Source organism: Faecalimonas hominis (assembly GCF_054660755.1).
The window spans coordinates 1-45500 of sequence record NZ_BAAHSH010000047.1 but is presented as its reverse complement, the minus strand read 5'-3'; the positions used below and the strand labels follow the sequence as shown (position 1 = coordinate 45500).

At 37.7% G+C, this 45500-nt stretch carries 44 protein-coding genes; 5 read left to right on the top strand and 39 right to left on the bottom strand.

Features of this window, described 5'->3' with window-relative positions; all coding sequences use genetic code 11:
* Nucleotides 1-219: 219 nt before the first annotated feature.
* From ACYQ35_RS08820 to dcm, 4 genes are read right to left on the bottom strand one after another with little or no spacing between them, the layout of a single operon-like run.
* Nucleotides 220-1530 (bottom strand): hypothetical protein, encoded by a 1311-nt coding sequence (locus ACYQ35_RS08820; RefSeq protein ID WP_459832426.1) that lies wholly within the window; start codon nt 1528-1530, stop codon nt 220-222.
* The gene (locus ACYQ35_RS08815) at nt 1508-4678 is read right to left on the bottom strand and encodes an AAA domain-containing protein (protein ID WP_459832423.1); all 3171 of its coding nucleotides are present in this window, start codon (nt 4676-4678) and stop codon (nt 1508-1510) included. Before ACYQ35_RS08815 ends, ACYQ35_RS08820 begins: the two co-directional genes overlap by 23 nt.
* 22 nt (nt 4679-4700) lie before the next feature.
* The gene (locus ACYQ35_RS08810; RefSeq protein ID WP_459832420.1) at nt 4701-5582 is read right to left on the bottom strand and encodes an Eco47II family restriction endonuclease; all 882 of its coding nucleotides are present in this window, start codon (nt 5580-5582) and stop codon (nt 4701-4703) included.
* Nucleotides 5583-6815, bottom strand: coding sequence for a DNA (cytosine-5-)-methyltransferase (gene dcm / locus ACYQ35_RS08805; RefSeq protein WP_459832417.1), 1233 nt, complete (start codon nt 6813-6815; stop codon nt 5583-5585). It lies immediately after the preceding gene.
* Between the two features lie 181 nt (nt 6816-6996).
* Here dcm and ACYQ35_RS08800 point away from each other — a divergent pair, with 181 nt between their 5' ends.
* Nucleotides 6997-7455 carry a very short patch repair endonuclease gene (locus tag ACYQ35_RS08800; protein ID WP_147567288.1) on the top strand — a complete coding sequence of 153 codons (459 nt, stop codon included), beginning with the start codon at nt 6997-6999 and terminating at the stop codon, nt 7453-7455.
* Between the two features lie 49 nt (nt 7456-7504).
* Here ACYQ35_RS08800 and ACYQ35_RS08795 read toward each other — a convergent pair whose 3' ends face one another.
* The 8 genes from ACYQ35_RS08795 to ACYQ35_RS08760 all read right to left on the bottom strand — a co-directional run bounded on the left by ACYQ35_RS08795 (nt 7505) and on the right by ACYQ35_RS08760 (nt 13477).
* On the bottom strand, nt 7505-7879 hold the full coding sequence (locus tag ACYQ35_RS08795) for a TnpV protein (protein ID WP_459832408.1): 375 nt from the start codon (nt 7877-7879) through the stop codon (nt 7505-7507).
* 4 nt (nt 7880-7883) lie between these two features.
* Nucleotides 7884-9299: a plasmid recombination protein gene (locus ACYQ35_RS08790; protein ID WP_459832403.1), complete on the bottom strand. Its 1416-nt coding sequence runs from the start codon at nt 9297-9299 to the stop codon at nt 7884-7886.
* Nucleotides 9300-9542: 243 nt separating this feature from the next.
* Nucleotides 9543-9770: a DUF5348 domain-containing protein gene (locus ACYQ35_RS08785; protein ID WP_117753950.1), complete on the bottom strand. Its 228-nt coding sequence runs from the start codon at nt 9768-9770 to the stop codon at nt 9543-9545.
* Between the two features lie 117 nt (nt 9771-9887).
* Nucleotides 9888-11225 (bottom strand): virulence-associated E family protein, encoded by a 1338-nt coding sequence (locus ACYQ35_RS08780; RefSeq protein ID WP_117753951.1) that lies wholly within the window; start codon nt 11223-11225, stop codon nt 9888-9890.
* Nucleotides 11170-11844, bottom strand: a complete 675-nt coding sequence (locus ACYQ35_RS08775) for a CHC2 zinc finger domain-containing protein (RefSeq protein WP_117753952.1) — start codon at nt 11842-11844, stop codon at nt 11170-11172. The genes ACYQ35_RS08780 and ACYQ35_RS08775 overlap by 56 nt, the downstream gene beginning before the upstream one ends.
* A gap of 186 nt (nt 11845-12030) precedes the next feature.
* Nucleotides 12031-12201, bottom strand: coding sequence for a hypothetical protein (locus ACYQ35_RS08770; RefSeq protein WP_165854697.1), 171 nt, complete (start codon nt 12199-12201; stop codon nt 12031-12033).
* An 18-nt stretch (nt 12202-12219) separates the two neighbouring features.
* Nucleotides 12220-13272 (bottom strand): site-specific integrase, encoded by a 1053-nt coding sequence (locus ACYQ35_RS08765; protein ID WP_459832396.1) that lies wholly within the window; start codon nt 13270-13272, stop codon nt 12220-12222.
* 13 nt (nt 13273-13285) lie between these two features.
* Entirely contained in the window at nt 13286-13477 is a 192-nt protein-coding gene (locus ACYQ35_RS08760) for a helix-turn-helix domain-containing protein (protein WP_009243123.1), read from the bottom strand.
* 203 nt (nt 13478-13680) lie between these two features.
* Between ACYQ35_RS08760 and ACYQ35_RS08755 the strand changes: the two genes are divergently transcribed.
* Nucleotides 13681-14214: a helix-turn-helix domain-containing protein gene (locus ACYQ35_RS08755; protein ID WP_117753954.1), complete on the top strand. Its 534-nt coding sequence runs from the start codon at nt 13681-13683 to the stop codon at nt 14212-14214.
* Nucleotides 14215-14733: 519 nt separating this feature from the next.
* Here the strand turns inward: ACYQ35_RS08755 and tuf are convergent.
* The 8 genes from tuf to pepD form a co-directional block, all read right to left on the bottom strand.
* Complete coding sequence (gene tuf / locus ACYQ35_RS08750) at nt 14734-15927, bottom strand: elongation factor Tu (RefSeq protein ID WP_008976705.1); 1194 nt, start codon at nt 15925-15927, stop codon at nt 14734-14736.
* A gap of 150 nt (nt 15928-16077) precedes the next feature.
* Nucleotides 16078-18195, bottom strand: a complete 2118-nt coding sequence (gene fusA, locus ACYQ35_RS08745; RefSeq protein ID WP_459832389.1) for an elongation factor G — start codon at nt 18193-18195, stop codon at nt 16078-16080.
* A gap of 17 nt (nt 18196-18212) precedes the next feature.
* Nucleotides 18213-18683, bottom strand: a complete 471-nt coding sequence (gene rpsG, locus ACYQ35_RS08740; RefSeq protein ID WP_009461574.1) for a 30S ribosomal protein S7 — start codon at nt 18681-18683, stop codon at nt 18213-18215.
* Nucleotides 18684-18879: 196 nt separating this feature from the next.
* Complete coding sequence (gene rpsL, locus ACYQ35_RS08735) at nt 18880-19299, bottom strand: 30S ribosomal protein S12 (RefSeq protein WP_009461575.1); 420 nt, start codon at nt 19297-19299, stop codon at nt 18880-18882.
* A gap of 168 nt (nt 19300-19467) precedes the next feature.
* A complete protein-coding gene (locus ACYQ35_RS08730) occupies nt 19468-20184 on the bottom strand; it encodes a response regulator transcription factor (protein ID WP_459832431.1) in 717 nt (238 codons plus the stop codon).
* Between the two features lie 96 nt (nt 20185-20280).
* Entirely contained in the window at nt 20281-21564 is a 1284-nt protein-coding gene (locus ACYQ35_RS08725) for an ABC transporter substrate-binding protein (RefSeq protein ID WP_459832383.1), read from the bottom strand.
* The gene (locus ACYQ35_RS08720) at nt 21543-23399 is read right to left on the bottom strand and encodes a sensor histidine kinase (protein ID WP_459832380.1); all 1857 of its coding nucleotides are present in this window, start codon (nt 23397-23399) and stop codon (nt 21543-21545) included. Before ACYQ35_RS08720 ends, ACYQ35_RS08725 begins: the two co-directional genes overlap by 22 nt.
* A gap of 81 nt (nt 23400-23480) precedes the next feature.
* Nucleotides 23481-24902, bottom strand: coding sequence for a beta-Ala-His dipeptidase (gene pepD, locus ACYQ35_RS08715; RefSeq protein ID WP_459832377.1), 1422 nt, complete (start codon nt 24900-24902; stop codon nt 23481-23483).
* 287 nt (nt 24903-25189) lie between these two features.
* Here pepD and ACYQ35_RS08710 point away from each other — a divergent pair, with 287 nt between their 5' ends.
* Nucleotides 25190-25732 carry a sporulation initiation factor Spo0A C-terminal domain-containing protein gene (locus tag ACYQ35_RS08710; RefSeq protein WP_009461580.1) on the top strand — a complete coding sequence of 181 codons (543 nt, stop codon included), beginning with the start codon at nt 25190-25192 and terminating at the stop codon, nt 25730-25732.
* 71 nt (nt 25733-25803) lie between these two features.
* Here the strand turns inward: ACYQ35_RS08710 and ACYQ35_RS08705 are convergent, their stop codons facing one another.
* From ACYQ35_RS08705 to ACYQ35_RS08645, 13 genes are all read right to left on the bottom strand, one after another.
* A complete protein-coding gene (locus tag ACYQ35_RS08705) occupies nt 25804-26889 on the bottom strand; it encodes a M24 family metallopeptidase (protein WP_009461581.1) in 1086 nt (361 codons plus the stop codon).
* 151 nt (nt 26890-27040) lie between these two features.
* Nucleotides 27041-27142, bottom strand: coding sequence for a FeoB-associated Cys-rich membrane protein (locus ACYQ35_RS08700; protein ID WP_009461582.1), 102 nt, complete (start codon nt 27140-27142; stop codon nt 27041-27043).
* A 40-nt stretch (nt 27143-27182) separates the two neighbouring features.
* Entirely contained in the window at nt 27183-27467 is a 285-nt protein-coding gene (locus tag ACYQ35_RS08695; RefSeq protein WP_009461583.1) for a DUF2325 domain-containing protein, read from the bottom strand.
* An 11-nt stretch (nt 27468-27478) separates the two neighbouring features.
* The gene (locus tag ACYQ35_RS08690; RefSeq protein WP_009461584.1) at nt 27479-28072 is read right to left on the bottom strand and encodes a DUF3793 family protein; all 594 of its coding nucleotides are present in this window, start codon (nt 28070-28072) and stop codon (nt 27479-27481) included.
* A 234-nt stretch (nt 28073-28306) separates the two neighbouring features.
* The gene (locus ACYQ35_RS08685) at nt 28307-28690 is read right to left on the bottom strand and encodes a hypothetical protein (RefSeq protein ID WP_040449611.1); all 384 of its coding nucleotides are present in this window, start codon (nt 28688-28690) and stop codon (nt 28307-28309) included.
* A gap of 91 nt (nt 28691-28781) precedes the next feature.
* Nucleotides 28782-30416 carry an amino acid ABC transporter ATP-binding/permease protein gene (locus ACYQ35_RS08680; protein WP_459832366.1) on the bottom strand — a complete coding sequence of 545 codons (1635 nt, stop codon included), beginning with the start codon at nt 30414-30416 and terminating at the stop codon, nt 28782-28784.
* Nucleotides 30409-32148 (bottom strand): ABC transporter ATP-binding protein/permease, encoded by a 1740-nt coding sequence (locus tag ACYQ35_RS08675; RefSeq protein WP_459832363.1) that lies wholly within the window; start codon nt 32146-32148, stop codon nt 30409-30411. Before ACYQ35_RS08675 ends, ACYQ35_RS08680 begins: the two co-directional genes overlap by 8 nt.
* Nucleotides 32138-32341: a DUF4405 domain-containing protein gene (locus tag ACYQ35_RS08670; protein WP_009461588.1), complete on the bottom strand. Its 204-nt coding sequence runs from the start codon at nt 32339-32341 to the stop codon at nt 32138-32140. The genes ACYQ35_RS08675 and ACYQ35_RS08670 overlap by 11 nt, the downstream gene beginning before the upstream one ends.
* A 130-nt stretch (nt 32342-32471) precedes the next feature.
* The gene (locus tag ACYQ35_RS08665; RefSeq protein WP_009461589.1) at nt 32472-33308 is read right to left on the bottom strand and encodes a DegV family protein; all 837 of its coding nucleotides are present in this window, start codon (nt 33306-33308) and stop codon (nt 32472-32474) included.
* A gap of 121 nt (nt 33309-33429) precedes the next feature.
* Nucleotides 33430-33567, bottom strand: coding sequence for a FeoB-associated Cys-rich membrane protein (locus tag ACYQ35_RS08660; RefSeq protein WP_459832356.1), 138 nt, complete (start codon nt 33565-33567; stop codon nt 33430-33432).
* Nucleotides 33568-33581: 14 nt separating this feature from the next.
* A complete protein-coding gene (gene feoB, locus ACYQ35_RS08655) occupies nt 33582-35741 on the bottom strand; it encodes a ferrous iron transport protein B (protein WP_009461591.1) in 2160 nt (719 codons plus the stop codon).
* Nucleotides 35742-35808: 67 nt separating this feature from the next.
* Nucleotides 35809-36030 carry a FeoA family protein gene (locus ACYQ35_RS08650; RefSeq protein ID WP_459832351.1) on the bottom strand — a complete coding sequence of 74 codons (222 nt, stop codon included), beginning with the start codon at nt 36028-36030 and terminating at the stop codon, nt 35809-35811.
* Between the two features lie 14 nt (nt 36031-36044).
* Complete coding sequence (locus ACYQ35_RS08645) at nt 36045-36257, bottom strand: FeoA family protein (RefSeq protein ID WP_009461593.1); 213 nt, start codon at nt 36255-36257, stop codon at nt 36045-36047.
* 171 nt (nt 36258-36428) lie between these two features.
* Between ACYQ35_RS08645 and ACYQ35_RS08640 the strand changes: the two genes are divergently transcribed.
* Nucleotides 36429-36794: a metal-dependent transcriptional regulator gene (locus ACYQ35_RS08640; protein WP_459832346.1), complete on the top strand. Its 366-nt coding sequence runs from the start codon at nt 36429-36431 to the stop codon at nt 36792-36794.
* A gap of 33 nt (nt 36795-36827) precedes the next feature.
* Nucleotides 36828-37226: a hypothetical protein gene (locus ACYQ35_RS08635; RefSeq protein WP_459832343.1), complete on the top strand. Its 399-nt coding sequence runs from the start codon at nt 36828-36830 to the stop codon at nt 37224-37226.
* Here the strand turns inward: ACYQ35_RS08635 and ACYQ35_RS08630 are convergent.
* The 6 genes from ACYQ35_RS08630 to ACYQ35_RS08605 are packed head-to-tail and all read right to left on the bottom strand — an operon-like array spanning nt 37214 to nt 45301.
* The gene (locus ACYQ35_RS08630) at nt 37214-37828 is read right to left on the bottom strand and encodes a hypothetical protein (protein WP_459832338.1); all 615 of its coding nucleotides are present in this window, start codon (nt 37826-37828) and stop codon (nt 37214-37216) included. The two genes, ACYQ35_RS08635 and ACYQ35_RS08630, sit on opposite strands and share 13 nt — an antisense overlap.
* The gene (locus ACYQ35_RS08625; protein ID WP_459832333.1) at nt 37815-38417 is read right to left on the bottom strand and encodes a hypothetical protein; all 603 of its coding nucleotides are present in this window, start codon (nt 38415-38417) and stop codon (nt 37815-37817) included. Before ACYQ35_RS08625 ends, ACYQ35_RS08630 begins: the two co-directional genes overlap by 14 nt.
* 14 nt (nt 38418-38431) lie before the next feature.
* Nucleotides 38432-43444, bottom strand: a complete 5013-nt coding sequence (locus tag ACYQ35_RS08620; RefSeq protein WP_459832330.1) for an InlB B-repeat-containing protein — start codon at nt 43442-43444, stop codon at nt 38432-38434.
* Nucleotides 43444-44019, bottom strand: coding sequence for a hypothetical protein (locus ACYQ35_RS08615; RefSeq protein WP_009461598.1), 576 nt, complete (start codon nt 44017-44019; stop codon nt 43444-43446). The genes ACYQ35_RS08620 and ACYQ35_RS08615 overlap by 1 nt, the downstream gene beginning before the upstream one ends.
* 60 nt (nt 44020-44079) lie before the next feature.
* Complete coding sequence (locus ACYQ35_RS08610; protein WP_459832325.1) at nt 44080-44778, bottom strand: SipW-dependent-type signal peptide-containing protein; 699 nt, start codon at nt 44776-44778, stop codon at nt 44080-44082.
* Nucleotides 44753-45301, bottom strand: coding sequence for a signal peptidase I (locus ACYQ35_RS08605; protein ID WP_459832321.1), 549 nt, complete (start codon nt 45299-45301; stop codon nt 44753-44755). Before ACYQ35_RS08605 ends, ACYQ35_RS08610 begins: the two co-directional genes overlap by 26 nt.
* Nucleotides 45302-45500 lie beyond the last annotated feature (199 nt).

Genomic DNA, 45500 nt, shown 5'->3' with positions numbered 1-45500 from the left:
GAAAAAGTTTCATACTCTCCAATCCCTTAATTTATACGCATTTCTAATTATTCAATAATTGTAGCAACACGTCCTGAACCTACTGTACGTCCACCTTCACGATATCAGACCAGTGTATTGCAGTGTGCAAATGGTGATTTTTCGTGTAATTCGAGAGGAAAAATCCAGATTTTCCGCTGTGTCCGTGTGGTTTTTGGGGATTTTGTTATCATGGTGTTATCACACATTATTCTTTTCCAATCTCTGCAAATAATAATTCATCATTATGCAAGATGTATCTTTATTTATAACCTCACGTTCAATAGGTATTCCATAAACCTCATATTTTTCATCATATTTCCAACATAAAAAATATCCATGCCTGCATTTTTTATATTCTGTGACATTATGCCCTCTTTCTATTCTATCTATTGCTTTTTCAATATTGTTACTATCTTGATACTTTATTTTCAAATCAGCTTTCCCTACATAATGTGATAATTTCCCAACAAAATTTTTATCATATGCCCAATCATCAATATTATCTATGCTCATTTCAACTTGTTGTGCATTTGAAGCGAGATAATCTAATAAAACTTTTACTTCTCCATTTAACAATTTCCGTGATGAAAACATTTTCATTTGAAGCTCTTCTATTTCTTTTTGTTCCTTATTCTTCTTGTAATCAGCATTTTTTATCAAATCCACCAAATCATCAACTTCTTCTAAGCAAGCTCCATTATATGGCTCATCTTGTACCGTCTTCCTTTTCCAATGTGTTCGCAATACTTTCTTATTATTTATCTGCCTAATAATTTCATCTTTATATTCTAATAATATCTCACTATATTTCTTTTTTGTTGCTGTGATATCTATATCCCAACCATTCGTGCTAACAAAAACTTGCAATGGAATCTTTATAAACACCACATACACACTTTCAATTCCATCTATTGTCAAAAGCTCCTGTGATTCAGTTCTTATTCCATCAGCAATTCGTGCTTCAGAATATTCATCCTGGAAGATCTCTTGAATATCCTCGAATTTGCTCACTATAACTTTCATATCTTCTGCCTGAATAAGTGGTTCTAATTTATTATCATCAACTAATATTTTTTCCACAACTTGATATCTGGTAATATCATCTAATATTTTTCCTTTAAAAGAATCCATATAGATATCCTTCATAATATCTTGCTGTTTCTCAACTCTCTCCAAATTACTTAATGCTTGCTCACCCTTTTTCAATAATACACAAATATCAGAGGACACAGATATCAAATCTTTCACATGCAAGTCAGCAAGTGTAACATCCAATAATGACCTAGTAATTCCTAAAATTTTCGCAATTTCATCCACCTGATGAACGCCTATCGAAACAATTTGTAATACTTTTTCCTCTACTAAATTTAATTTTACAGTTTTTCTTTTTGTGATTTTTAGTGCATATTTATAAACTGGTAAGTACACCTCATCATCAAACAAAAATTCATATCCATCATTTTGCCTAACAATATTTGTTATCCATTTATGAATTAGATTTTCTTTCAAACAACTTTCCTCCATCACATTGTATAATTTCACATTTTTCTCCTTCAGAGATATAATCAATTATTTCTACAAATTTATTATCCTGATCATCAAAATTATAAAAAAAGTTCTTATCCCCACATATAATCAGCAATTTTTTTGCTCTAGAAAAAGCTACATTAACTCGTTCCTTTTCTTTTTGAAATCCAATAGAATCTCGTGTTCTTACAGTACTATAAATTATAATATCATTTTCTCTTCCTTGAAATGCATCCAAAGTATTAATATCAATCCTTGATGCTATTTTATCAAGCCCTGTAGCCTTAATAGATTTTCTCAACAGCTCTTTTTGTCCACTATATCCTGTTATAATTCCTATATCTAAACCATTCAATTCGCCAGTTGTTTTCAAATCGTCTAATATTTCTAAAGTAATTCTTTTTTCTTCTTCGTTTATATATGAACCACCTTTTGTTCTTTTCTGTGATTTTTTCTCATTTGCAGAAGTATCAAACCACACTATTGATTTTCCTCTATATCTACTCAATCCATGCTGTTTTTCATCGTCATTGCATCCCGTATCAATAATTCCATTATAAAATACTTTGCTTATCAAATTTCCTATATTTTCAATCATTCTATATTGAGTAGTCAAAATCTGTTTATGTGTATCTGGCAATGAATTATATAAAATGTCAAATAATCTATAGTCCGGATTTTTAGTAAGCTTGGCCAGTGTTGGCGATACCTCTGCATCTGCATATGCCGGTAACTGATTTTGATCACCTACCAATATTATTTTTTTTGCTTTTATAATCGATACCAGTAATTCTGGAGTTGTTGCTTTAGCAGCCTCATCGATAATTACATAATCAAATGACATATCTTTTATCACTTCGTTAGATAAAAAGCCAACACATGTTCCAGCAATGACTACTGCACTCCGAATCATTTGATAATCTAAGCTGTTTTGATCTACTAATCGCTTTAACCAATCTTCTTGAATTTGCTTAACTGCTTCCCATTTTTTTGACTCATTTTTATCTGCTATATTGTCTATTAAATCCTTTTTCTTCTTTATATACTGTTGAACATTATTTCTAATTCCAGAAACCAATTGCTCCCTATGTGCAGCAATGGTATATTTTTTTGCAATCTCTTCTGAAATGTTTTTTTCTGCACCAATTCTTATTATATCTAAAGGATTATCAATAACTTTTCCTAATCCTTCTAAAATATTATCAACTGCTGTATGCGACTGTGAAACAATGAGTATTTTAGGACTATCTGTCATCTTTATATCTCTTTTTATAATTTGCCCAACTATTTCTTTTATAACAGATGTCTTACCTGTTCCTGGAGGTCCCTGAATCAAACAAATATTCTCTGTATTTAAAGCCTTCATCACAGCTTGTTGTTGTGATTGATTTAATACTTTTGAGATAAAATTAGGTTGTGCAATTGTTTGTATTTCTTCTGGTTCATCCAAACACAAAATAATATCTTTTAAACTCCTAGCAGAATATTCGTCTTTTTTCAAATCAAAGATTGCTCTAAGTTGTCGATTATATGCCTTGGTTTTCGCACGAAAATCTTCCATTAATGGTATTTTTTTGTTCAACAATGCTCTTACCGTAGGCTTCAGTCTTCCTTTCTGCAGTGATAAGATAATTTTTACTGATTCATCATCGCATACAACTTCTTCAAAATTTCCCACTTCTGTATAAATAGTTCCATTTGATCCTTTATTTTCCACAACAAACCTAGTCGGTGGTGTCAATTCATCAATTGATTTTTTCTTACAATCCGTCAAATCAAAAACAAGTTGGCTACCGTTAATTTCATATCTATTATACTTAATAATCGCAGATTTCCCTTTTTCTGTCTCAACAGATTCAGTAAGACCCCTTTCCCAACCACCAAACAATCTATCAAATTTTTCTTCTTGTAATTGATATTGTTCATTAGTATCTTGGTGATTTTTAAACATAACAATAAGTTTGTAATTGTCTTTTGAATCATATCCATTATCTCTGGTATTTAAAACGAAAGATATTTGTCCTACAATCCTAAAGCTTCTTTTAATATTTATATTTCTTCTATCTGCAGTAATGTTTCCAATGTACATAACATATATTTTCTGATTACTTTCATCATATCCACATTTTAATACCAGTTTTGCACCAGTAATTATATACTGCTGTTTTTTTATGTCATAATAACCATATGATTGCTTAAATTCCTTTTTGAGAAATGAATTGGTAAACTGTACCATCGTCATACTTTCCTCAACTATTGAATTTCTTTTTAATTGCAACAGTTTTCCGGAATCAATTGCAATGCTATAACTATAACTTGACGTATTAAGATTTCCTATCAGACGCTCTAAAACTTCAATTGCATTTTCCAGAGAATCCGGTCTATTTTCAGGTTTTTCTTGAACTAACGATAATAAAATATCTTTTATCTCTCTTCGTCCAGTCCACTTATCAATGATACTATTAATATCATGTTTGTTTTTTTCTTCTGGTATAAAAATTTCACTCATTATTATTCCTATCGAATAATAATCACATTTCTCTGTTATATTTTTGCCCAATATAAGTTCTGGTGCAGAATAGCCTTCTGAATATAACGGCATAGTAGTTTCAGAATCCATAACCGTTTTTATTTTGCTTGTTCCAAAATCAATTAATGTAACCTTATCTGCACATTTATCATAAATTATGTTTGAAGGCTTTAAGTCTCTATGAATCACATTATTCGAATGGGCATTGTTTACAGCTTGCAAAATTTGAAGGCATATTTCATATTTTTTTAGTTGTGTACATCTATTCCAATTTATATGATCCAAAGTTTCACCAGGAACATAATCCATAAGAATGCCACCATAGCATTCGTTCCCCTTAAAAGGATACAATTCTGTACTGCTATCTCTTAACTTTACTATTCCATCACAAACATTTAATGTTCGTAAAGCTTCAATTTCTCTTTTAAAAATTAATTTTTGCAAACCATTTTCAATCTTCGGAAAGCACTTAAGCACATACAACTTTTCTTTATTTTGCGGTTTCACTTTAAATACAATATTTCCCCACGAAGAAGATTTATGTAATAGTTCCACCACTTCATAGTTCATGATAATTTTTTCATCCATTGCCTTCTCCATCTTTCACCTCCGGAATATGCTTTTATTTCTGCATTTTTTTTACATATTCATATATTCGCTTAAGCATTCCATCTTTATCTTCTCCTAATTCTCCACGAATTTTGTCACCAAATCCCATATATGTATTAAATCCAAGCATATATACAGCCATTGCCATAGATAATTCACCGTTTTCATCACCATACAATGATGCCACTTTTCTCAATTCATCAATAACCGTATCGTGTGGTACTTCAACACCGCCTTCTTCATTTACAACAGAATTGATTACCTCCGGCAATGCCATACACATCTTATAAAATGCATCTTCTTCACCAGTGAGAATTGCATAAAACTGATCCATACTCACACGACGAATCAATCTATGCTGTACATTTTTCCCATCAACTTTTGTTGACCATTTTATATTCTGTGATTTCTTTGCAATTGCTTCAACTAACAGACACGCACAATCATCGTCTTCCAGAATCTGTCCTTGCATTTTTATATATGTTTTTGCAGAAGATGCAGAGTTCATTGTATTATGTTTGTTCTTCATTTCTACATATATTGTATGTACAATATCTCCATCTGGCATTTGTATTCCATCTGGATTTCTGTAAATAACATCCCAGCCTGCTTGTGGGACTTCGCAACCTTTGAAATAAGAAAAAATATTCTGATGAAAATATCCTATATCATTATTATTAGACTTATCTCTCTGCCGGAAAATTTCATTATTTACAATTTCTTCCCAGCTTGTACGATACACCGATTTATCAAAAATCAACTTGATTGGATCAATCAGGTTACTATTGAACCGCTTCAAATCATACGATTCCAGTTTTTCTCCATATTTCATAATCGTTGCACGCACATGCTTCTTAAAATCTTCTTCTGATATAAAATCTAAATTCCACGCCATTTAATTTACCCCCTCTAATGATTTATGTATCTCTAGCCCAATTTCATATGCTAAATTGACAGGAACAGCATTTCCAACCTGTTTATACTGAGATTGAACACTTCCACAAAATTGCCATTCATCTGGAAATGTTTGACATCTTGCATTCTCACGTACCGTAAACGGTCTTGCTTCCAATGGATGACATCTTTCTGTTTGCTTCTGAGACGGTGAAGTCAATACCGTCAATGACGGTTCATCCAGGCTCATTCTCCTAAGAATCCCTGTTCTTCCGCCTTCCATATCCCAGCAACTTTTCATATATGCTTTTGCAATCTCCGGATCAATATCTCTCCAATATCCTCCAGGTGGAACCAATTCAAATATTTTCCTTTTATTTTCTCCATATGGTACCCCTGGTCCTTCTGGACAATCCAACAAAACATCTCTCAAAACAGGCTTATAATCATGTTCTTTTGGAAATGAGAATGAAACTTTTCCCACTAAATCATTTCTAATTCCAACAGTGATTAGTCTCTCTCTTTTCTGCGGCACACCAAAATCCCACGCATTTAAAATCTTTTTCTGAATGGTATATCCCGCCTGTTCAAAAATATTTGTTATTGTTGCATATGTTCTTCCCTTATCATGAGTCAGCAATCCTCGAACATTTTCAAATAAAAACATCTTTGGCTGTAGTTTTTGTAAAAAAGTTGCATAGTGATAAAAAAGTGTTCCTCTTGCATCTTCAAGTCCTAATCTTTTTCCAGCATAAGAAAAAGCCTGACACGGTGCTCCTCCCGATAATAAATCCAGTTCTCCCTTTTTTATACCAAAATAATTTTCCAAATCCAAACAAGATATATTAGCTATATCATCATGAATAACTCTCCAGTTCGGCCTATTGGTTTTCAAAGATTCTGCAGCATCTTTATCAAACTCTATTAGTCCCAATGGTTCAAATCCAGCTTTTTCTATCCCCAAAGCCAAACCTCCAGCTCCTGCAAACAGTTCTATAGTTGTAAATGCATCACTATCGATTTGTGGTGATTCTTCTTTTTTTATCTCTACAACATCTTCTATCTTGCAATTTAATGTAAAACATATTTTTTCTATTGATTCAAATGAAACTGGCTCATTCTTTCCTAATCGAGCTAATACATTAAAACTTATTCCTGACGCTTCCTTCAATTCTGTGCGGTTCATTTTTTTATCTATCAGTAATTTCCATAATTTGTCATAACAAATCGCCATTAAAATTCCTCCAAAATCAAAAATAGTACAACTCATATTTTATCATATCCCACAATTAGCAACAAGCAATTTTCTCACCATATCGTTAGATTTTCTCTCGTATGTTTCTTATCCCGTTTGCTATTTCTCCTGTTTTTTGATAATATATTGTCATCAGTTCAGTTAGAAAGAAGGTACCTATATGTCGCGCGATTCCGCTACTGTTTCAAACAATATGCGTAAGATCCACAGTAAAGATACTTCCATAGAACTCTTACTCCGAAAAGCTCTATGGTACAAAGGTTATCGCTATCGCAAAAATTATAAAGCTCTCCCTGGTTCTCCTGACATTGTTCTTACCAAATATAAAATTGCTATTTTTTGCGATAGTGAATTTTTTCACGGAAAGGATTGGGAAATTCTCAAGCTTCGTCTTGAAAAGGGTAAGAATCCAGACTTTTGGATCAAAAAAATTGAGCGAAATCGTAATCGTGATTATGAAAACGATAAAAAACTTCTATTTCTAGGCTATACTGTCCTTCACTTCTGGGGGCAAGACATTTCCAAACATACAGATGAATGTTTACAGGCCATTGAAGAAGCCATTTGGGATACAAAATTTTCTGATACAACCACTGACTATGATATATCTGAAGAATAACCCCTCCTATACAGGAGGCTGTCCACAACGCCTGCAGACAGCCTCTTTCCTACATAAAGATTATATTTTTATATACTATTTCTTCGGCAGTTGCTTTGATATTATTCCTCCTCCTCACCCATTCCATCTGATCCCGCATCTTCAATTCTTCCGTCACTCCCCACCGTTCAGCCATCTGCTCCACCAGCATCTCAACTTTTTCTCTTGCTTCTTTGTCTACCTGATTCAGATACTCCGTCAGTTTCCCAGTCAGTACCAGATATTGATACTTGGCACTCCTGTGTTCCTTCAGAAACTGCTTTCGCATTATTCCATATTTTCCATATACCGGTTCTTCCTCATTGAGTTCCAAATCTGGCAGATAATAATCTCCATGCAATGTGTAGCTCAGTCCATTCTTTTTATCATAAATTTGTTTCTTCATATTCCTACAACTCCATTCCTCTGTACTTTGCTTTATTCTTCTTAATTTGTGCATTGTGTTCTTCATTTCGTTCTCTTGCCCATTGTATGCGGTCACCTATTTTTTTCGGCATCTGCTCTTTTTGCTTTTTCACTTCAAGTTCCGCCTGCATTCGGATATCGTCCTGCACCAATCTTTCTACCATATCTTTTCCTAACATGCGTAAAAGTCGATTGTATCTGTCTGCAAGTCCTTGCAGTATTTCTTTTTCACTGGATAATTTCTGATAATCTTTCTGAACTTCTGCCAGTTCCTTTTTTGTTTTTTCATGCTCTTGCTTTTTCTTCTGAAACTTACTTTTCCAACTATCTCTTTCTCTTGTGAGTTCTTTCACCTGTGCAGCCATCGCACCGATTTTGTTTTTCATTTCAATGAATAATGGTTTTATTTTCTTATCCCGGTAAGTTACCGCACGTTCCAATGCTGTAGCTTCCGGCAGAAATGTTTTGATCATTCCATATTCTTTTATTTCCTTACTGACATTATCCATCACTGGTTGCAGGAATTCTCTTCTGTCTTCAAGTTTTTTCAATTCCGTTTCTGCTTTCTCCGCACGTTTTTCCGCTATCTCTTTATCTTTCTGGAACTGAATTTTTTCTTCTTCCAGTAGCTTAATATCTGCCCTTGCTTCTGCAATCTGAGAAGCCAATCCTTCATTCTCCACTGTCAGATTTTCTTTTTTCTGCTCCAGTTCCTGCACTTCCTTTTTGCGTTCTTTTTTCTTGAAATTGTAAACATCCAGATGTTCTTCATGTGTGCCTTTCTGTTCCCATTCAATTCCATGCTGTTTTGCGATTTCAGCCAGCACTTCCTTTTCATGATTTATCCACTGATTCAGTTCTGTATCATGCTTATTTCCACCTTGAAATCCAAGACTTTTCAATGCCTGCTTCAGTGAAACTCTGGTATCCATTCCTTTTCCCTTCCAGTTGGTCACATAAGGAACAAAGTCAATATGCAGATGCGGAGTAGCTTCGTCCTGATGCAGATAGCAGCTAAATACCCGAAGTGTCGGATTCCGTTTCTGGAAGTCTTTCACATATTCGCCCAGTACCTTTACAGCCAGATTTCCTTCTGACGTTCCCACTGCCATATCCTCACAATTACCAATCTGGAATATCACTTCATGAAATAACTTCTCCTGTTTGCCCTGTCGGATTTTTTCATAATAATTTGCAATTTTCCGGTCCTTTCTTTTCCCGACATTATATCTCTCAACCGCATCGTCAAACAGCTCTTTATAAACTTCCTTCAGATTCTCATTCTTATAACAAATGTTCAGTTGTACTCTGTCCGGATCTACATTTTCTGCTACAAAATCCCGTCTGTTATGAGCCAGTGAACCGGCTCCGATCATGCCACTGATTGTTCGTTTCATCATAAATTTTCTCACCTCTTTTCTGTTTGAGTGCCAGATATGGCACATAATTTTTATTTACGCCAGACATGGCGATATTTAAGAAACTTTCGCCGGATACGACGGTTTTGTTACTTTTGTCAAAAGTAACGCATAAGCACTTTCGACAGCCGTACCGTCCATCAAAAGTCCCCTTGCGCCCTGCCGGGGGCATAACGTCCTTATGGACGTCTGTTCTGCACCGACCGAAGTGGATCATAAATCTGTTTATTCTGGTATCCTCGCCTGCACATATTCCAAATCTCCACAATAAGGCGTTCCCACCAGATACCATTCTCTTGCCAGATTCATCTCCATTCTGGTCTGTACCCATTCATCATCTACCAACACTTCCAGTCCTTCTCCACAGTGAAATCCTGTATCAATCCATAAATCCGATGCTAATAATCCATATCTACCATTGCTGCTGTTATATCCTAATCTTCCCTGTTTCATCATTTTCTGCTCCTTTCCAGTCTGTAAACGGAATTTGTAAACGGAGTTCAAAAGATTTTAAAAGTTAACGTTTTAAGTTTTTTCTTCAAGTTCCGTTTACATCGTTTACAATAATCTCTACTCAAACGGTATTTCCAACTGTTCCGGTACTTCTATAAATCCGTCTTTATCTTTCTTCACCGAATCTTCCATCCGTTTCCATGACCGCTGTATTCCATATTCCTTTCCGAATCGATGTGTGCCATGTGGTTTCCAGCCTTCAATCGCATTGTTCATAATATTGGCAATCTCTTTACCTTCCCACTGTTTCATTTCTCCAGTTCGGTGCAATGCATCATCAAACAGAATTCTGGTGCATACATAATCGTCATCGTAGTCATCAAGAAATGCCTGTATGATTCCGGCATTGGTATCTTCCGGCATAAATTCTTTTTGCAGACGCTTTGCCTCTTCCTCAATTTCCTTTGTGAATCCTAAGAACACATTTCCCCGTCGATACAGTGCCATTGCCTCCGCCCAGGCCTGTTCGATATAAGCTTTGCTCTCTGCTTCATTATCCAGAATATGAACTTCTGCTTTCGACATATCTGTCATCACCGGAGCAAATCGTCTGTTTCCGGTTCTGTCCAGAGGAAGAAAATTCAGATCATTTGATGTTCCGCAAAATACACACTGTCTCGGTCTGTCTTCCGGGTGAACTTCATAAGGCACTTTATAAGTTTCTTTCTGTCTGCTCAGAAACGATTTTATCTGTTCAATATTCTTTGCTGTGATAGTTGCCTTCATTTCTCCCATTTCGATAATCCAGTGGTTCTGCAGTTTTCTGTAAATATTTTCATCGTCCAGATGATCCAGATTGTCGCTGAACCATTCTTCTTTTATCGCCAGATACTTGAAAAACGTGGACTTTCCGGCTCCCTGGCTTCCAACCAGACACAGCATAATATCATATTTTATTCCCGGTTCATAAATTCTTGAAATCGCTGCCAGCATGTGCATTTTCATTACTCCGATTGTATATTTGCTCTTTTCTGCTCCCAGGAAATGCGGAAGCATATTTTCTATTCTTGGAATTCCGTCCCAGACCAGACTCTCCAGATAATCCCTAATTGGGTGATATTTATTTTCATTGGAAACAATATCTATTCCTGCTTTGATCACACGCTCACTTGTCAGTTCATAATTTTCTTCCAGATACATCTTCAGATTATTTTCATCAGTATCTGTAACCGTAGGACTGTTATTCCTCCGCTCCCAGGGAACCTCTTTTACAATGTCCATTCTTCCAGAAAGTTCATTTCGTTTAATCGCTTTTTTCAATACCGGATCATTTTGAAGTACGGTTACACAATTTCTAATTGTCTGCTTTGTTCTTCCTTTATCCGTATGCTCCAACATATTATTGACATATTCTGTTGTAAGCATCTCCTCGTTCACAATATCTTCTAATTCCATTAAGGACTTCTCGCTGATATTCGTTAATTCTTTCTTCAATTTTTTCAACCTCCCTTCTCTTCATCTTGAAAAATTCTACAATTTCTTCTCCCGTTCCAAACATCAGCACGTCCAGATAGTCATTTATCTTTCTTTCATTTGCCAATGCCTCCGTAAATAACTCGTGCCATTCTTCTTCCGGTTCTGGTCTGTAAAACTCTTTCCAGAACTGAATCCATTTCAGATATCTTATCAGCACGTCTGTTGCATGTTTCAACCACTGCTCCAGTTTTTCTCTGATCATCACAACTTTAGGTTTCTTTGATATCAAAGTATTCCTGCTTTGGTGCGTCCTTTTGTATTTGTTTCTGTCTTCGATTTTTATATCCAGTCCAAAATCTTCTATCATCTTTTTCGCGGCTTCATACTGTGATATTCCAAATAACCTTGCTGTAAAATCTATCGCATCACCGCCCACTCCACATGCAAAGCAGTGATATATTTTATCTGCCTTCATACTTGGGTGTCGGTCTTTATGAAACGGACAACACGCCATTCCATTTCTTTTTACTTTAATCCCGTAATGCTCCGCAGCCTGTCTGGCTGTCACACATTCTTTTACCTGTTCAAATAATGTCACTTCTACCTCCTGCCCCTCCGGGCAAGTCTCTGATGAACAGATATTCGGGAATTGTTGTATCTTTCAGTTCGTGATATACTTAATCTGCCAAGATGATATATCAGTGAATCTGATTATCAGAGAACTTGCTCAGATATTTTGTCTGGGCTTTTTCTTTTTGTCTGTCAGTAGCCATAGTTCCACTCCTTATACGAATCTCCTTGTTGGGATAATGATAATTTCAAATTTGCTTCCATCCTCTAATTCAAGAAGAATCGCATAATCCGAATCTCGATCCGGTAAAATGGAACTTATCTTCAGCTTCTTACTGTAATTGAGCGTATCAAATATTTTTCTGACTACTTTCTTTGTTTTCATGCGTCTTTTCCTCCATATTTAACGTTTGTTGTCCAACATCTCAGCTACCTTTTTTTGCTGTGACGGATACAGGTGACCATAAGTGTTTAATGTCATCTGAATATCTTTGTGCCCCAGTCTTTCCTTGATGATCAGTGGCTCTACACCCTGATAAATCAGATATGCTACATGGCTGTGACGGATATCATGCACTCTGATTGGTTTTACACCGGTCAATGCTTCATATTTCTTGAGCCGTTTCTGCAGTGTTCTCGCCACAATCGGAAATAACCGCTGATTTTCCGGAAATCCATAATGCTTCTTCGCATACTCCTGCACCTCTTCTTTAAGAAAATTAGGAATATCAATAGTACGGACTGAATTTTCTGTTTTTGGAGTATCAATCACATCTCTTTTCCTGATCCGGTTATAAGTCTTATGGATATGCAAAAGATTACCACTCATATCAAAATCTGAAAGACTCAATGCCAGAAGTTCTCCTTCCCTGATTCCTGTCCAGAACAGGATTTCAAATATCAGATAATCCTCACTCTCTGGCTCAATCCCGGCGATAAAGCTGTCATATTCTGCTTTCGTCCAAAATTCCAGCTTATTAGCATCCGATTTCCCCATCTTTTTTACTTTCTTACATGGATTTTCCTTCAGATTGTAAATTTTCTGTGCATGATTAAACAGTGCATTTAACTGATTCTGAATCATACGCTCATAAGTCTTACTGTAACCTTTTTCCTGAATGGTGTTCTGCCACTGGATAATCTCTGCCGGTGTGATCTCATTCATTTTTCTTGTTCCAAAATACGGAACAATGTGCTTGTTCATCATGTGCTGCTTGTTACGGATTGAATTTTCTTTCAGTTCATTCTTTTTATCTTCAAAATAGACTTGAATAAAACTGTTCAGCTCCATTTTCATATCCGCTGCAGTCTTTCTTATGAATTCCTTTTCATAATTCAATGCTTCTTTCTTTGTCTTGAACCCTCTTTTCAGCTTCTGCGTTTTCTTACCTGTCCAGTCAATATAGCGGAAGCTCACATACCAGGTTCCCTGTGTTTTGTCCTTGTAAGCTGACATCTTAAAACCTCCTTCACACTGCTCTCTGAGAGCATCCATAAAATTTTGTTTCCCAGTAGGGACGTGGAATCTTTCCACGAACTGCCACATATCCTTCCTTTGCCAGTTCATCATTAAGCTGCTTCAGAATGGAATATGCTTTACTGCGTTTCACGCCTAATTCTTCCATGACATCATCAACAGTCATCATATAATTAGTTCTCATAGCGTCCTCCTTTCCAGTCACTTTTGTGACTCTTTCGTTGTTCTCTTATAATAATTCACTTTTGTGAATTTGTCAATAAACATTTGCGAATTTATTTTTTCCATTCCATCCTGTATTTTTGAAATCCTCGAAAATCAACCTCTTTCGCATCATTCACTTTTGTGCTAAAATAAAATCACAAATATCATTAAGGAGGCAGCATTATGGTTGGTAAAAAAATCCGGGCATTCCGGGAATTTAGAGGATACAGTCAAATACAGTTAGCCGAGCTGTCCGGCATTAACGTAGGAACGATCAGAAAATATGAACTGGGAATCCGGAATCCAAAACCGGATCAGTTAGAAAAGATAGCAACTGCATTGGGATTAAATGTAAGTGTTTTTCTGGATTTTAATATTGAAACAGTCGGAGATGTACTCTCCCTGTTGTTTTCTATTGATGATTCAGTGAATCTCTCACTTGCTGAGGCACCTGATCAGAAGGTTTCACTGACGTTCGATAATCCTACAATGCAGGACTTTTTCAGGAAATGGTGTCAATTTAAAAATGTCTATGAAAAGGAAAAAGCTGAAATATTAGCTATTAAAGATGAAGATAAAAGACAGGCAGAACTGGATAAGCTGAACGCTACCCAGGATGAATGGAAACTGCGTGCTATGGGAACTACGATAGGTTGTCATACCATCGTTAAGAAGGGTACTGAAGGTAATTCCATCAAGACATATGATCTGACATAATTTTTGCAAAAGAAAAAGAGCCCTTATGAGCTCTGAGTTTTTGGTGGTCTGGGTGGGAGTCTGCTTAGTATGTTAAACCGTGCAACCATTACACTTCACCATCGCATACTCCCAGACCAAATATTAATATATATTCTTTTCTCATCGAATCAAGTCCTTTCTTGCAAATATGTTTGACTGCATCATAAATCAATCCAGAAACTAGGCAATTCGACAATGCTCCCAATATTGGTTTGATGGTGTTTGGAATCGAACCAAATCCTGTTACTAACTATGTTATATTTATAGTATAACATAGTTTTAAAAATTGTCAATTTTCATATTTTGTTATCATTCTGTTATCACAAACGGTTGTCAGGACACTCTCCCGGCAACCGTTTTTCTATACTGTTCGTTATTCTTTTCCACTCTTTTTTATATTTCCAGGCAACAGAAAAACCCGTAGAACCGAAGTTCTACGGGTATCTTACGTTTGGACACAACGTTATCTTGCGATAACAAATCTATATTCAGATTGTATTACTCGATGATTGTAGCAACACGTCCTGATCCTACAGTACGTCCACCTTCACGAATAGCGAAACGTAATCCCTGTTCCATAGCTACTGGGTGAATAAGTTCGATTGACATTTCTACGTTATCTCCAGGCATGCACATTTCTGTACCTTCTGGTAAGTGGCAAACACCTGTTACGTCAGTTGTTCTGAAGTAGAACTGTGGTCTGTAGTTGTTGAAGAATGGTGTATGACGTCCACCTTCATCTTTTGTTAATACGTAAACCTGAGCTGTGAATTTTGTGTGACATGTAACACTACCTGGTTTAACAAGAACCTGTCCTCTTTCGATTTCTGTTCTCTGAACACCACGAAGTAATGCACCGATGTTGTCACCAGCCTGAGCTTCGTCAAGAAGTTTACGGAACATTTCGATACCTGTTACTACAACTTTACGTGTTTCTTCTTTGATACCAACGATTTCAACTTCGTCAGATACGTGAAGTGTACCACGTTCAACTCTACCAGTTGCAACTGTACCACGTCCTGTGATAGAGAATACGTCTTCTACTGGCATTAAGAATGGTTTGTCTGTAGCACGTTCTGGGTCTGGAATGTAACTGTCTACTGCAGCCATAAGTTCCATGATTTTATCTCCCCATTCTCCGTTAGGATCTTCAAGAGCTTTAAGAGCAGATCCCTGGATAATTGGAGTGTCATCTCCTGGGAATTCATATTCGTCTAATAATTCACGAATTTCCATTTCTACTAATTCTAATAATTCTTCATCGTCTACCATGTCACATTTGTTCATGAATACTACGATGTAAGGAACACCTACCTGACGAGAAAGTAAGATATGTTCTCTTGTCTGAGCCATAACACCGTCTGTAGCAGCAACTACAAGGATAGCACCGTCCATCTGAGCAGCACCTGTGATCATGTTTTTAACGTAGTCAGCATGACCTGGGCAGTCTACGTGAGCGTAGTGACGGTTTTCTGTTTCATACTCAACGTGTGAAGTAGAAATTGTGATACCACGTTCTCTTTCTTCTGGAGCTTTATCGATGTTTTCGAAATCTGTTGCTGTGTTACCTTCTACTCTTGCTGCAAGAGTTTTTGTGATAGCAGCTGTTAAAGTTGTTTTACCATGGTCAACGTGTCCGATTGTACCAATGTTAGCATGTGGTTTACTTCTTTCAAATTTAGCTTTAGCCATTTTGAATAATCCTCCTTAATTCTATCGCCCCTTTTTTAAGGGGCGTATTATTTATTTTTTTGTTTACTCGGTTATCTCTGATTATATTTCAAATCATGCAGATTTTCAAGTGTTTTTATTGTTTTTCCTATGACAAAACGGGAGTTTTTCCTATTTTGCTTTGTTTGCTAATACTTTTTCCTGTACGTTCTTTGGAACTGGTTCGTATTTCTCGAAGAACATTGAATAGTTACCACGTCCCTGAGTTCTTGAGCGTAAGTCTGTAGAGTATCCAAACATTTCTGATAATGGAACGTATGCACGTACGATTTTTCCACCGCCTAAATCGTCCATACCTTCGATACGTCCACGACGAGAGTTGATATCACCGATAACATCTCCCATGTATTCTTCCGGCATTGTTACTTCTACTTTCATGATTGGTTCAAGAAGTACCGGAGCGGCTTTTGCCATAGCGTCTTTAAATGCTAAAGAACCGGCAATGTGGAACGCCATTTCACTTGAATCGACTTCATGGTAAGAACCATCATAAACTGTTGCTTTGATACCTACTACCGGGAATCCTCCAAGCATACCGGATTTCATAGCTTCTTCAATACCTTCTCCTACTTTTGGAATATATTCTTTAGGAATAGCTCCACCTACTACTGTAGATTCAAAGAAGAATGTTTCTTCACCATTAACGTCTGTTGGTTCAAATTTAACTTTACAGTGTCCGTACTGTCCACGTCCACCTGACTGTTTTGCATATTTGCTGTCAACATCAACTGCTTTTGTGAATGATTCTTTGTAAGCAACCTGTGGTGCACCTACATTTGCTTCTACCTTAAATTCACGAAGAAGTCTGTCTACGATGATTTCAAGGTGAAGTTCACCCATACCGGCGATGATTGTCTGACCTGTTTCCTGATCTGTATGAGCACGGAAAGTAGGGTCTTCTTCTGCAAGTTTTGCTAAAGATTCACCAAGTTTACCCTGAGATGCTTTTGTTTTTGGTTCAATAGCTAACTCAATAACAGGTTCTGGGAATTCCATAGATTCAAGAATTACCGGGTGCTGTTCGTCACAGATTGTATCTCCTGTTGTAGAGAATTTGAATCCGATTGCCGCAGCGATATCTCCTGAATATACTTTGTCAAGTTCTTCTCTCTTATTTGCGTGCATCTGTAAGATACGTCCAACACGTTCCTTTTTGCCTTTTGTCGCATTTAATACATAAGAACCTGAGTTCATTGTTCCAGAATAAACTCTGAAGTATGCTAATTTACCTACGAATGGGTCTGTCATAATTTTGAATACTAATGCTGAGAAAGGTACTTCATCAGAAGATTCTCTTACAACATCGTTTCCGTCTTCGTCAACACCCTGAATTGCAGGAACGTCAACTGGTGAAGGCATGAATTCGATAACTGCATCAAGAAGTTTCTGAACACCTTTGTTTCTGTAAGCAGTACCACAGCATACAGGAACAGCTTCACAAGTACAAGTTCCTTTTCTTAACGCTGCTTTTAATGCTTCTGTTGATGGTTCTTCTCCTTCTAAGTATTCCATCATTAATTCATCGTCTAATTCGCAGATTTTTTCTACTAATTCTGTACGATATAATTCAGCATCATCTTTCATGTCTTCCGGGATATCTGTGATAGAAATATCATCACCCTTGTCATCATTGTAGATGTATGCTTTCATTTCAAATAAGTCGATGATTCCTTTGAATTCATCTTCTTTTCCGATTGGTAACTGAATGCAGATTGCATTTTTACCTAATCTTGATTTAATCTGTTCTACTGCTCCATAGAAGTTTGCACCTAAAATGTCCATTTTGTTGATGAAAGCCATTCTTGGTACGTTGTATGTGTCAGCCTGACGCCATACGTTTTCTGACTGTGGTTCAACTCCACCTTTAGCACAGAATACACCTACTGCACCGTCAAGTACACGGAGTGAACGTTCAACTTCTACAGTAAAGTCAACGTGTCCCGGAGTATCAATGATATTGATACGGTGCTCTAATGCACCTGCTTTTGGTTTACAGTTTTCCTGTAATGTCCAGTGACAAGTTGTAGCCGCTGAAGTGATTGTGATACCTCTTTCCTGCTCCTGAGCCATCCAGTCCATTGTAGCAGTACCTTCGTGAGTATCACCAATTTTATGGTTAACACCAGTATAGTAAAGAATACGTTCTGTAGTTGTAGTCTTACCGGCATCAATATGTGCCATAATACCAATGTTTCTTGTTCTCTCTAATGGATATTCTCTTCCAGCCAAGACTTTTTCCTCCTATATTAGAAACGGTAGTGAGCAAATGCTTTATTTGCTTCTGCCATTTTGTGCATGTCTTCTTTCTTCTTCACAGATGCACCTGTATTGTTTGCTGCATCAAGAAGTTCGTTTGCTAATCTTTCTTCCATTGTTTTCTCTCCTCTTTTACGAGAATACAATGTAATCCAACGAAGTGCTAATGCCTGTCTTCTGTCCGCTCTTACTTCGATAGGAACCTGATATGTTGCTCCACCGATACGTCTTGCTTTTACTTCAAGTACTGGCATGATATTGTTCATCGCTTCTTCAAATACTTCGATAGCTGGTTTGTCAGATTTTTCAGCAATTCTTTCAAATGCTCCGTATACAATTTTCTGTGCTACACCTTTCTTACCGTCTAACATAATGTTGTTGATAAGTTTTGTAACCACTTTATTATTGTACATTGGATCCGCTAATACGTCTCTTTTTTGTGTATGTCCTTTACGTGGCACGGTCCTTCCCTCCTTAATCATGTTCTTGAAACTTTCGTTTCCGTTAAATTAATTCATCGGTACTCACATGTGTCTCTCTATGAAATATGAAACGCCTTATTCATTGGCATGTGTTATCGTGCGGGGACTGTATTCCTAACCCGCAACCTACAGGAATCATAGTTCTGTTTGTGATAACGATTTTAGTTACTTTGTTTTATTTTGCGTCTTTTGGTCTCTTAGCACCGTATTTAGAACGAGCCTGACGTCTTTTTGCAACACCTGCTGTATCAAGTGTTCCACGTACGATGTGGTATCTTGTACCTGGTAAGTCTTTTACCCTACCACCACGGATAAGAACAACGCTATGTTCCTGAAGATTGTGTCCTTCTCCCGGAATGTAACTTGTTACTTCGATACCATTAGAAAGACGAACTCTGGCGATCTTTCTAAGCGCTGAGTTAGGTTTTTTAGGTGTTGCTGTCTTAACTGCAGTACAAACACCTCTTTTCTGTGGTGCAGAAGCGTCAGTTGCTTTCTTTCTTAAAGAGTTGTATCCCTTCTGTAAAGCTGGTGCTGTAGATTTTTTAACAGCTGTCTGACGTCCTTTTCTTACTAACTGATTGAATGTTGGCATTCCTTTCACCTCCTATGAATACTGTTTTGGTTGCCGAGTATTAGTTACTCTTTCATTTATACGCACTAAAAAAACTACGTTTTTATGCGTACTTAATCAGTTTATTACTAACTTTCCTAAAAGTCAACCCCATATACGCAAAAAAGTAGGGTTTCTCCTACTTTTTTACTAATCCATATGATTCCTATACTCGTTGGCTGAAATTCCTTCCACTTTTTTAAACACTCTTGAAAAATGAGCAAAATCAAGAAAACCAACTTCTCTCGCCACGTCGCCTATGCGAAGTGAAGAATCTTCCAACAGTTTTTTTGCACGTTTAATTCTTATCTCATTTAAAATTTCCGAAAAACTTTTCTTCATCTCTTTATTCAACAGTTTGCTCAGATGCCACTGGCTGACGTAAGTCTTCTCCGCAACTTCCGGCAAAGTCAGTTTTTCACTATAGTGTTCATCAATATATTTCATGGCATTTTTTACAATAAAAGAATTTGCTGTCTCGTGCGGTTCCACTAAAATATTCTTTTTCTTTAAGTTTTCCGTCATCGTTTCTACCGCTTCTTCTAATTCTTTCATATTCGACGGTTTCAGTAAAAATCTTGTCACACCTAAGTTTACCGCCTGCTGCGCATAGTCAAAATCTCTATATCCGGTCAATATACTGATTTCCATATCCTCAAACTCTGATTTCAATCCCGCAATCATTGTCAGTCCGTCCAACTCCGGCATGGAAATATCACAGAATATCATGTTAGGTTTATACTTCTGAATCAATTCTCTTCCCTCATACCCGTCATTAGCAGTTGCCACCACTTCGCAATTCCATTTTCCCCACGGAATGCTTCTGGATAGCCCTTCTACTATGATAGGCTCGTCGTCGATTATCATCACTTTGTACACTTCTCACACCTCTGGTTCAGTCTTACCTTCCCATGTCTTTACCGCTTTATTATATAGACACCTTCCGGTTTTGTCAAAACTTTATCATCTTCTATCTTTCTCTAATGTCAGCGCTTCATTCAGCAAAGTTTCTGCATCTTTTTTTCCCTCTGACACTTCTGCCGTTCCCTCTATTATCAACTTATATGCTTCCGGACAAATGCGTGAATCCGTAGATTGGTTTAACGAGGGGGCATTGTCAATCAACTTCCTCCCGTCTTTTATAAGAGGAGTTATTTTTGTCTGCACATTTCCTTTAAAGGTGGCAATTCCATTTCCACCCCAATATTTTATAAGAGATTCTCTTTTCGTATGTGCCTCCACAAAGCGGACTGCCAACTCTCTTTTTTCCGGGTTATCCCACGCCCGTCTTGTAATATAGAATCCGGAAGAAATCCTGGTAACCAAAGCACCTTGTTTTGCTTTCTGCTCCCGCACTCCCGGAAATGCAACTACCGTTACTTTATCCGCTATTCCCGCTTCAATAAGGCTGCTCACATACCACGAACCTTCCAGTTGCATTGCTGCCTTTCCTTCCTGAAACAACTGTATGGCAAAATTATCTGCGCAGGCATCTATATTTTCAGGAAATGCTCCCATATCTCTCAACTCTTTTAACGTTTCAAATGCTTTTATCCATGTTTCCGGCGCTGTTTCCGGAATCGAAGTATACTCTTCTTCCCCTGCTGTATATAACAGCAGATGCTCAATCCAATAATGAGGCATATGATTCAAGGATACGGATATAGGCGTAATTCCTTTCTTTCTAAATGTACGAATGGCTTTCACAAGCGAGTCCCAGTCTGTAGGTATCTTCACATGATATTTCTCAAATAACTCTTTATTACAGAAAAGTCCCTCCCAATATCCGGTGGTCGGAACCGCTCTTATCACCCCGTCATTATTTCTGACAGCCTCCAGCGCTGTTTTCCGTGAATCCTTTGCGTATTCCGGATACTCCTTCTGTATTTCTTCCAAAGAAACTAATTTACCTGTCGCCAAAATAGATTCCGCCGCCGAGTCCGTAAAAAACTGGATAATATCCGGCTCATTTCCCACTGCAAAATTGGCTGCCACTTTCGTTTTCCATTCCTCATCACAAATTTGCGAGTCGCCCTCAATCGTAACATTTTCATATTCTTTCATAAACTCTTCATTAATGTCCTGATACACCTTTGCACTCGGCGTTGTTCCACCAAGCATGGAAACTGTTTTCAAAACAATTTCTTCCTGCACCTCTTCCTCCTCCACTTTTCCGTCGCAGCCTACGATTAACAGAAGGATAAGTGTACAAAAAACAGCAAGAATTAATCCTTTTTTTCTTCCCATATCATTTCCCTCTTTTCCCTTAATTCAATTTCCACCTGATGCTTCTTTTCTTCTTCGTCCTCCGGCTTCCACTCATAAGGAATTACAATTTTAAAACTTGTATGCTCTTCATCTATCTCTATATGCAGACCGTACTCCTGTCCATAAATCAGTTTAATTCTCTCATTTACATTGCGCAGTCCCAAAGAAGTATGTTTTCCTACGCCCTGTATGTTTTCAGGAGGACCATATAGAATTTCATGAATTCTCTCTTTTTCTTCTTCACTCACTCTGCCGGAAGTATTAATAACTTCAAGAAAAACTTTATCTTCTTCACGGTAAATACGAATTTTAATAATACCCTTCTTTACTCTTTCAATTCCATGCACAACTGCATTTTCCAGAATAGGCTGTAATACAAGACGTGGAACTTTTACTTCCAATACAGACTCATCAATTTCTTTTTCAAATGTAAGCCTTTGTCCAAATCTCTTTTTCGTAATAAACAGATATGCTTCCGAACATTTTAATTCTTCTTTTAACGCCGTCAATTTTTGATTTTCCCTGTTCATTCGATAGTCAATGACCGTACCCAATGCCTCTATCATCTCCGACACGGTACTATCCCCCGTCATTCTCGCCTGCCAATTCATCATTTCCAATGTATTGTTAATAAAGTGCGGATTAATCTGCGTCTGCAATGCCAAAATTTTCGCATCTTTTCTCGCCATTTTTTCATCGTAAACACAATCAAATAAATATTTCACTTTCTTTGACATATTGTTGAAGGAATCCACAAGATAATCAAATTCTTTATTCGGCATATTTTCGATTTCGAGAACCGCTCCCAGTTCCCCTCGCTCAATAGATTTTGACACATTCACCAACTCATGAATCGGTGTTCCTATCTGTTTTTCCAGAAAATAAAATATTCCTATTATAATCGGGAGAATTGCTATAAATATAATGCTGATCACACGGTAAAACTCATATAGTCCCGAATACACTTCCGTCGCATTCACTAAAAACAGCACGCCCATAGCATAATAGTTGTATTCTTTCATATTCATATAGGCGTTATAATTTAAGTCTTTCACTAAAAACAAATTTTTTCTTTGAGATTTTTGATACTGATTAAAAAGTTTATCTATAACATAACGCTGACTTTTTTCTCCCACACAGCCATGCACCTGTACCAAATCTAATTCTTCTCCTATGCTCAATGCCACATTTTCTTTTTCCCTTATCTCCAATCCATGAAATAATCTTTTAATGTCCACTTCCGCAACCAATGTTCCAAATTTCTCATAATCAAATACCGTATATAAATTGCGGACGATAAACAGCCTCCTTTCAATTACTTTTAATTGAACATTAGATGTATCTTCCTGACGGATTTCGCTTATTTCCGGCTCTATATCGCGAACATATTCATCAAATTGGTGTTTTATTTTCGTATTGTATGAAATGACATACGGAGTTTCCACTTCATAAAAAGCAAACATCGAAAATCTTCTGTCTAAGTTGAACTGCTGCTTGGATAAAATAGTAATCGTATCAATCAGTTCTGTTTTTGTTTTTACTCCTTTCCGGTACTCTCTCCACACCTCCTCACAACTTCTCTCATAAGAAATTTGTAAACAACTTTCTATTAAATCATCAAGCCTTCCTGCTACAAGTGAAGAAATATTCTGCATCTCATTCTCTATCATCGAGTCTGTTCTTTTCGTAATTTCTATGCGGTAGGAAAATGCCGTAAATACAAATACGGCAACCACCGGCACTACCCAACACATAATAACCAAAAATAAAATGCGATTTCTTATGGAAGCTTTTCGCTTTCGTTTCTTTCCCATTTCTCTCTTCCTTCAGTTTTTAAATTTACACAAAAATAGAGCCTTCCTCCGTTATCACAACATCAGAAAGACTCTATTTTTCTAGGATAATATTGCTTTTAGCAATTCCCATACATTCTCAATAGATTGTTTTGAAACCTTTTCATTCGGCGTATGTACATCAATCATGTCCGGACCTATGGACAAAATATCTGCATCTTTTATTTTTTCCGCCCAGTACCCGCATTCCAATCCTGCGTGTACCGCCTCTATTTTCGGTTCTTTTCCGAACAATTCCCGATACTTTTCCGTGGCAATCTCACGGAGTTTTGAATTCTCCCTGTACTGCCAGCCCGGATATTCTCCTGACCACTCACATTCCATTCCTAAAACATCTACTATTGTCTGTATACGGCTGATTAAAAACTGTTTCTGCGTTTCCACCGAACTTCTGAGAGCCGAATGAAATAACAGACAGCCTTCTTTTTCCTCCATACACCCTGTGTTTATGGAAGTCTGTACAAGCCCTTCCACTGCGGCAGACATATTCATAACTCCCTGCAGCATCAACACTAAGAAGTTTTTCAATGTTTCCGCCGTCTTCTTGGTAAACACTTCGCAATCTGACACTATCTCTTCCTCCCGAACGATAAATTGTACATCGTCGGCTGGCGATAATTCATTTTTTAATTCTCTTTCCAATTCCGCAATCTCTTCTTTCACTTTGGAAAGCGCTTCCTCTTTGACATAGCAGAGTATCTCTCCCGTGTTTGCAATTGCATTGAATTTTCCGATGGATTCCGTTTCACCTATTCGGGCATCATATTTTTCCAGACGCTGAAGCACCCTGCCAATCAGTTGAATTGCATTTCCTCTTTCCAACTGAATTTCCATGCCGGAATGTCCGCCTTTCAAGCCTCCTATAGAGATATGAAGAGGAACAAGAGGAATTTCTGCTTTTTCCTTTTCTATAGGAAGTTTAATACACGCTCCTATTCCTCCGGCACACCCGCTGCAAAACATTCCTTCCTCCTCAGAGTCAAGGTTGATTATCATTTTCCCCTCAAGTTCCGATATGTCTGCCGACGCTCCTCCAAGCAGACCAATCTCTTCTTTGGAAGTGAAAATAAATTCCAGAGACGGAAGTGGAATGTCTTTTTCGGCCATAAGCATCATCGCATAAGCAAGTGCAATTCCGTTATCCGCTCCTAATGTTGTTCCATTTGCATGAAGAAATACACCGTCATCAATCACTTCAATTCCATTTTGATAACAATGCTCCATTCCCTGTGCAACCACATAGACCATATCCATATGCCCTTGCAGAATGATTGTGTCCCGCTTTTCCATTCCCTTTGTTGCCGGCTTTTTCACCAGCACATTATAATCTTTATCCTGTTTTACCCAAAGTCCTAACTCTTTTGCAAACGCTGTAAGATAATCACTGACCGCTTTCTCATCTCCCGACTGTCTTGGAATAGATGAGATTTCCTTAAAATATGAAATAATTTTCTCTGTCTCCATTCTTTTTCCCCCTGTATTCTGTTTGATCTTGCAAGTTTCATTTCTATTCCCTGCAACAATCACTTTTCTCTCTGTAAAACTTTAAAAACTCTCTCCTTCCATGTTTTTTCTTATTTTTCTTGTATTATACCCTTATTTGTCGAGAAATTCCATATATTTTCATTTATCCCAATATTTTAACAAATAATGCCAAGAATCGTCATGGTATGTTGTCTTTTTTTGTTCTATAATAAATAATGAAAGAAAACAGGCTTGGAACTTCGTTTCCAACAGAAAAGGAGCGTATTATGTTAAAACTAAACACCGCAGTTGCCACAGCGGTAAACGGACAACTGCAGAGTAATGAACCGTGCATTATTCAATTAAATCTTGAAATTTCTAAAGATAGCATTATGGAACTTTTAGGCAGATTAGGCAAAGGAAAATCTTCAGATACAAATGAGGTTCAACAGACAAATGATAATACCCTGACTTCTCAAATTACATCTGTCATTCATGAAATAGGTGTTCCCGCACATATTATGGGATACCGTTACTTGAAAGACGCCATCTCTTTAGCAATTACGGATCCGGACAGTATAACAGCCATAACAAAGATAATTTATCCGGAAGTTGCTTCAAAAAATCACACTACACCAAGTCGGGTGGAACGTGCCATACGCCATGCCATTGAAGTTGCATGGTCACGAGGAAATATGGACGTATTAAACCATTTCTTCGGTTATACCGTAAGCGCCGACTCCGGACGTCCTACCAATTCAGAATTTATTGCTCTCGTTGCTGATTACATTCGTTTAAAAAATCAGGACGAACATGTTTCACTGCATTAATTCCAGACAAATAAAAAAAACGTCTTGTTAAAAGTTCTCACTTTTTAACAAGACGTTTATTTTATTCCTTCTTATTCTTCAGGAACTACAATTAAATCTTTTGTGAAACTATTTAATACCTCACAACCATCTTCTGTGATGATTACAAGGTCTTCGATACGAACACCGATTCCTTCGTCCGGTAAGTAAATACCCGGTTCGATAGAGAAGCACTGTCCCACTTTGATGATGTCTTCATTTACAGAAGAAACATCTCCGTATTCGTGGTCTTCCATACCGATAGAGTGACCTGTTCTATGTGTAAAGTACTGTCCGAAACCTTTTTCTTCAATGTAGTTTCTACAAGCTAAGTCTACATCGCACATTCTGTTACCAGGTTTAGATGCTGCGATACCTCTTGCCTGTGCTTCTTTAACTACTTCGTATACTTCTCTTGCTCTGTCAGATACTTCACCGATGAATACTGTTCTTGTCATATCTGAGCAGTAGTCATTTAAAATACCACCGATGTCAAGTACAACTGAATCTCCACGTTTTCCTTTTGTATCATCTGTTACGTGGTGTGGATCTGCACCTGATTTACCATATGCTGTAATTGGATCGAAAGAAACACCTGAGTGTCCTGTCTGAGCATATTTTTCACGAACGATTGCATTTAATTCTTTCTCTGTGTATCCTTTAACAACTAATGGAACTAATTCTTCCATAATCTTATCGTTAGCTGCTGATGCTTCACGCATTAACTGTTTTTCATTCTCATCTTTGATCATTCTAACATAGTCAACAATCATAGAACCGTTGCGGAATTCACTTCCTGCACCCAATTCCTGTAATCTTAATAAGAATTTTGCCGGCCAAACTTTATCAATACCGATTGGTTTGTCTTTCTCTACAAATCTGCTTAAGATTTCTACTCCGTCTTCAATGTCATCGTACCATACTAAATCTACCCCAAGATCTTTTTCCTGTGGGAACAATTTATTGATAACTAATTTGTGATTACCATTCACGTTTAAGTAAAGAGCTAAAAGTCTTTCTCCTGGGTGAATCCATTTTCCTGTCAAATAATAAATACTTGGAGGGTCGGAAATAATCATCTGTGGCATTCCCTGTTCTTCCATTGCTTTTAAAATTCTACCTACTTTTCCTGCATCCATTATGTATGCCTCCTATGTTTTATTGTGCTTCTTTACTTGCACTATAAAGTAATTATAGTATCATTTTTACATTGTGTCAACAAAGCAATTATTTCTTTTCTCCGTCGTCAAAACAACTTCCCATACAACTTTTACAGTTGCTTCCACAACCTCATGTACTCTCACCGTTTTTATGTTTTTTAATTTGATTTCTTATCACCAGCACAACAACAACTGCAATCAACCCGATAAGAATAATATCTGCCAAACTCATTTTTACACCACCGTTTTCTTTATATCATAGCACAAAGATTTTATGAAGCACACTCGTTTTGCAGAATTTCGTTCAACGCATTTTTGCTGCTTGTATGACATCGAACAATATTTGCATTACATTTCTGCGCTTCCGACACGGCGCAGCGCACCATCTTATGCGAAACGGTATTGGTAAATAAAATAACTAAATCCGGACTACCAATCTGTTCACTTAAATTTGCCGTCATCTGCGTAAAGATTTTTGCCTTACATTTATATGATTTACAAAGTTTCTTATACTGTCCAACCATTCGGTCATGTCCGCCAACAATAACTACACTCATGTCAAATCCTCCTATCCTGCATAACTTGTCATAATTTCTTCCATGCAAACCCCATTATAAATAAGGGACAGCAATGTTTCTTTTGCCACTTCAAACTTGCGAAAGAGTTTTAATTTTTCCGTCATGTTCTCATATACTTTCCAGTAGCCTGCGTAGAGAAAATATTTTCCTTCGTTTTCCATAAATCCTCTCACGTCCTCAAGCGGATACCCTAAAAGCAGTCCCATTTCGTGCGGGAATTCTCCCCGCTCTTCCATATAAGTTGCATAACGCATCTGAAATGTTCTTAAAATTCTTCCAAACTGAAATACCTGATACCCTTCCTGCCGAAAAAATTGTCTGATCTCTCTTCGGCAAAGAAACTCTTCCAACTGCTTTCTTCTATAAAGAAGAAACGTAACTTTCTCTTTTGTCTGTAACATTTTATAGTAGGAAAGACCACTCTTTTCTATTATTGCCGTAACCTGCCCTGCATTTTCTAATGATACGATGAGCAGATTGGAAACTTTTAACCCGGTAATTAACGGAGCGCACTGCAGCGCCAGTTGTATCTCTATATTTTTTAAATCCATCTCCCTTACAAGTTCAAATATCTCTCTGCTCACCTTATCTCCTTTCTGTTAGTCTTTTCTAACTTTAATTCATTTTAACTAATTTTTAGTGTTACGTCAAGATATAAATACTTATTTTTATTTATTATGTCCCGAAAACTCTATACTACTTCATAAAAACTCTTACTAATATATCCAATTACACTCAAAGACATATGCTGTATAAACTAAAGAGGACATGAACTCTATCTAAGTCCATGTCCTCCTGTCTCTAATTTTTGTTATAGTTTACTTTTTCAATATTTCAACAAGTTTATCCATATTGTTTAAATTAAAATAGCGAACCTTTCCATTCTCATCAAACTGTGCCGTTCCATTTACTTCAAACTTTTCATCATCTCCGTTTTTATGACTCACATGAAGTTTTGCATTAAACTCATCATAATCCTTTTTTTCATTTATTTTCATTTTCTCCATCTCAATATTACAGCCGTTTTCATAGGACAGCATCATAATTTGATATGTACCCGTTTCCAAAAAAGTATTATACGCCTCTTCTGTCATCGAGTCCTTAAATCTTTCTCCCAGCCAACCGGACGATGAAAAAATCGAAGAATCATTTTCAAACTCCTGATATTCCTCATCGCTGATAGGACTAAACAATTCTTTCACTACTTTTTTGAGATTATCAGTATTTTTCGTATTTTTTTCATCATTTTATAATTATTATTCACTTTTACTCTGGTATTATTTTAAATCTTTCCTACATTCTGCTCACTTTATCTGCAATCGACATCGTCGATTTTCTGTGGGATACAAGTATGATTGTTTTATTCTCTTTTTCTTCCAGCAACGTCTTTAAAATAATTCCTTCATTTAAACTGTCGATATTACTTGTCGGCTCGTCCAAAAGGATAATCGGGGCGTCATGCAAAAATGCTCTCGCAATTCCGATACGCTGTCTTTCTCCACCCGAAACGGAATCTCCCAATTCTGCAAGTTTTGTGTCATATCCGAGCGGTAATGAAAGAATAAATTCATGAAGAGACGCTTTTTTCGCTGCCTCAATCACTTCTTCCATTGTCGCATCGGCTTTTGCTATCTTAATATTGTTTTCAATCGTATCTTCAAACAGGAATGTTTCCTGCGTCACATAAGCAATCTGTTTTCGCAGTTGCTTTGTGTCAATTTCATTTACATTTTGGTTTCCAAACAATACCTGACCTTCTTTTGTTTCATAAAAACGCATAAGCAGTTTTAAGATAGTTGATTTTCCGCAGCCGCTTTCCCCTAAGATTCCATGTATTGTATTTTCTTCTATCTGCAATGAGAAGTTTTCCAAAATATTTTTTTCCGCATTCGGATATCCAAATGTCACATCTGAAAGTTTGAGTTCTCCCTTAGGAACGGATACATTGCTTTCCACTTCCGCTACAACCGGCTCTTCCTCCAACAGATTTAACACACGGTTTCCGCTTGCCAGCGTCTGGTTCAGATTGTTCGATAATGCCGATAATGCTCCCGTAGGTCCGAAAGAACTCATCATCGCAATTGTACAGATAATGGTTTCCCCCGCCGGAACAAGTGCGGCGCTTGCAAGAATCATCACAACACCCGCAAGTAAAATAACAATATCCGTACTCACTCTCTGACGTCCTTCCTGCTGCTTCAGTTTATCATTTACCTCTTCCAGTTCGTCGGTAAACTTATCCATTTTTTCTTTTCTGTCGTTCTCTTTTCCGTACTGCAAGATTTCATCTAATCCATACAGATTATCCAAAACCGTCGTGTTTAAGTTTCCGTATAATTTACGGTACTTCTGCCCGTATTTTTGCCCCGCTTTGCTGTTGATAATCGGAATAACCGCTCCCACTATAATATAGAAGAACAATGCGATTGCCCCTAAAAGCCAGTGATAGCGACCGATAAAGATAACCATAACGATAGAAGTCAGCATCGCAATGGCAATCGGTGAGATTGTATGTGCGTAAAATACTTCCAACAATTCTATATCGCTTGTAATAATGGAAATCAAATTTCCTTTTTCTTTGCCGTCCAATTTAGCAGGGGCTAATTTGCGAAGAGCTGAAAAAATCTGGTGGCGGATACTTGCCAGCAATTTAAAAGCGATATAATGGTTGCTTGCCTGTTCCGCATAACGCAATATCCCCCGCAGTACGGCACAGATAATCGCCAGCACAAAAATCGTTGTCAGCGACATTGTCCTATCTATCCCCAAAACATTTCCAATTCCCATTCCGCCAAGTACCGTAATGAAAATCGCCATAAGATTACCGATGCAGCCCATAAAAATTGCAACGAGCATCACCGTAATAAGCGGACGTATCATTCCGATAAGCCCGAGCATTACCTGACTTCCACTTCTTGATTTATTCATAGGAAACCGCCCCCTTTCCGAATTGTTCTAATGCACTCTGCTGATTGAAAATTTTATAATAGTAACCGTTTTTCTCACAGAGTTCCTCGTGTTTTCCCTGTTCTACAATTCTGCCGTCTTTTAAAACGTAGATTTTATCTGCCGATACTACATTCGCCAACCTGTGGGAGATAAGCAACACTGTTTTTGTTTTTGCCAGTTCCCTTACCACTTCCATAATCTGATTTTCACTTTCCACATCTACATTTGATGTTGCTTCATCAAAAATGTAAATGGCACTGTCATGTAAGATTGCTCTCGCAAGGGCAAGTCTCTGCTTTTGCCCTCCCGATAAGTTTGACGCTTTCTCCTGCAAAATGTAGTCTAAGCCTCCGCTTTTTTCCACAAAGTCTAACAAATGTACTTTTTTCAAAGCATTTCTCATTTCTTCTTCCGTGGCGTTTTCTTTCCCCATAAGAAGATTTTCACGGATTGTTCCCGCAAACAGATAACTGTCATGACGGATTCGTGTCACTTTTTTCCGAAGCGCTTTCGGTGAAATCATCTGCAAATCAATCCCGTCTATCGTAACTTCTCCGCTGTCCGCCAAATAATCCCCCATAATGATAGAAGTAATCGTACTTTTTCCACAACCGGATTCACCGACCAACGCCGTCAGTCCATGCCCTGCCCGTAATGCAATGCCTGACAATATCTGTTTCTCTTCATCATAAGAAAAATCTACTCCCGCAAATGCAATTTCATCTCCGGAAATTTCTTCTGCCTGTTCTTCTTTCTCTTCCTCCGTCAAATCAACAAGCCGGAAAATTTTATCCGCCGCCGCATTTCCGTTCATCGCAATATGGAAAAACGAACCGAGAAGTCGAAGCGGCAGGAAAAATTCTGCCGACACCATAATCATAAAGAAGCACTGTGCCAGCGATACGTTACCCGAGCGATACTCCAACACGCTTAAAATCATTCCGACACCCGCGCCGCCGTATGCGATTAAATCCATAATACTGATAGAATTTAACTGCATAATAAGAACACGCATCGTCACTTTTCGGAATTTTTCCGCTTCCTCGTCCATCTTCTTTGCATAACGCCCGTCTGCCTCATAAATTTTCAACGTAGTCAGCCCCTGCAGACACTCCAAAAAAGAATCTCCCATCTCCGTGTATGTTCCCCAATATTTTGCCAGCATTTTTTTTGCAAATTTCTGAACTGCCACAATAGAAAGGGGAATTAAAGGAACACAGACGAGAAGTACAATGGCGACTTTAATACTCATCGTTCCGACAACAAGAAACAGTGTAATCGGTGCAAGCATACTGTAAAAAAACTGCGGAACATATTTCCCGAAGTAAATTTCCAACTGCTCCACACCTTCGGTACTTATCTGTACAATTTCTGATGTCTGAAAATATTTTTTATATTGATTTCCCATACGCATCAGTTTCTCATATACCATCGTTCTAAGTTTCTTCTTCACTTCTTTCGACGCTTCAAAAGATAGTTTTGTGTTCCAAAGCGACATCACGCTGCGGATAAGAACTACAATCCCAAGTGTGACAAGCAGCGCCAACCTTTTTTCCCGCAAATCTTCACCGGAAACCATCGACTGTATAAATCCTGCTATAGTAAACAGAAAAAGAATGTTCGCAATAAGCATAATCCACTGACTGAAAACCATTTGCACAACCTTTTTCTTTGTATCTTTAAATTCTGAAAGTAATCGTTTATGAAACATTTTTCTTTGCTCTCCTTCCTCTCTTATACTGTGAAATATGCAGTACACATAAAATGCAAAACAGCACAGAAGATATTTTATGTACTGCGCTTATCCATACCCATGTCTGTAACACCGGAATCAGAAATCCGCTCACCGCCATAAGTATCATTGTTGCAATAAGCAATATATCCACTCTTTTATTCTTTCGCATTTCTTTTCTCCTTTTATATATTATGTAATGATAATCATTTTCATTTAAAAGTATATGAGAAAGAGGGTAAGTTGTCAACATAAAGAAAAAGCCTGCATAAACAAATTTACACAGGCTTTTCGCACATTCTTTATTTCTTTTTCACAAAACTGATTGCAATGCAGGACGGTCCCACATGTGTACCGATAATTCCTCCCACCGCATACATCGCATACTGCTTAATTCCATATTTCTCAACGGTTTCTTCCATAAATTGCTGCACAATCTCTTTATTTGAAGTGTATCCGAAATAAACCGGTTCTTTTTCATCTATCTCGTACGATTCAAATTCTTTCCAAAGACACTTCTTTCCGCCGTTTCTTCCTCTCGCCTTGCCCAGCATGACCAAAACCTTATCTTTCAGTTCAATAATCGGTTTAATCTGAAGCATATTACCGATAACTGCCAAAGGCGCAGGAATTCTTCCGCCCTTTTTCAAATATGTCAGCGTATCCAACATACCACATACGACTAAGCGTTTTTTCAGGTTATCCAGACAGGCAACAATCTCCTCAACACTTTTTCCCTCCGCGCGCATGGATACCGCACGCTGAACAAGAAAACGCTGTGTAATAATCGCCTGCTCCGAATCTACAATCCAAACTCTGTCGTATTCACTGATTTGTTTGGCAAGATTCGCAGCATTTACCGTTCCGCTTAATCCACCGGAAAGGGTGATGACTAATACGTCCTCCTCTTTCTCCTTTGCTTCACGATATAACTTCAGAAAATCTTCCGGTGATGGCTGGCTCGTCACAGGCAAATCTTTCTCCTTAGCCAGTTTCTCAAAAAATCTGCAAAAGTCTTCTTCTTTCTCCTGAATAAAATCTCCGTCCGAAAACTTAATCTGCAGAGATACCATTTCAACGCCCATCTCCCGCGCTTCCTGTAAAGTAATATCAGAAGCCGAGTCCGTAATAATCATCATATTTCTTCTCCTCCTACAACCGTCTATCCGTATAACAACGAATAAATATATCATATTGAGAAGAAAAAGCAATTAAAGATTTATAAACTTTCCGACAATCAGTTTCGATTTATTTTATTTTCTAGTGACAATGTCCTCCACAGTTTTTGCAATTTCCACCACACTGTAGTGATTTGCCGTTCTTTTTATCACGAATCATACTTCTTACAGATAGGCCGACCACTGCCAATACAATCAGTCCCGCTATCATTGTTCCCATAAATATGCCTCCTCTTATTTTTTCATTTCACGCTGTGGCCTGAACAGTAAATATAGGAATCCTGCTATTAAGATAAACGCTGCTACCGTTCCAATTCCAAATACTCCGTTTGTCACAAGCATTCCAACCTGATATACGCAAAGCGAAACTACGTATGCAAGTAATGTCTGGTATATGATTGCAAACCAAAACCATTTTGCATTATTCATTTCCCTTTTAATCGCTCCCATTGCGGCAAAACAAGGTGCACAGAGAAGATTAAAAATAAGGAAAGAATACGCCGCCAGCGCTGTCATGCTCGCTGCAAGCTGCCCCCAGATTTCAATACCATTATCCGCATTTACTTCCGCAAATCCGAACAGGATACCAAATGTACCTACAACGTTTTCTTTGGCAATTAATCCTGTAACTGCTGCCACTGCCATTTTCCAGTCACCCCAGCCAAGCGGTGCGAAAATCGGAGCAATCACGCCGCCGATTGCAGATAAAATACTGCTGTCCAACTGTTCCGGCTCAAGCATTTTAAATGTTCCGTCTATCCAGCCGAAGTTCATTAAGAACCAGAGTACAATTGTTGAGAGAAGAATAATCGTTCCCGCTTTTTTAATAAATGACCAGCCTCTCTCCCACATGCTTCTCAATACATTTCGCACTGTCGGCATATGGTATGCAGGAAGTTCCATAACAAACGGCGCCGGATCTCCCGCAAACATTTTTGTTTTCTTTAAAATAATTCCCGAGCAGATAATTGCAGCAATACCTACAAAGTAAGCGCTTGGCGCCACCCACCATGCTCCGTCAAATAACGCTCCGGCAATCAGTGCGATAATCGGAAGTTTCGCCCCGCACGGTATAAATGTTGTTGTCATAATTGTCATTTTACGGTCACGGTCATTTTCAATTGTTCTCGATGCCATAATCCCCGGAACACCGCAACCGCTTCCGATTAACATCGGAATAAATGATTTTCCCGAAAGACCGAATTTGCGGAAAATTCTATCCATAATAAATGCAACTCTCGCCATGTAGCCACACGCTTCCAAAAATGCAAGGAAGAAGAAAAGTACAAGCATCTGTGGAACAAATCCGAGAACCGCTCCTACACCTGCAACAATACCGTCCAAAATAAGTCCCTGTAACCAGTCTGCGCAGCCGATGGCATTTAATCCGCTTTCTACTAAAGCAGGAATACTAGGTACAGTAATTGATTTTATTCCGAACAGATGCCAACCTTCTCCAAACACTCCGTCATTCGCCCATGCTGTCGCCCAGTCTCCTACCGTCGTGACCGAAACATAGTAAACCAAGAACATAACTACCGCAAAAATCGGTAGAGCAAGCCAACGATTTGTAACAAAATGGTCGATTTTATCTGACGTAGTCATTTTTTCTTTTTTCGATTTTGTCAGACATTCCTCTATAATAGAAGAAATATAAATATACCTCTCATTTGTGATAATGCTTTCCGTATCGTCATCAAACGCGTCTTCCATCTCTTTAATCTCTGCTGATACGTCAACATTTTTCTTCATCACGCCCGCAATCTTATCATCTTTTTCTAACAATTTGATTGCAAAAAATCTTTCCTGTTCCTTTGGAACAATTCCCGACAGTTTATTTTCTACCTTTTCAATAATGTCTTCCGCCTCTTTTGAAAACTCGTGTATTCTTTCAGCGCTTTTCTTTTTCTGCGCGATGCCGACCGCTTTTTCAGCCGCCTTTGTAATCCCCTTACCTTTCAGCGCTGAGATTTCCACAACTTCACAGCCAAGTTTCCTGCTTAATTTATCAATATGGATTTTGTCGCCATTTTTTTCCACAATATCCATCATATTTACCGCCATGATTACCGGAATTCCAAGTTCCATTAACTGCGTGGAGAGATATAAGTTTCTCTCCATGTTTGTTCCGTCTATGATATTTAAAATGGCATCAGGACGTTCCCCTACCAAATAGTTTCTCGCCACAACTTCTTCCAGTGTGTATGGAGAGAGGGAATAAATTCCCGGTAAATCCATAATGATCACATCTTTATGCCCTTTTAGTTTTCCTTCTTTCTTCTCTACCGTTACCCCCGGCCAGTTTCCCACAAACTGATTCGCCCCGGTCAACGCATTGAACAGCGTTGTCTTACCACAGTTGGGGTTTCCCGCAAGTGCTATCTTTATTGCCATATCGTTTCTCCTTTAAGTTTGTTTTTTCTTGTTTTTATTAGTTTTAACTAACCCGTAGTTAAAAAAATTACTCTACTTCTATCATTTCTGCATCTGCTTTTCGTATGGACAATTCATATCCTCTGACTGTAACTTCAATCGGATCACCAAGCGGCGCTACTTTTCTTACGAGAACTTCCACCCCTTTTGTAATTCCCATATCCATAATTCTTCTCTTTACCGGGCCTTCCCCATGTAATTTCTTCACCTTGGCAGTTGTCTTGCAAGGTATTTGTTTTAATGTTTTCATACTCTCGTCCCTTCCTATACCATAATTTTATTTGCCATGTCTCTTCCGATGGCAACTCTGGAATTTTTCACATTTACAATCAGATTTCCACCTATTTCCGATACAACCGTAACTGTTCCTCCCGTGACAAATCCGAGATTTTCAAGAAATCTTCTTGTCTCTTCTTTACCGCCCACTTTTTTAATTATCGTTTCCTGTCCTGTACTCATCATTGATAATGGCATCATTACACCCTCTTCTTTCTGATATTGATAAACATTTTCATCTATCGTTAGTATACTCTAACCATAGTACACTGTCAATAACTTTATCCGAATTTGTTTTTTTCTTCTTTATATGTTATACTTACAAAGACGAAATCGAACACAAAATTTTATAGACAAAGGAGAATTTTATTGATGAAAACAGCAATTAATGAATCTGCTGAAAACTATCTTGAAACAATATTAGTGTTAAGTAAAACCCTTCCTGTTGTCCGTTCTGTAGATATAGCAAATGAACTGGGATTCAAAAAGTCCAGCGTAAGTGTGGCAATGAAAAATCTTCGTGAAAAAAATCAGATTACAGTTACTGATGCAGGATTTATTTATCTTACAGATGCCGGGCGGGAGATTGCGGAGATGATTTATGAGCGACATGAATTACTTACCGCATGGCTTGTCAGACTTGGCGTACCGGAAGAAATCGCATCGGAGGACGCCTGCAAGATGGAACACGTTATCAGTAAAGAGAGTTTTGAGGCAATTAAACGACACGTGCATTAAAAAGGGAATACCTTCAAAGAATGGAGAATGCATATGAAAAAATCTTTCAAAAAATTTATCATTATTTTCTTTTCTATTCTTTTGATTATTGGAGTTTTGTGTATTGTACAATTCATGTATCATTCCTTTAAAACTCCGAAGATTGAGAAGAAATCACATACCTTATATGGCTTTTTGATAACAGATAAAAATCAAGAACGCTTACCCGTAACAGCAACTATTGATTTTGAAATAGCAACATATCCTTTTCAAAATGAGAAAACATCTATACAAGGTAAAATAACCGTTTCATATGCACAAAAAGAGATATATACCACCGACTTCTACAGCCATAATCTTGAGAGAAAATATATATCCATTGAAGATATTTCTAAACAAAAAAGTGTTGCAACTGTTTTTTCAGTTTGCAACACTTTTTATTATGGATTATGATGATTCTTTCTTTTTAAAACATATACAATTGTTGCCGCACAAAGCACAAGGATTCCCATACTCATTGCTATCGGGAAATCATCTCCCGTTTTTATAGGTTTTGAATTAATATCTTTCCCATCTTCCTGTGCAATCACTGTCCATTCTGTATTGTATTCTTTTTCTGCAATTTCATTGCCAACCGTCACAGGTACTTCCAATGTAACCGTCACTTTAACTGTCGAGTTACCTTTAAATTGTCCTAATCTTATTTGATTAAATGACACTGCACTCTGACTGATTTCTCTTCCGTCCTGCTTTACAGAAAATTGCATATCTTTTAACAGTTCCTGTTCGTCTTTGCAATCCGCCTCCAGAAATAAACTGGTTTCTTTTGTTAAATCTTTTGTCTGAATGATAATTTGCTGTTCCACACTATCACCCGGCATTAATCCTTTTAATTCTTTAAACAAATCATTCTCTGATATGTTCTTTAAATCAAATGTTTTCTTCTGTCCATTATAAATAATGGTCGGCGTTTCTTTCGCATATGCTTCTCTCGGAACAAACAATAACGCAAGAATGCATACAAGGAATGCAGTTTTCCACTTATTTATTTTCATTTCTCACTGCCTCCTTTAATTCTTTTGTTTCAGAATCGACTACTACCTTTTTCCAGGCATCAGACACCGCTCTTTCCGGCTCCGCCTGAATGGACTGTGTGGAAATATCCACAACCAGTTTTTCTCCATCTTTCTTCTTCACTTCTTTACAATTTTTGATAAATTGTACGGATTCACCATTTTGAAGAGGTTTGCGGTAATAGTAAATTCCGTCTATCTCCAGCCAGTTATCCTTAAACCCATCTGGAAATTGTAAAGTATAATCTTCGTCTTTTTTCGGAACATTGATTGATATATTATCTGTTTTTGTTTCTGCTTCCGAATCTTGTTCTTTTCCCTTCGATGTCTCATAGTAAACAGAAAGATTACATCTGACATATACCGGCATATTTCCCGTATTTGTAACTCTTACATCACTTTTGACCTGTCCGTCAAAATTTTCTTCAATCTTGGCGCTTACTTTCCCTACGTCAAATTGGTTAGTCAAATTACCTTTACTCTGTAAATATGCGATGGTAACACCTGCTATTATGACAGTCAAAAGGAGCAACGCAATCGATATTTTTTTCCCTATTTTCTTTTCTTTCACAGCGTATCACTCCTTTATTTCTGATAAATATTTTTCTTTCTGTCCGCACCGTCAAGCCATTTCTCATTTACGCGCTCGTTCTGAATAACAACCTCTTCCTCTGCACCGATGCGAATTGCAATATTGCCCTGCCCGTCCACGTTGGAGGTTGATTTTATATTGTCTCGCCAGTTCCAGTCTAAGTTTTCTGCTATCTGATATTCTCCTACCGGAAGATGTACCGTTGTTGTTCCTTTACCGCCACTTACGTCTATCGGTATTCTTCTTGTTTCTTTGGAATCTTTTTTCACAACATCAATATATACAACACCGTCTTCGTCTGCATTTACATATTCTTTTGTCAGTTTTAATTTTCCAAAGAATTCATGCAATGCATCTCCATAAGTATTTGTGTATACAGGTCCCTGACTCGCCTCGACATATGTACTGTTTCCGTCTTCAGTGATTGTTGTATACATCTTTGTAGGCAGTTCTGTGATTGGAATAGATTGTTTCTTATCCTCCGCCGGATTCCAAACCTGTCGTTCTGTATGCAGCGTTAAATTCGGCTGGGTATACTCTTCTTTAAACAATCCGTTCAGCATATACGCCCCCTTCTGTGCCAAAGGATTTTCTTCCGGAAGACTTGAAACATGGAATTCCACTTTGTCCGTATAATCACTATGCTGGGAATCCTTTGCTGTTGTCTTTACAATACACGGGTAAAGTTCCATATCCGCTGTAATTAGCGTATTTTTAAATGTATCCCATGTTATCATCTTGTCATCGGATTTCCACTGCCATTCTATAAACGTTCCGCTGTTCCCCAGCAGTTCGTTCATTTTCAAAATCGGCTCTGTATCAAGTACATCTCCATTTTCATTGACAAAACTTCTTGTTCCCTCTTCCACATTTACTTTACAGATTGGATTTCCTTCCATATCGTGGTAAGTTACGACATTAGCGCTATTAAATACCGCCGTGTATGTTTTTTCTTCAAACAACTGCTCCGGTTTTAACTTCACAACCATTTTATCCGACACCTTAGTTCCCATGCTGCCGTCGTCTTTATAATCTGTATACCAGCCTTTGAACACATATCCGTCGTATTCATATGCTTCCAACTGCATAGAACCGTCAGTGTTTCTTACTAACTTACGATATTGCTCAGGCTTATCACCCTCTCCCGCGATAACGGTATCAATATTACTGTTTACCTTAATCGAAGCTTTTACAAATACCGGCCACAAATCCATAAACTGTTTAACAACAGCATCTTTGGAAACAAATGAAATTTTTGAAGCGTCTAACGCTTCTTTTGAAGCGAATTTCCAAACATGCCCTGCCTGTGGTTTTTGTTGTGTCCAGCCCGCAAAGTACGACTGTTCTACATCTGCAATTTTGTCAAAGTCCGGATTCGGTGATACACCAAGTCGTTCACCCATATCTTTGACAACAGGATTTATAGTGTCATTATCATTCATGTGATAAAGAACTAATACAGGGCTATAAACTGCAATAAACTTATATGATTTTCCTGCGACAATCTCACCGGTGTATACATATTCCGAACCGTTTGATACAGTTTTCAGTATCTGCTGCTCTCCATCTGTTTCACAAATCAGAGACATCAATTCATATTTCTTACCATCTGGCTCTGATGAAAGTACGGATACTTTTCCGCTTTCTGCGGTTACCGTCACTTTTGCCTTTCCAAATTCGTCCGGTAATTCCTCAACCGTATAACTTGGTTTGTTCGGCAAATTGATTCCGCTCGGAAGATTTTCAATCTGGTGAATATTCGTTGTTGTTGTCACATCATATTTTGCATATACCGGATATAAATCCATTGTTTCTTTTACTTTTAAACGTTCGTCCAGATAAGAAGAATGTTCCCCATCATATTCTTTCAGCAAATACGGCTCTGCTTTTTCAACATTCGATGTACAATATTCCTCTTTCGCATCGTAAATATAATTCCACTCTGCGCTGTCTTTTGCGACTTCGTTTCCTGAAATCCACCCAAGAAATTGGTAGCCGTTCCGTTTCATCTGTTCATCTGTCGGAGATGCCTTGCGTTCCAATTTCCCTGAAATTTTTCCGCCGTCCTCCGTATCAACAGAAACATCAGTTCCGGAAAGCGGATACTTATATTGATGTTCATTATCCGACGACATAAATATCGCATCGTCATAGCGTCTCTGTACAGTTGTTTTTACATTTCCCATTTCGTCATGAAAAACAACATCTGTACTAATCATTGCATAACCAGTGTACTTATCATACGAATCAAGTCCACCTGTATTCATTTCATTTTCACCATTTTCCAAGTTCTTCCCGGTATACGTCCACTTTCCCCCATCTTTTTCCAATGTCCAAAATTGAAGATGATACCTATCTTTAGCCAGTGGAGTAGGAATATACTTAAAAGTATAATTTATATGTGAGCCTACCGTCATACTATCTATTTTTCCTGAATTTGGAAAATCTGTATTCATTGAAATTTCATACGCATTGTAAGCACCTTCGCGATTGTTATGAGAATATACTTTTAGTGGAGTTGTAATTTGTTCAGCATAACCGTCATCACACGTTCCATTTGCTCCATGGTTTTTAAACTCTGTTCCCCAACCAATAATTTCTTCTCTACAATAAGTTGGACCATTAATATTTTGGAATGTTTCCTTATAAGTATGCATAATTGTTGTGTAAAGCATAGGTTCCTCAAACGGACTATTTTCTCCTTGATGGAATGCTTTCGCCCAATACTCTACTTCATAATTAAACCTTGCCACATATGTAACCTTTTCCGTCAAGTCCGGCACTTTATACCTGTACTCTCTGCTAACACATACTTCCGTTCCATCAGCCTGTTTTTTATACCAGCCACGGAATTGGTATCCCTTCGGGAATTCTTTCGTTCCGCCTTCCGCTTCAACGTCAATATAGACATTATTTTTATCTGATTCTACAAGTGTTCTTCCAACACCCTCTCTTAGCGTCACATCTGGATTTTCATCTTGTTCATTTCCTTCAAATTCCGTCAGAACATTAGCCAATGAGTTAATATAGATTGGGTACAACTTCATCTCTTTCTTTACTGCTGCACCATTCGGGTAAAATTCCCCCTGTTGTTTAATATCTTTTAATTGTGTAGAAGTAATAGCCGAGTATCCTTTTTCCTCCTCAGAAGGATTTGGAATAGTTGTCCAACCATAGAATTTACTTCCCTCTATTGGATTTGGCATATATTCTTTCAGAGCTGCATCATATTTATACCACTCATCTGCTACTGTTGTCTTACCATCTAACTCATAGAATGTTACTTCCGCTTCCACTCCGGCTGCAAATAAATCCCTGTCCTGAATTGAAACTTTCTTAGGATTTTCAACTCCTTCCAATTTCGCTCCGTCATTCCGTGTAAGCGCAAGAATCTCTTTCATGTCGGAAACTTCGTGTTTCTCCATGTTTGCTTTTTTATACCAATTCGTTAATCTGTAACGGTCATTTAATTCCATTGTTAAAGTAACCGCCTGTTCTTCTCTTGGGTGTACGCCTTGAATGGCAAAACTTAACGGGTCACTTGTTTCTGCAGGAACATTTACCAACGCCGTCTTGTCAATTTTCACTTTGCCTGCTCCCGGAAAATCAAAGGTTGCCATTACTGATTTTCCATGAACAGGAATACCCAAGTCATAATCCATTACCCATTTATTATAGTGTGTTTTTAAGTTTAAATATGTCTGGCGCGGCTCATCACCTATAAAATCATAGAATTTGGATTCCCAAAAGTCTATATCCTCATATGCGGCGTCATCTCTTGGACCATGTACCTCATTATCATCATTATCACCCACTGCCCTGATAGATACACCACTGGCAATTGCGCTTGGCTTAAAGTAAGAATAACTCACTTCACAATCGCTATCCACTATTCGTGCAATCCCACTCAGATTAACATTATGCTGTATAATCGGTATAACCAAAACTGCATTGTACTGTTGTGAAGAAATATCCCCTGCATAATGGCATCTCACAATTTCAGAATTTCCACGCAACGCACCGGTGATTCCTCCGGCATATCCGGCAATACCTGAACCAACTGCCACATAGTTTGCCACATCAAAGGAAACTTTAGCTGTGCTAAAACAGTCAATAATATGACATCCATTATTCACTCCGCCAATAATTCCCCCTGCATATACAGATTTTCCGCCTAATGCACCTACCGCAATTTTATAATCATTTCTGACAACCGTGTTGCGTAGCTCTCTGCTATCGCCTTCCCCTTCATAGTTGGCGCGGGCACGGCAATATTCTATTGTGGAACTTGATGCCCAACCGACAAGACCTCCCATATAAAGACCTTCTCCACCGACACCGGTAACGCCTGAAGTGGAGTTATTAACTACTTCCGTTCCACTTACTTCACAGTTATATAGCAGGGAATTTTCCACAATTCCGGCAATACCGCCACCTGAAACCCCACCGTTTGTCACAAGAGAAATAACGTTATTCGCAGGTGATATTTTCAGTTTACTGTTTAACACCGTAATATTTTCCAATTTTGAGTTTTCCGCATAACCTACAATAACTCCACCCTGGAAAATACAGTCTAAATCCGCATTTTCTACAATCAGATTTTTAATTGTAGCATTTTCTATAAAAGAAAACAGCCCACTGTTAGCATCTTTAATAATGTTTGGATCATATTTTAAACCTTTGATTGTATGCCCCTGACCATCAAAAGTTCCCTGAAACGGCAAATCTTTTGTACCGATTGTCAGATGTTTAATTCCATAGTGATCCAAAATGCTCTGTTCTATCTCACCAATCTCAATATCTTCCGTTAAAACGATAGTTTGATCTTTAAAATCAAAACTTTGACTTGCCGCCGCAAATACAAGCAACTCATCAAAACTGCTAATCTTTCTCACCGGCTCTTCTGCTTTTACCGTTGTGGCAAATCCGGAAAAAATCGGCAACAGCATCGCCAAAACCAATATACCTGCTATATACTTGCGCACACTACTTTTTTGCTTGTCCACTATTTTGCCACCTCCTCGGGCCAGCCTTCAACCGCGAATACATTTTTGCTGTTATTTTCACTTTGTACCGCCTGCACTTCCGCTTTAAATTCAATATCGCTTCCCGCATATTCGCTGGTCAATCTATTCACATCAAACTCTATTCCCCGCATTAAATCTTCTGTCGTTTTATTCGGCTCTAAGACGTCTGTATAATAAATCCAGCCATCTTTCTCCCGCCACTTCTCATCTGCAAATTTGTAATTTACATAATCTTCTGCCGGAAATATCTCTTGATTCTTTTTCCCTGTTGTGTTCAATTTCACTCTGACGTATACCGGGTGATTACAAACATTTTTCACTTTAATAATCCGGGATACATCTTCATATTTTAATAATTCTTCTTTACCATCTTTTACTTCTACTTCTTTACCATTTTCATCTAATGTGTGATTGATTAATTGTACTTTCACATTACCAAATGTGATTACATTATCTGTCTTAATTTTTCTTATTAAAAATGCCGAGGAAGAAAAAATTCCCAAGCATAAAATTAAGAACAAACCCATCACAACTCTTTTCCTATTCTTTGTCATTTCTTCCTCCTCGTTGATTATTATTTCATTATTATTGTCTTATTCTTGTATGCTTAATTACTATTTGATTCCAAATGCTGCTTTAGCTGCCGGAATAACTACGTTTGCTTCGTCAATTACTTGTCCTTCTCCATCAAACATCTGATGTTGGAATGAATGTACTTCGATTGCTCCGGCCTTTGTTCCATCTGCTGTCATGAAATCATCTCCGGTTGCAGTATCTTTCGCTACTACATCGCTAAATAACGGTGTAGTTGTCCATACATTTTTTGTTGCCTGGCTTCCATCTAAACCTGCTGTATATTTGAAGATTCCGCCTACATATTCTCCGTCTGTTCCTGTTGTAGTTGCTTCTACTGCTTCCCAGCCATCGTTAATTGTGAAATATACCTTGTTGTCGTTTTTCATTGTATTGTTAACGTACACATAAACATAGCATTTTTCGCTTCCTGCTCCAACACCAACATATGGATTTTTTACAACTGTTTCTCCCGGGAATATTTTAGAATTTGCTACCCAGTCTGGTTCATATAAATTTCCGTTTAATTTTGACTCGTCCTTATCAATCGGTTTGTCATCAGGACCACCGTCCGGCTCTGTAGGGTCAATTGGGTTGATATTACCAACTGTAAATTGGTTTGATAATGAATCGTGAGTTGTTAACCATGCAACAGTTCCCCCTATTAATAATACACATGCCAATAATGTTGCAATAATTGCTGTTCGTTTTGTCTTACGACTTGTCTGTTTTTTCTCCATAATCTCTTCTCCTTTTGTAAATATAATGAATTGTTGAGCTAATCAATACCATTGCAAGAAGCGTAATAATAATTGCCTTACCGGTTGTTGTTCTTGCGAATAAGTAAATATAGCCTAGTATAGGAAGGGAAAATTTTACCTTTCCTATAATATGATCAAAATCAACGGGGTTTGCATCGTTGATTTGATTACCGTTAGAATCTTTATTGTGAATGCCGTATGTCTTTACCTGCCGATTTGGTTCATCAATTTCACGTATTCGATGAGTCGCTACAACCTTGTCATCTAAATAAAAACTAATGTCATCTCCGACCTTTAATTCTTCCGGATTCACTTTTTGAATATATACAATAGAGCCAACTTTATATTTTGGCATCATACTGCCACTTGTAATTACATAGGGATTTAAACCGATGAGCCTTACTCCGCCTAATGCAAAGATGAGAACTATACAAATAATAAAAAAGAATTGAGAAATATACTTGAAGATGTGATTAAATATGTTGCTTTTTTGCGTTTTCATTTCGACTCTCTCCTTCACTTCCACATGATAAATAACAGAAATGTTTCTTCTGTACGATTCCTTATGAGAGTCTTGTTATACTTCTTTTCTCTCTAAAAAATTTGATTATCAGTTTTTTCTGCTATATATATTACGACTATTTTATTTATTTTTCAACTTCATTCGACAAAAATGTTATTTTTTTATAAACCATTTTTGA

Bases quoted from the DNA above. Each gene is read 5' to 3' on its own strand.
- ACYQ35_RS08815 (WP_459832423.1), bottom strand. From the start codon at position 4,678: ATGGAGAAGGCAATGGATGAAAAAATTATCATGAACTATGAAGTGGTG.
- ACYQ35_RS08810 (WP_459832420.1), bottom strand. From the start codon at position 5,582: ATGGCGTGGAATTTAGATTTTATATCAGAAGAAGATTTTAAGAAGCAT.
- dcm (WP_459832417.1), bottom strand. From the start codon at position 6,815: ATGGCGATTTGTTATGACAAATTATGGAAATTACTGATAGATAAAAAA.
- ACYQ35_RS08800 (WP_147567288.1), top strand. From the start codon at position 6,997: ATGTCGCGCGATTCCGCTACTGTTTCAAACAATATGCGTAAGATCCAC.
- ACYQ35_RS08795 (WP_459832408.1), bottom strand. From the start codon at position 7,879: ATGAAGAAACAAATTTATGATAAAAAGAATGGACTGAGCTACACATTG.
- ACYQ35_RS08790 (WP_459832403.1), bottom strand. From the start codon at position 9,299: ATGATGAAACGAACAATCAGTGGCATGATCGGAGCCGGTTCACTGGCT.
- ACYQ35_RS08785 (WP_117753950.1), bottom strand. From the start codon at position 9,770: ATGAAACAGGGAAGATTAGGATATAACAGCAGCAATGGTAGATATGGA.
- ACYQ35_RS08780 (WP_117753951.1), bottom strand. From the start codon at position 11,225: ATGGAATTAGAAGATATTGTGAACGAGGAGATGCTTACAACAGAATAT.
- ACYQ35_RS08770 (WP_165854697.1), bottom strand. From the start codon at position 12,201: ATGAAAACAAAGAAAGTAGTCAGAAAAATATTTGATACGCTCAATTAC.
- ACYQ35_RS08765 (WP_459832396.1), bottom strand. From the start codon at position 13,272: ATGTCAGCTTACAAGGACAAAACACAGGGAACCTGGTATGTGAGCTTC.
- ACYQ35_RS08760 (WP_009243123.1), bottom strand. From the start codon at position 13,477: ATGAGAACTAATTATATGATGACTGTTGATGATGTCATGGAAGAATTA.
- ACYQ35_RS08755 (WP_117753954.1), top strand. From the start codon at position 13,681: ATGGTTGGTAAAAAAATCCGGGCATTCCGGGAATTTAGAGGATACAGT.
- tuf (WP_008976705.1), bottom strand. From the start codon at position 15,927: ATGGCTAAAGCTAAATTTGAAAGAAGTAAACCACATGCTAACATTGGT.
- rpsL (WP_009461575.1), bottom strand. From the start codon at position 19,299: ATGCCAACATTCAATCAGTTAGTAAGAAAAGGACGTCAGACAGCTGTT.
- ACYQ35_RS08730 (WP_459832431.1), bottom strand. From the start codon at position 20,184: ATGATAATCGACGACGAGCCTATCATAGTAGAAGGGCTATCCAGAAGC.
- ACYQ35_RS08725 (WP_459832383.1), bottom strand. From the start codon at position 21,564: ATGGGAAGAAAAAAAGGATTAATTCTTGCTGTTTTTTGTACACTTATC.
- ACYQ35_RS08720 (WP_459832380.1), bottom strand. From the start codon at position 23,399: ATGGGAAAGAAACGAAAGCGAAAAGCTTCCATAAGAAATCGCATTTTA.
- pepD (WP_459832377.1), bottom strand. From the start codon at position 24,902: ATGGAGACAGAGAAAATTATTTCATATTTTAAGGAAATCTCATCTATT.
- ACYQ35_RS08710 (WP_009461580.1), top strand. From the start codon at position 25,190: ATGTTAAAACTAAACACCGCAGTTGCCACAGCGGTAAACGGACAACTG.
- ACYQ35_RS08705 (WP_009461581.1), bottom strand. From the start codon at position 26,889: ATGGATGCAGGAAAAGTAGGTAGAATTTTAAAAGCAATGGAAGAACAG.
- ACYQ35_RS08700 (WP_009461582.1), bottom strand. From the start codon at position 27,142: ATGAGTTTGGCAGATATTATTCTTATCGGGTTGATTGCAGTTGTTGTT.
- ACYQ35_RS08695 (WP_009461583.1), bottom strand. From the start codon at position 27,467: ATGAGTGTAGTTATTGTTGGCGGACATGACCGAATGGTTGGACAGTAT.
- ACYQ35_RS08680 (WP_459832366.1), bottom strand. From the start codon at position 30,416: ATGAATAAATCAAGAAGTGGAAGTCAGGTAATGCTCGGGCTTATCGGA.
- ACYQ35_RS08675 (WP_459832363.1), bottom strand. From the start codon at position 32,148: ATGTTTCATAAACGATTACTTTCAGAATTTAAAGATACAAAGAAAAAG.
- ACYQ35_RS08670 (WP_009461588.1), bottom strand. From the start codon at position 32,341: ATGCGAAAGAATAAAAGAGTGGATATATTGCTTATTGCAACAATGATA.
- ACYQ35_RS08665 (WP_009461589.1), bottom strand. From the start codon at position 33,308: ATGATGATTATTACGGACTCGGCTTCTGATATTACTTTACAGGAAGCG.
- ACYQ35_RS08660 (WP_459832356.1), bottom strand. From the start codon at position 33,567: ATGGGAACAATGATAGCGGGACTGATTGTATTGGCAGTGGTCGGCCTA.
- feoB (WP_009461591.1), bottom strand. From the start codon at position 35,741: ATGGCAATAAAGATAGCACTTGCGGGAAACCCCAACTGTGGTAAGACA.
- ACYQ35_RS08650 (WP_459832351.1), bottom strand. From the start codon at position 36,030: ATGAAAACATTAAAACAAATACCTTGCAAGACAACTGCCAAGGTGAAG.
- ACYQ35_RS08645 (WP_009461593.1), bottom strand. From the start codon at position 36,257: ATGATGCCATTATCAATGATGAGTACAGGACAGGAAACGATAATTAAA.
- ACYQ35_RS08640 (WP_459832346.1), top strand. From the start codon at position 36,429: ATGAAAACAGCAATTAATGAATCTGCTGAAAACTATCTTGAAACAATA.
- ACYQ35_RS08635 (WP_459832343.1), top strand. From the start codon at position 36,828: ATGAAAAAATCTTTCAAAAAATTTATCATTATTTTCTTTTCTATTCTT.
- ACYQ35_RS08630 (WP_459832338.1), bottom strand. From the start codon at position 37,828: ATGAAAATAAATAAGTGGAAAACTGCATTCCTTGTATGCATTCTTGCG.
- ACYQ35_RS08615 (WP_009461598.1), bottom strand. From the start codon at position 44,019: ATGACAAAGAATAGGAAAAGAGTTGTGATGGGTTTGTTCTTAATTTTA.
- ACYQ35_RS08610 (WP_459832325.1), bottom strand. From the start codon at position 44,778: ATGGAGAAAAAACAGACAAGTCGTAAGACAAAACGAACAGCAATTATT.
- ACYQ35_RS08605 (WP_459832321.1), bottom strand. From the start codon at position 45,301: ATGAAAACGCAAAAAAGCAACATATTTAATCACATCTTCAAGTATATT.